Source organism: Allorhizobium sp. nf9_anc (assembly GCF_056323085.1).
The window spans coordinates 171,909-229,579 of the sequence record NZ_JBWHZM010000002.1; the positions used below are offsets into that span (position 1 = coordinate 171,909).

The window sequence follows — 57,671 nt, forward strand, 5'->3', positions numbered from 1 at the left end:
GGCGAGGGGAGTGTTCGACGACAGCCTCTGCATCCTCGAGCGCCTCGATCGCGCGAACTGGATCGTCAAGAAGTCTGTGGAGCCTTGCCTTCTGAACGAGGCTTTTGGGATCGCAGAGCAACACTGTGTCGAGGGTTGCGGCAACAGCCGGAAGCGGGACCGGATCATCGCCAAGCTCGGCCAGTGCCTCCGCGTCGCCTCGCTCTGCGGCCCGCAACAACCAGCCGTCGGCCTCAACAGACCCTCCGGCGTCTTGCCCCTTGATGCGCGCCAGAAGTCGCATGGCGCCCGCATGACCGCCAATTGCGGCGCGTTCCAGTCGGATCCGGACGTCCTCATCGACGGCGTTTTCTTCCAGGGCAATGCGTGCGAGTTCGAAATCCGCAGCCGGGTCGAAGCTCCCGATCAGCGTTTGAAGAAGCTCTGTGCTCTTGCCGTCATCTGGACCAAGCTTGCCACTGCGATAAGCCTGGGCCAGTGCTAAGCGGCCTGAAATCACGTTTTCCCCAGGAGCACCAGCGGCAGCGACCAAGGCGCGCGAGGCTTTGGTCGGCCCACCGGCTTGCGCGATCAGCGCAGATGCGCGCTCCACCATCGAGATCCGGTCGCCCTTTGCTGCAGCCTCTTCAAAAAGTGCTTGTGCCTTTGCCCTGTCGCCTGCTTCCAAGGCGCGACGGGCCTGCTTTCGAATGGCGAGCCCATTGCCGTCGCTCGCAGCGTCCTGAAGCCATTGGTCGGGATCAAGGCTTGGGCTGGGGCGACACACGGAAATGTCAGCCAGGCTTGCGATGGCGAGAGAAGACCCCATGTCTGCTGCGGCGCGCAGTTCCGTTTCCGCTTCCTGCAATCCGCCTCCCCATTTGAGCAGATAGCGGCCGTATAGAGCCCTCGCATCGGCTGTGCCCACTGCTCGGATTCGTTGATAGAGCTCGGCGGCCTTATCCGGATCGCGTGCGACGCCTTGCGCTGTCAGATAGCTATTGGCCAGGATGTCGAGCGTAAAGACGGAGGTACCCGGCCTTTCTGCTGCGGACTGCAGGATCATCTGCATTCGGCCAAAATCTGCGGTGCCTGTGAAGTCGCCCCGATAAAAGCGCGCTCCGAGCAGGACAGCGCTTGGGTCGCCATTGTCTACACCGGTCAGCAGCAGATCCTCGATGCCAGCTGGATCCGAACCGGAGGCAAGTTCAAGTTCTGCGACCGCCGCATGACCCAGGACCGAACCTTGCGCGATTGCCTCGTCCCAGAGCGCATGTGCCTTGACCTTGTCAACGGCAATACCGATGCCGTTCTCATAGGCTCTTGCGAGCTTTTCGAGGCCGGCGCGATGACCCGCGCCTGCCGCAATCGCGAACCAGGCAACCGACAGCTGGTCTGCATTCTTCAACTTGCGCTCAAGCAGGACCTGACCAAGATCGATCGCCAGATCGCATTCACCCTGGCTCAATGCCGTCTGCATGTTGATCGTCGCCAAATTGGCAAAATGGGTGGCCGCACCTTCAAACGGTTCGGCAAGCCTTCCATCGGCATAAAGAAGGGCAAGTTCAATGGCGGCCATGGGCTCGCCAAAGCCGGCAGCGATGCTGAGATAGCGCGCAGCATCATCAGCGGGCAGGGACGGCAATGCGCCACGCACGATCAATCGACCAAGCGTCAAAGCGGCATCCGTTTCCTGTCCCGCCGTCGCTTCCATCAGCAATCGGGCAGCGGACTGACGGTCCACAGGCCCAGCACGCTCGTCAAGCAAAAGCAGGGCCAGACGGCGCTTGGCACCCAGTCCCGTGACCCGATTGTCTTCGACGATCTGTTCTAGAAGGCGGCGGGCAAGGGGCAGATCGCGCACGACACCCGCTCCGCCGTCGATCAGGCGGTTTGCGTCAGCCAGGATCTGATCGGGTTCAAGCGGCGGCTGCCCGCCTGTCCATGTCTTCCAGTCCATGAACAGAGGGGCCGGGCTTTGCGCCTTGCGGCAGACCTTGGTGTAATTGAGCTCTGGCGGCGTAAGGGGCAGCGGCAGGGCGTCAAAGGGAATCGTCCCAGACGTCTCGGCAAGGGCCGAGGAGGGTAGCGGGACGAGTGTAAACAGCGTTGCCGCAATCATGGCGACGGTCTGGTTGTGCGGTCGGTTCATCAGCTTTCCTCCTGCCATGTCACATCGTCCTCTTCCCGTCCGAAGCGCTTGGCGGCGCCTCTAGTCGGAGGTGTTGGAAATCGTCGCGAGTGTCTCCGCGCCCGCGCCCGAGCGCACCGCCTGCAGCGTGCGTGCCGCAAGCAGGTTTCCGGACTGGGCCGATCTTTCGAACCAAGCCGCCGCCTGGTCGACATCCTGTTCCACCCAATCCCCGGCAAGATAGGCAAGGCCAAGTTGATAGGCGGCATTGGGATGGCTCCGCTCGGCCGCCTTCTTCAGCCATGCGACCGCTGCCCGGGGATCGCCAGTTGGCCCTTGTTTCAGGGCCATGATCCGGGAGAGTTCGTACATCGCATTGGTGTTGCCGGCATTGGCGGCCCGGGAAAGCCAGTCGATACCCTTTTCGCGGGACTGGCTGACGCCGTAGCCATTCAGCAGCATATGCCCGAGGGCAGCCATGGCTTCCTTGTCACCGGCCTCTGCTGCGTCGTGCATCAGGCCTGCCGCCGCATCCGGACGGATGGACGGACCAAAACCGTTCAAGGCGTATTCTCCAAGGGACCGACGCGCAGCGGCCGAACCGCGGGCAGCCTGACCGACGAGCAAGGCTTCGGCGGCGACCGGATCACGCCCGGCAGCGGAAAAGGCAAGCCAGTCGGCCTCCAGCAGACTGGCCTTGGGAAGCTTGAACCCGTTCTCGGTCCGGACGTCAGCGATCAGCGCTTCAGCCTTGGCAGCATCCCGCTCCACCCCGAGGCCGATCATATAGGCTCGCGCCATGACCAAGCGTGCTTCGGGATCCCGGGGATTGTCGCTGAGCACCTCCTGCAGCATTGCAATTGCGTGCTTTGCCTCCTCACGATAGGCAACGGAGGACAAATAGGTGGCTGCGAGCGTCGTTTTTGCGACCGGTGCGCCCGAGGATGCGGCCTGTTTCAGGATTGCAACAGCATCTGTCGCTTCCTCGATATTGGTGGCCATGGTCGACCGCAGTCGGCCAAGCGCAACGAGATCGGCAGGAGGCATTCGCTCAAGATCCAGCGACGTCAGCAGGGTTTCTGCCGTCGCCATGTGGCCCTCAAGACCGGTCGAGAACAAGACAGAGGCAAGCGCGATCCTGTCTGCCGGCGCCTGCGTGACCGACAGGGCACGCTCCAGGCTCACCCCATCGAGCTCGCTGTCACGCAAAAGCAAGTCCACCAACGCGATGCCAGCCCTTGGATCGCCTTCGTCGATTTGCCTGTGGTAGAAGTCTTTTGCTGCCTGGCGCTCCTTGCCATCCGCAGAGTGGGCATTCAGGTCGGCTAGCTCCCAGAACGCCCGTTCGACAAAGCGCTCTTGCGCTTTCACAAACCATCGGCGCGCAAAGCTCTCGCTGCGGGCCAGTTGATCGCCATGCCGGTAGAGCTGGCCAAGCCGTAACATGGCTTGCCCGACATCGTCGTCTGCAGCCCGAAAAAGCAGGCGAAGTGCCTGTTCAGTGGTAAGGACCGTCGGGGCGATGCGCCCATTGAGCACCAGATTGGCGACTGTGAAATTGGAAAAGCCGACGCTGACCAGAGGTGTCTTTCGCAGGCTCTCCATCAGAGCCCGGGCAACATGATCGGGCAGGGGACGGCCATTGGCCTCCAGCCAGGCATTCAAGGCCAGAGCTGCAACGCTCTTGCCCCTCAGCGCCTGCGCCTCGAGCATTGGAAGCAGCACAGGTGCGACTTGATCGGATTGAACGGAGCGCCAATGCTGACTGGCGAGATCCGCCAGGGCTTCCGGATCGGTTGCGATGGGCGACAAGGCCGCCTCGATCAGCCGTGAACGTTCGGCAGGCTCGCCTTGAAAGGCGAGCGCAAGCTTCAGGTCCAGGTTCGACAGAAGAACAGCCGCCTGGCGGACTCCCGCTTCGCTGGCGCGTTGCAGCCATGTCCGGGCCTTGGCATCCGAGACCGGCAATCCTGCCCCCGTGATCGCAGCACTGCCGAGCGCAAGGGCCGCAACGCGGCTGCCCGCGTTCGCGGCCGTTTGGTAAAGGTCTGCAGCGCGTGCGGGATCAGCGGTGACATGCTGGCCTGACAGGTATTCCGCAGCCAGTTGCTCAATCGCGGCCAGATGGCCGGCGTCAGCGCCCTGTGTGAGCCAGCCGATCGCGCGTTCGGGCTCCGCTGGAACGAGGATGCCATCCCCATAGACCTTGAAAAGTGAGAGGGCGGCTGCAGCATTGCCCTGGCTCGCCCTCTCCGTCAAACGGCTGATCAGGGTCGTCGTCAGCGTCTCGCCGATGTCCTGACCGAGCGCTGCCAGATCGGTGATGGCTGCAAGACTTCCCAGAAGTGCCGCCGCCTCAAGGCGCGGGACGACATCGTCAAGCGGGCGCTTCTGGTTTTCCAGGGCATCTGTGGCCAAAAGATAAAGCGCGTCGCCGTTACCCTCAAGCGCAAGCCGCTGCAGATCCGGCGCAACAGTCTTGAACGCAATGCCACCGTCTTCCCGCAGGAGCAGTCGACCAAGCGGAACGAGCGAGGATGCCGAGCGGTCGCCAAGGTCTATTGCCCGGCGATAGGCCCGGATCGCGGCTTCTCGATCCGCCTTGCGGACCGGATTGGAGGCACTGAAGATCAAGCCGTCGCGATAGAGTTCGGCCAAGTGGCGCTGATCTTCAGGCACATCGCTGTCTGTCAGCTGCTCGACAAGCGCGCGCTCTGTCTCGAAGCGTTGGGCAAGATCGGTTTCCTGCGCTCTAACACCCGGTGCCAGAAGTGTGGCCAGAAGCGTGGCCAGGATGACTATACGTGACGAAACCATCATGGCTGCCCCCAGAAACAGGTCGAATTTCCACCGACGAACTCGTCGATCAACGGGCGATCTGCCCGGATCTGACGCGCGAAAAGTCCCTTAAGACGGTCAAACGAGAGACCGTTGCCGTGCAAGGCTGCAGCCTCTGACCAGGCCATGTAGTGGCGACCATGGCCGCGGGTCTCAAGGAAGCCGAGCTCAAGCTTTCGGTAGTCCTTCTCAGGCCCTGGAATGTGATTTTCTGCCGCGTAGACCGCAACGAGGACCGGCGAGGCAATACCGTTGATCAAGGCCCCAAGCAGCGCCGCATAGGACTGTCCACCGGGCGCTGTGCGGCCATAAAGGTCAATGCCCTGGCCCCGGGCGACTTCCGCCAGAACTGTCAGGCTGGACAGCGTCTGGCGCTGGTACCACAAGGCACGCGCACCACGCCGCGCCTCGAGCTCCAGCGTGCCGTCTGGTCTTGCCTCGGCGAGCACGGCGTCATAGCGCGAAAGACCCTTTTCCATCATGGCGCGATCGTCAACGATCGAGCCCCAGACAGCCAGCACACTGTCAGCCAGAATGCGGTGGTTGTTGCGGTCGACGTCACCGTCGAAGAGATGATCGACCTTGGTTACCAGCGTGCCGATCCAGCCTTCCAGCAGCGTTGCGCGTTCAGGCTCCAGATCACGCCTCAATATGGCATAGGCGACCGTGAGCGGCAGAAGCTGCCGCTTCAAAGCGTAATAGGCGTCGTGCACTTCCTGCGTATCGGTGAAGGCCCCTGATGTCGCCCAGGCTGACAGAAGCTGCTCCAGTGTTGAGCGTGCCTTCGCGTCGCCGGCCAAGACCCGCCCCGACAGAACCATCACCGCCCAGGAGAAATCCTCGGCCGATTGATCCGAACCATAGCCTTCCGTGGCGCTGAGCCTCTTGATGGGCACAAGCCCGGCCCAGGCGGGATCGATCGCAACAGACAGGCACAACTGCCGGATCTCGCGATAGGGTTCAGTGGACAGCAGCGTTGCACGGTGGCTGACGTCAAACAGGCCAGACCAGCCATTTGCCGAAGCGGGTGTCGCCGCGCTCAGCGTAGCAAGCGTAATCAGGACCGAAAGCGGCGCGCCCCAGGATTTGTGCAAGCGTTCAGCCATCACGGGCGCTCCCCTCGCTGATCGGAGGCGCCTGCTTCAACAACTGGCCCGTGCAGACCGGGCTTGTCCGGGGCGGATGTGGCCAGCCGCCGAGGTCGCAGGCCTTGATGGCGGTTTCCGGCTCGCAGTTTTCGCTGGTCAAGAGGGCAGAGGTTTCCCCAAGGCGCAGCAGAAAGGGCGACAGCGGCTTTAAGTCACCACCATAGATCCGGTTGCTTTGACGCAGGAATTGGTTTTCCTCGATGAGCAGCTGGGCGGCACCGGCAACATTGATGGCGTTCCCGTTGTCGGCAAATGCGTTTCCACTCAGCACAGCCGTGACAAGCGCCTGGAACGGATCGAGTTCGAAGTTGCGTGTCTGACCTTCGGGCGACTGACGCAGATCAGAGACATAGATATCGGCACCGCTTGCGCCATTCGCTTCCAGCCGGTTGTCGTACATGCCGACATCGGTGCTGTTGCGGATCTTCACGCCGGCACGCTTGTTGCGGCTCAGATCATTGGCTACTGCAATGTTGCAGCCGCTTTCGTAGAAGGTCAGTCCATCGCCCTCGTTGGCCACCGCCGTATTGGCATAGACAATGTTGCGGATACTGGTGCGGTCCAACATGATGCCCGAACCCTTGTTGTGAACGGACACATTGCCGACGATAAAGCTGTCATCCACCTCACGCGAAATGATGATGCCGTGCTTTTTCTGGGAGCCATAGGCGGTGTTGAGGGCGATCAGCAGGTGGCGGGAGCGATCATGCGGATCAATGCCGTAGATGATGTTGTCACGATATTCGTTGCCGATCAGGCGAACATGATCGACTTCGTAGCTGTAATAGCCATAGCGCAGGTTCTCAAAGCTGTTGTCGATCAGATTGCCGGTTGGACGGTTTTCCTTCACCGCATAAAGCGACTGCACTGCCGCCCCGCTTGACTGTGTGAGCCCGAAAGCCTTGCTGGAATCGTAGCCGAGCATGGCGAGCCGGCTTCCAGCGATCTGCAGATCGCTGCCTCCCCAAGCGGTGATGAAGGGGCGAAAGCGGCTTCTGTCCTGGTCGGTCGCATGGGCAGGCTTTCCCGCCACCTCATCATAGCCGACGATCTCAGTATCCTGGACGATCATGCGTCCAGCCACCGCAATGAAGGCGCCTGATTGGGCTCCGAGACGATATTGATCGAATTCGGCACCGGACATCAGCAACGTGGCGCCAGGCAAAACGATGATCGGCACCCGAATGAGCAGATTGTCCTTGTCCGCGACCAGAAGACGGCGGGTGGTCGCCTCAGGTAGATCTCTCAACAGACTGCCGAGTGTGACCACGCCCTTCTCGACCGCAATGTAGCGGGGCCATGTCATCTGCTGGGAGATCTGGACCTGGTGAACGGCAACTTCGCCGCCATCGCCGAGCTTGAAAGCTTCAAGGCTGAAGGGGCTGAAACCAAGAATGGCAAGATGGCCGACGGGATCGGCGGGTGCGGGAACGCGCGCGCGCATACCGGCGGCATCCAGCCCGAAAATGTCAGGCATGGCAATTCCCTGAAGAGCGCGCGTTTCCGGTGCCGGGGCCTTGATACGGTGGCCCGCCACGGAGAAATCGGCTGAAAGACCGAGAGCTTCAGGTGACGAGGCAGCCATGGCGGGGGAGGCGACGGACCGTGCGAGTGGGTCAATTGTAGAATCGGTAAGCCAGCCCTTGACGTCCAATGCCCGGGCCCTCACCTCCGCGAGGCGGCGTAGTGCCGGGATGCGTGCCTGCCAGGGGAGCTCCGCCACCTGGCTGACGAAGTGTTCGACATTGCCGTCCGTCTCGAAACGGGCAAATGCGATCTGGCTGACAAGCCTTGCCTGCTCCGGCCCGGCAAGTTTTTTGAGCCGCGGATCGTCCAGTGACAGCGCGCCCTGTTTGACGAGAATTTCGGCAATCTCGCGCTCGGCCTCCTGCCGGGCCTTGGCATCCTCGATGGATTGTATCAGGGCGTCGGCTCGCGAGACTTCGCCGATCCGGGCAAAGGCGATGGCAATCTCGGCGCGGGAGCCGTCCATGTCGGGGCGAAGTGCGATGACGCCAACGGCCTCCTCCAGCACGGCCTTTGCATCTGCTGAACCAAGGGGTTCGGATGCAAGCGCAATCGCAATCAGGATACGGCATCGCGATGCTTCGCTCTCAGCCATGGCAAGCTTCGTGCGGGCCTTGTCAAAGTCCTTCGTCTTCAGGGCATGCGTGGCGAGTGCCTCGATGACCCGATCACGATCAGGACCCGCCTCGATCTCTTCAAGGCGCGTTTCCGCCTGGCCGGCCTTGCCGGCCTTGATGAGTGCCCTGGCAATGGCAGATCGGGCAAAGCCGAGATCTTGCGCTTGCGAAACCTCGGCCAAAAGGCTCTCGGCTTCGTCAAGTCTTTCGTCATCAGCCAGGCCCTTGATCAGGCGTGAATAGGCATGAGAGCGCTCGGGCCCTTCGGCCATGGGTTCGGCAAGCTTGCGGGCGGCTGCGAATTCCGAGAAACCCGCCAGGGCCGAAACGAGATTGGCAACAGCATTGGCATCGTCGAATTTGTGATCAACGCTCTGCTTCAGGATTTGCAGTCCTGCATCGTCATAACCTTGACGTTTCAGGTCTTTGGCAATGGCAATGTCGGCATCGATGCGAGCCTTGTCGGTGAGAAACAGTGGGACGATTTCGCGGGCGCGCATGGCTTTGCTCCGCTCGATGCGTGCGTCGACCACCTGTCTCAGGGCCTTGTTCTGATCGCGATCGCGCGACATGGACTTCGCCGTACGCAGTGCCAGGTCGTCATCGGCGGTTCCAAGTGCGGCGGCAAGGACAGCCTCCAGCAGGTCCTGGCGGACATCCTCATCGCGATCAAGCGCCTGAGTAAAGAGCAATGCGCGCGCATAGTCGCGGCTGTCGACTGCCTGACGCGCGCCGGCGGTGAGCACTGCCGCGGTCTTGTCCGTCGTGCCCTCGGCCGAAAGCCTGTCCAGCGCACGGGTCTGGTAAAGCTCCGCGCGGGTGCGCGCGAGGACGACGGCATTGGTTGCGATTTCAAGCAGGGTGTCGGGCAGTTGAGCTGGCGGAAAAACCAGAACTGCGGCCCGCAAAGCTCCATCACGGGTGGCGTCGCGCGGGATGGAGCGTGCCTCCTCGATTGCAAGCGTTGATAGTCGTTCGGCCTCTTCAGTTTCACCAACGCGCATATGTGCCGCAGCCAGCGTCGACCAAGCGGCCGAGCGATAGGCAGGATCGGACAGCTGCTGAACGATGGTCTTGGCCTCCAGATCAAGTTCAAGGCCAGCCTCGCCCTCGCTGAGATGCCCTGCCAGGGCGCCGATCAGGCTGAGCCGCAACACGTCAGGTGTGATCGCTTGTCCGGCCAGATTGGCAAGAGCCGACTTTGCCTCTTGAATGCCGACGGCCTGCCGTCCAAGTCCCTCCAGGACGGCGATGGCATCGACCGCCTCCCGCAGCCAGTGGACACGTCGGCCCGGGTCGGTTTCTGCATCGAGCTTGACCATCGCCTCAGAGACAATGCTTCGCGCCATGCTGACTTCGCCCTCGATCGCGGCATGGCCGGGTGTCAAGGAGACGAGGCTGAAGACCAGCGTCAGGGCGGTCAAGGTGATCCGGGGGTGACGTTTGCCATGAGAGGTCATCAGCCAACCTTCCTGATGTCCGGATTGCTCCGGCCTTGTCTGTCGGTCTCGGTTGAAAGTGTTGCGACCGCGCCTTTACGCTGACGCGTTGCACTCAAGAGCAGGGTCGCAGTGTCTGATGTCGGATTGTAGAGGGCCGTTTTGCCGACGCGTCCGATCTCAGCCGCCTCACCGGTACCAAGCGTGACCGGCATGGATGCACCTTCGATCATCACCTCACCGTCAAGCACACGGAGCGCCCGCGACAGGGGACCTTCAGTCTCGGTCAACTCGAGTGTCGCGCCCGGTAGAAGCTCAATGCGTTCGACGGAAAAGCCTTCACCTTCATCGATGACACGGCGGCTGCCAGCCAGCTCCTGGCGCAAGACATGGCGATCGGCTGCCGGATGAGCGATTTTCGCCAGATGTTGTGCGACGAACTTCACGTCTTGCGAGCGCGCACGGGTGGTGACCAACAGGACGTCGTCCGTATCGACAACGACGACGTCATTTAAGCCGATGACGCAGACAAGCCGTCCTTGCGCCTTGACATAGCTGTTTTCAACGTCGCGCAGGAGGATATTGCCCTTGACGACGTTGTTGCTGTCATCCCGATGCCCGACTTCCCACAGGGCTTCGAAGGATCCCAGATCGTTCCACTCCGGCGAGACCGGAACGACGCCGAGGCGCACTGTATGCTCCATGACGGCATGATCGATCGAGATCTCGGGCGCCTCGGCAAAGACTGGCGACAGGTGCAATCGGTTGCCGTCATGCCGGCCGTCGCGAATGCTCGTCGTCACGGCGTCGAGGACGTCGGGCGCATGGTGAGCAAGTTCTCCCAGGATGGTCAGCGCACGGAACATGAAGATGCCGCTGTTCCAAGTGTGCCGACCACCTGCGACCAGGGCCGTTGCAACGTCAAGCGGCGGTTTTTCGACAAAACTCAGCACATCAAGGACTGTGCCTTGCGTTGAAAAATCGGCCTCGATGTAGCCGAAGCCGGTTTCGGGAGCGTTCGGGCGGATGCCAAAAAGCGCAATACCCCCCTGTTCGACATAGGGAAGGGCGGCCCGATAGGCCTCGACCATGACCTCATGGCGGCCGATGCGATGATCACTTGGAACCACCAGCATCACAGCATCGGGATCCTCGGCGGCGAGTGCAAGTGCGGCAGCGGCAATCGCTGGTGCCGTGGAGCGCATGGCCGGTTCGATGAGGATGGTCGGAAGCCCTGCCGGATGCTGCATCTCATGCAGATCGAGTTCCACACGTGGCTCTTGCATGCTGTTGACGAGCACGGTTGCACGACCGAATTCCGGGCCCTCGAAACGCGCAAGCGTGTCTTGAAACAGCGACCGGTCGCTGCTCAGCTTCTGGAACTGCTTCGGCTCGAGGCGCCGTGAAAGTGGCCATAGACGGGTGCCAGAGCCACCACAAAGAACGACGGGGCGAATGACGCTCATCACTTCACCTCGCCGCTCAAGAACGCGGTTGTCTGCTCTTTGGCCCGCGCCCAAGAAACGCCGGCGATGAGACGGCCGAACAGGCTCTCTCCAAACAGATCGAACTTGACCTCGACGGGCTGGCCGATCATCTCGGGCGAGAGCGCCTTCTTCGGGGCAAGCAGCACAGTGAGCGGCTCCCGCGGCAGATCGGCCTGGGTGCCGCCCTTACCCGGCAGCCAGAGTATTTCGGCCTCACCGACAGACGAGCCGTCTGAATAGACCAGCGAGGCTGTCTCGACGCCGTAAAGGCTCATCAGTTCATTGTCGCCCACTGTGGCCGAGACCACGATCGGTGCATCAGCGCGCATCAGTCTGACCACCGGATCGCCCGTGCGAACGAAATCACCATTGGCGAAGCGCTGATCGACTTGCACGCAGTCACAAGGCGATTCCACCGTAATCGGATTGCCGACGGCGGGATTGACCGTCATCAGTGGCTCACCGAAGGAGACCTCGCGCTTTTCGTTGAGGAAGGTGATCCGGCCGATCGACGGCGCTGCAACATTGACCGTCTTGGCGGTTACTGCGGCACTTTCAGGGCGCACCACATAAAGCTCGTCATAGACATTTGCCGACAGAAAGGCGATGAGGGCCGCGCCAATTGCTGCAACGCCGGCGGTGGCGGCTGCCCGACGGCCAAGCTGGGCAATACGCGCGCCGGTCGATAGGCGCGGCGGTGGCGGGACCTGTTTAGACTTCACAATATCATTGCGGCGCGCCACATCGAGCACGTCGCCGGCCCGCACGACTTCGCCCGACAGGATCGCATCGGTCACATATTGCAAAAGGCTGAGTTGCCCGTCTTCGAGTGTCAGGAAGACGAAGCTGGTGCGGCCCACAGGATCGGTGGAATAAAGGACTTCTGCTGGAACTTCGGTCAGGCTGAATTCGTAGCTGCTGAAGGGGATCGTAAGATCCGCGAGGACCTTCTTGCCGGCGGTATAGCCTTTGGCGTCGATGGCGAAACCGTTCATCGACCAGTCATGCACCTGATAGATTCGGCCGTCGATCTTGGCACGCATCGGCAGACGATAGCGGGGGTGCTGACGTTGAAGTTCAGCCTCGTAGGTCATGGCTCCCATGATCGATGCTCCGGTTCTCTGGTGTTAAGGGCGGGGTATGGCGCTGATGCCAATCATCAGACTGCAGGCCGTAATCAGGGCGAGCACGCTGACGGACTGATAAAGCTTGGATTCATATTGGCGGTAGGTCACAAGCCAGTCGCGGTCTCGCCGGGCAAGCGTCGTGTTCTGGCGGGTCCATTTCTGGCGGTCGAGATGGAAGAAGACGAAGACCTTCATCGCTGATCCGAAGATCTGGTTGAAATACAGAAGCAGCGGGGTGACGATTGAGATCTGACGCCGGGCCGAAAACAGCGAGAGCGTGATGGCGTATCGTGAGGCCAGGATCCAAACGCCATAAACCAGGATGGTAAAGGGCGAAATGATGATGGTAGCGAGAATGGCGCTCGTGACCCCAATCAGACAGGTCCACATCGACATGCGCTGATCGAGGATTGCCCACCAGACGAACAAGCCAATGCGGCGTGGACCAAGTGCTAGGGCACGCGCATTGGTGCGCAGCATGTTTCCATACCAGCGGACCATCAGCATGGCGGCCGAGCGGAAGAAACTGTCGCTTGGCGGGTCCTCGATGGTCTTGATCATCACGTCGGGCAGATAGAGCATCTGGTAGTCGTTGCGCAGCAGCCAAAACCAGCTCGACTTGTCGTCTCCGGTCAGAAACTTGAAGCGACCCAGCCTTGGATGATCGATAAAGTCGACCTCGACCTGAGCGACGAACTCCGGATTGCAAATGATCGAAGCTCTGAACATCGACATGCGCCCGGTGAGCGTCAGAACGCGGCGCGACAGCCCCATGGATGACATCAGGATATGACGCTGAGCAAACCGCAGATCGTACCATTGCTGGAAGATCCACTTTCCGCGGACTTCAGCATACTCATCGGTCGTGAGCGCACCCACCTTTGGATCGTGGAAGAAGGGCGCGCATTTCTCGACCAGATCGTCAGGAACGATGCTGTCACCATCGATGACCGCCACCATGGCATCCGGTGCCGGGAACAGGCGGGCAATGGCGCGAAAACCGGAGGCGAGCGCATCACGCTTGCCGGTTCCATCAATGCGCACGATCACAAGGTCGACAGGGTCGGCTGGTGTGACCATCGCGGCATAAAGCTTCTTGATGATGCGCTGATCTGAGAGGTCGACGATGGACGCGATGACCGTGGCTGGACCAGGCGCCTTCAAAGCCGCAGCAAAGGCTGCACGATAGACGTCTATCGTCGTCTCCGTCGGGATCCGAAAGCTCGTCACCAGAAGATAGGACGCAAATCCTTCCCGCTTGTTTGCATAGGCTTTTCGTTGCATGCGCGGATAGACAATGCTTCGATAGAGCATTCCGCGCAGGAAATGCAGGATACCCCAGCCGTAGCGCCAGGCCCCGATGAGACCAATCGCCAGACCCGTCTTGCTATCGATGATCGCATAGGCCTGGCTGGGCAGCGAAGTCGCTGCCACAGCAATGCCCAGCACCATCAAGACATGTGCCGCCGGACTGGCGGAAAAACTACCAGCAGATGCCATGATAATTGCCCTGGCTGCGCAGCGACTTGTCGACCCGAACGAGGTCGATAATCCGGGTTTCGGGCCTTACCCGATCAAGCGTACCGTGCATTTCGGCGCGGTTGCCAACCACGATGATTTCCGAATCCTCGAAGATGGACTCGATATCCTCGTTCAAGAGCTCAGCCAGATGCGGCAGTCGCGCGCGCACAAAGCTCTCATTGGCCCCCGTCAGACGGTTGAGGCGGATATTGGGATCGAAGATCTTGATTTGATAGCCGCGGCCATAAAGACGCTCCGCAAGCTCGACCAGCGGGCTTTCCCGCAGGTCGTCGGTGTCCGGCTTGAAGCTAAGCCCGACAATCCCGACCTTGCGGCTCCCCTGATTGGCAATCAGGCTATAGGCGCGGTTGATCTGCACTTCGTTGGCAGAAAGCGTGGCTTCGAGCAACGGGGCAGGGGTGCCCTGGCGCCTTGACATGCTGATCAGGGCGCGCAGATCCTTCGGCAGGCAGGAGCCGCCAAAGGCAAAGCCGGGCGTCAGATAGGCCTTGGAGATGTTGAGGCGATCATCAGCGCACAGGATCTCAAGCGCGACATGGCTGTCGATGCCGGCCTTGCTGAGAATATTGCCGATCTCGTTAGAGAAGCTGATCTTGAGAGCATGCCAAGCATTATTGGTATACTTGATCCCTTCCGCCGTCTTGATATCGACAACAAATTTCGGACGCTTCAGCGGCGCATGGATTTCCTCCAGCCGGTCGAGCGTGAACTTGTCAGAAGCACCGAAGACGATGACGCCCGGGTCGTAATAGTCCTTGATCGCTGTGCTTTCGCGCAGGAATTCCGGCAGATAGGCGATGCCAAAATCCTCAGATGCCTTCATGCCCGAGGCTGCCTCAAGCGCCGGCACAACGACGCTGTCGGTGGTGCCTGGCAGGCAGGTGGAGCGAACAACAACGGAATGGAACGTGTTCTTCAATTTCAAAGCGGCACCGATATCTTCCGCGACACGCTTCAGATATTCGGTGTTCAGGTTGCCGTCGGGCAGGGAAGGCGTGCCGACGCAGATGAGCGAAAGATCCGTAGACATGATCGCAGCTTGCGCGTCCGAGGTGGCGGTCAGCCGACCGGCCGCCACACCCTCGCGGATCAGCTCCTCCAGACCCGGTTCGATGATCGGCGACTTGCCGGCCATCAATGGACCTATCTTGTTGGGATCCGGATCGACCGCCGTTACCTGGTGACCTTCTTTTACGAGGCATGCTGCAGACACCGCGCCGACATAACCGGCACCGAAAATACTGATCTTCATGGTCAGCTCCTTTGAATAGAGCTTCAATTAATCAAATAAAAATCAGCCTCACATCAACATCTGTTAATCAAGCTGTAAAATTATCGAAGAATAGATGCAGTTTGTAACAAAATGGGCCGCAATCGGCTTTTTGGCCGGCGACCCATTTGGCGAATATATCTATTTTTTTTGGATTTACTGCTTGAAGATTATTGACGATGGTGTCAGGCGGCAACGATTACATCGTCCCCAAGCTTGTCGAGGGTCGAGACACAGTTGACGAGAATGCCGCCGCGGCTGGTCGCAATCGCACCGCGTTTTGCCATGTCACCGATGATGCGGTTGAAGTGGATATGGGTGACCCCTATCGCATCGGCGAGCAAGGTCTGGGTGACCGGAATGAAGACGGGACACGGTTTCGTCTCCCGGGCGGAAAGGCGTGTGGCAAGCTCCTTGAGGAGCATCAGAACGCGAGCCTTTGCATCGCCGCGGCCAAGGCTGGTGATGTGATCGCGCATGATGGCATTCTGCTCTTCGGCCAGTATCCAAAGCGCCTGGTTCAGGCCGACGACCGTATTGGTCAAACCGATCAGGCTTTCGCAATCAAACCGGTCGATCCGGACCTGCGTAACGGCGGCAATGCCGTGATCCATGACGGTGGGATAGATATGTGGATTGCAAATATCACCTGCAGTCAGAAACATGATGACCTGGCGACTGCCGTCCGGCAACAGACGGTATCGCATAGCGAGCCCGTGGCCGATGGTCACGACCTGTCTGACTGTAGCCCCTGCGCTCAGAATTTCCGCGCCTTTGTCGGCACAGGTCGAGCGGAAGTGGACGCTATTGAGCAGCGGACTCGATCGTCCGGATGAGGGTAGCAATTGCGCGACCCGCTGCATGAAGGGTGATACATTATGCATGTTACTGTCCCCAACGCTAAAGCTACTGAAAAGACTTGCCTGCATGCCTTACATCGTTCCGAAGCGCTGATCAGGTCACAACGGATCAGGCGAGGGTGTGTCAGAACATAGTCTGAAAACCCCCGCTTCCCTGGCTTAAATCCCTAGATACTTTTCTTGCCGCCCTCGATCTTTGCCGCCGTTGGCTCGATCTTTCCTGTGGCTTGTTCAAGCAGTGACTTGAAACTGGCGTTTTTTTGTATGGCTGAATGATACAAAGAATCAGAACGTGAACAAGTGGTTAAATTTTAAAGATTCGAATTGTTTTTGAGTTTTGATTAACTCACGTCAACGACGCCGGGTTTCATTGCTTGATACCGATAAGCTCCTTCCGAATACGGTGGAGTGCCAGCATGCGTATTGATGCAATCAATGATAGTTTGGCGATAGATTCACAAGAACATTTTACTCTAGGTCTTGATGATGCCGGACGTGCTTTCCGGCGTATGCTCTTCGAAGACATATTGCCGCTTTGGTCTACGGTCGGGATCGATAGAAACCGCGGTGGTTTTTGCGAGAGTATTTCACGCGAAGGCCGAATTCCGTCCTCTTCCCGCCGAGTAAGAGTGACTGCCCGGCAGATTTACAGTTTTTGTGAGGCGGCTCGTCTCGGCTGGAACCCGACGGCGGCGGCTGCCTGCATTCGGCACGGTTATCGCTTCCTGTTAAGCAACAGCTCGCCGGACGGACTTTTGTTCCACGGACTGAGTGATGACGATGCGCTTCTTGACCAGGATCACCATCTCTATGACCAGGCTTTCCTGCTCTTTGCCTATGCGCACTCCTTTGCTCATCTCAAGGATGAGGATTTCCGCCGGCGTGCCATCGTCGTCCTTGATAGCCTGAGGCAAAGGCTTGGTCACGAGGCGGGGGGCTTCAAGGATCATACGCTGTCGCCCTACCCCCTCCGCTCCAATCCACATATGCATTTGCTTGAGGCCGCACTTGCCTGGATGGCGGTCGACGCCAATCCCTTGTGGCGCGCGCTGGCAGATGAGATCGTCCAGCTGTTTAAGAGCCGGTTTTACGACCCCGAGAACGGCGTCGTGCGGGAGTATTTTGACGCCGATTGGAATGTAGTCGACGAGGGCGGTCGTTGGCGAATTGAACCCGGCCACAACTATGAATGGGCTTGGCTTCTGGTGCGCTGGTCGCAGGCAACCGGCGGCAAGATCGGCGATCGCGCCGAACGCATGATCGCCTTTGCCGAAAATCATGGCGTCGATCCGGCAAGGCGGGTGGCTGTCAATGAAGTCTGGTCTGACGGTCTGATTGCTGACGGAAACGCACGGCTCTGGCCGCAGACGGAACGGCTGAAGGCTTGGCTTGCTCTGGCAGAGATCAGCGACGGCGAGGCCCGCTGGATTGCCGAGCAACATGCGCTCGAGGCAAGTCAAACTTTGCTCTCTTATCTGACCCTTGATTCACGCGGCATCTGGCATGACGTCATGCTGGAAGACGGCAGTTTCAAGTCCGGGGCAGCACCAGCAAGTTCCCTCTATCATATCATGTGTGCCCTTGGTGAACTGATGCGATATGTCGGGCGCGCAAATACAAGTGTCAGCATCGGTGTCATGAAGGCAGACATGCTTGACGTGAACGCAGATCAGATCATGCCGGCTGGCATCGTCATGAGGATGTCGTGATGTCGGCGCCGTCATCCGCCGCTCTTGCGACCTTAGGCCCCGTCTTGTCGGTCATCGACGCTGGACACGAACCCGGTAGCCTGAAGTTCGGCACATCTGGATTGCGTGGGCTTGTGACTGATCTCATCGGCTTGCCCACGCGTGCCTATAGTCTTGCCTTCGTCCTGCATGTGATCGATCAGACACCCCAGACAACCCATGTCCTGGTCGGCCGGGATCTTCGTTCAAGCAGTGAGGCAATTGCTTTTGACTGCATGGCGGCGATCCGACTGGCAGGTCTTGAACCTGTCGATTGCGGCGCATTGCCCACGCCGGCTCTCGCGCTTCAAGCGCAAAGACAGGGCTGGCCCGCCATTATGGTCACCGGCAGTCATATTCCCGATGATCGCAACGGGTTGAAATTCTATCTGGCCAAGGGTGAAATCGCCAAGGCTGACGAGCAGGCTATCTTGAACATCCATGGCGGTCTCGATGACGCAAGGCTTCATGCCCTTGCAAAGGCCGAGCCCGGGACCGTGGCGATCGACCATGACGCATGCCCGCGCTATATCGATCGATATGTGTCCTTCTTCGGTCCGGATGGTCTAAAAGGTCTGCGGATCGCCGTCTACCAGCACAGTTCGGTGGCGCGCGATATCCTTGTCGAGCTTTTGCGGGCGATGGGTGCGGAAGTGGTCGGCGTCGGTCGGGCTGATCGTTTTATCCCCGTGGATACCGAGGCCCATGATCCGGAACAGATCGCCTATATAGAGCAGATTGCGCGGTCTGGTTCATTTGACGCCATTGTCTCGACGGATGGCGACGCGGATCGGCCATTGGTTGCGGATGAGGCGGGACTGATCCTGCGGGGCGACGTGCTCGGTCTCCTGGCGGCAAAGCTCCTCAATATGCAAACAATCGTCACACCGGTCACCTCAGGCAGCGTGATCGACGCTTGCGGATTTGCAGAGCGTGTCATTCGCACGCGTGTCGGATCGCCCTATGTCGTGGCCGCGATGGAAGAGGCCGCAGCGTCAGGCGATGGGACCATCATCGGTTTCGAGGCCAATGGCGGCACCCTCATGCACTCATCCGTGATCGGTACCGATGGCAGTCTCCTTGAGGCTCTGCCGACGCGAGATGCTGTCCTGCCAATCCTTGCCAGTCTGATACCCATCGCCCGGTCTCGTCGGCCTCTGTCGATCATCGTTCACAGCCTGGATGTGGGCCATGCTCTGGCCGACAGGCTGAAGGACGTGCCATCGGCACTCTCGTTGCAGCTCTTGATGCGGCTGGCCGATGAAGAGGATTTTGCCGCCCAGTACTTCCGGAAGGTTGGCGACATAGTGGCAATGAGCCAGCTCGATGGCGTCCGGTTCCAGTTTGCCGATGGCGCGGTGATCCACTACCGCGCATCCGGCAATGCTCCCGAGCTTAGATGTTACGTCGAGGCCAAGGAGGCAAATCGCGCCTCATATCTTCTCAGATGGGGCCTTGAGGCCGCACTCCACCAGCTCCCCCGAAAGGGACAATTGCCGATCTAACGCTAATCCCGGGGCGGCACATCGCCGTATGACGATGAAACGAGACTTATTGACGGAAGTCTCTCTGAAAGGAGAGGCGCAGGATGTGTCAGTCGACAGTGCCGTTGCTCTCACCGTCAACCTGGTGCGCGCCTACGTTGCCAATCATATCGTGCCGCCAGCGCAACTGGCAGCGCTGCTTGAACAGACACATCGCACTGTCCTCAATCTGGCGAACTTGAAGCGAGAGGAGCCAGAGCCGCCCATTCCACCGGTCCCGGCCGGAGCAGAGCGGATCACCTGCCTTGAATGCGGCAAGTCCTTCCGGTCCCTCAAGCGTCACCTGTCAGTTCAGCATGGATTGACACCCGACGCCTATCGAATGCGCTGGGGCCTGCCCTCCAACTATCCGGTGACATCCCCTGACTATGCAGCCACGCGTTCCAGCATTGCGCGAGCCCGGGGGCTTGGAAAGCGCCCGGAAGACTGGAGCAACCCGACGGTGACGGATGAGGAAAGCCAGCGGCAAGAGGACTGACAATGAGCGGGGACTTCTCTCAAGGGCAGATCAATCTTCTCAAGCAGGCCATCCGGCGCTGCAGAACCGCGCTTGTAGGCGTGGGTCTGGTGAGTGCTCTCGTCAACCTGCTCTTTCTGGCTGGTCCACTCTTCATGCTCGAGGTCTATGACCGGGTCCTGCCGAGCCGCAGCGTGCCGACCCTGGTCTCGTTGCTGGTTATTCTCGTCTTCCTCTATGCATGCCAGGGCTTTCTCGACCTGATCCGCAATCGTATTCTGGCACGGGTCGGTGCCTATGTGGACCGTGTCGCGAGTGAAGTCTGTTTTGCACAATCAACAGCGCTACCGACACAGATACGGCCAAACGAGCGGTTTTTCGCGCTCAGAGACATGGACCAGGTCCGGTCGTTTTTGGGTGGCCCGGGACCAAGCGCCTTGTTCGATCTGCCATGGATCCCGCTATACATGCTCGTCTGTTTTTCGTTTCACCTGTGGATAGGCTTGGCGGCGCTCTTAGGCGCACTCGTGCTTCTTTGCCTGACGCTCGCCACCGATTTGGCATCGCGCGAGCCAAGTCAGGTTGCGACCGGTTTGTCGGTTGAGAAGGCAAGTCTTGCCGACGCGGCCGCGCGCAACGGAGAGACCGTTCGCGTTCTCGGTATGGTGCCACATCTGGCGCGACGGTGGTCGGCCCTGAACGGCCGCTTCGTCGCCAGTCACCTCACATTGAGCGATGTGGGGGCTGGCTTCGGCGCCATGTCGAAGTCGTTTCGCATGTTTTTGCAATCAGCGATCCTGGCGCTGAGCGCCTATCTCTACATCGGTGGCGAAGTGAGCTCTGGCATGATTGTGGCAAGTGGCATCCTCGTCTCAAGGGCACTGGCGCCAGTCGAGGTCTCGATCGCCCATTGGAAGACGTTTATTGCCGCAAGTCAGAGCTGGAAGCGGCTGGCGAGACTGTTTTCTGAAAGCGGCAGGCCAGAGCGCTTGGCTTTGCCAGCTCCGAACGAGCGCCTCAATGTGGACGGGTTGGTCGTTTCGGCACCCGGCGCGCAGATGCCAGGGCTCCTCCAGGCAACATTCTCCGTCAATGCCGGCTCTGCATTGGCAGTGGTCGGTCCCAGTGCTGCCGGGAAATCGACACTGGCGCGCGCCTTGGTCGGTGCCTGGCCAGCAGCACGGGGCTCTATCCGCCTTGACGGAACGCTGATTGATCATTGGGACCGCGAGGTTCTGGCCCGACATATCGGCTATCTGCCACAGGATCTCGAACTGTTTTGCGGGAGCGTCTCGGACAATATTGCGCGCTTTGATCCATCCGCTCCGCCCGAGGCGATCATTGAAGCGGCAAAGGTGGCAGGCGTTCATGAGATGATTCTGAAGCTGTCTGATGGTTACAACACGCAGATTGGTGAGGGGGGTTGTGTGCTGTCCACCGGCCAGCGTCAGCGCATCGGACTTGCGCGCGCCCTTTACGGCAAACCATTTCTTGTGGTCCTCGATGAGCCGAATTCCAGTCTCGACCAGGCCGGAGAGGAAGCGCTGACATCTGCCATTCGGGCGGTGCGGGATCGCGGCGGTATTGTCGTTGTTATTGCCCATCGGGCAAGTGCATTGGAGGCTTGTGATCATGTGATGCTGGTCAGTGACGGCCAGACGCATATGCTCGAGCGCAAGCGCGACGTAATCCGCTCTGTGCCTGAGGATCCCTCGGTTTTGGGTTCAGCACCACGGCTTGTTGCAGCCGGGTCTTATGCAACTGAGGCCCATGGCGCTGGCGACCGTCTACATGCTGTTGCGGAGCGAACATGACCGAGATGTCTGAAGAACGCCTTGTCCGCTCAATCAGGCGCAACCTGACGGCAGCACTCGCTATGCTCAGCTTGCTAATTGCCGGAGGCGGGGTAGCAGCGACTGTCGAGATCGCTGGTGCCGTGATTGCTGCCGGCAGTGTGGTGGTCAATTCCGAAGTCAAAAAGGTACAGCATCCGGAAGGCGGCACGGTCGCCGAAATCCTCGTGTCGAACGGTCAGCAGGTTGAGGCGGGTGAGCTTCTCGCACGGCTCGATACGACGCTTGCTCGCGCCAATCTCGCCATCATTAGCGCAGCACTCGACGAGATCCTTGCAAAACGCGCCCGTCTTCTCGCCGAGCGTGATGGCTTGGCAGAGATCGTCTTTGATCGCGAGCTTCTTGAACGTCGTGGTGAGGAAAACCTCGATTACGTGCTGTCAAACGAGATGGGCGCCTTTCATCTTCGCCGTCAGGCGCGTGACGGTGAAAAAGCGCAGCTTGAAGAGCGTATTGTGCAGCTGCGCGAGCAGGTGACGGGTCTCGAACAACAAGCCCAGGCAATGGACGTCCAGGTCGAACTTGCAGGCACCGACGTCGAACTCGCCCAGAAAATGTGGAAGCAGCAGCTCGTTCAATATTCCCGGCTGAACAGCGCAGAGCGCGATAAGGCCGATCTCGACGGTGAGCTTGCCGGTATCCGAGCCAGCATCGCGCAGACGCGAGCGCGCATTTCTGAGACAAGACTGGAGATTTTCCAGGTCGACCAGCGACTGCGTGGCGAGGTGGCGCGCGAACTGACAGAGGTGAGTGCATCGATATCCGAACTGCGCGAGCGAAAGCTGTCCGCGGAGGATCAATTGCGGAAATTGGATATCCGCGCGCCCCAGGCCGGGACGATCCACCAACTTGCGATCCACACCGTCGGTGGGGTGGTGGTGCCGCAGGAAACATTGATGTTGATCGTCCCGCAATCCGACCTGCTTGTCGCCGATGTCAGGGTTGCGCCTGAGGACATCGACCAGGTGCATTTGGGACAGGGTGCTTTCCTGCGTTTCCCCGCATTCAATCAGCGCCTGACGCCGGAACTGCATGGGAAGATCGAGCGCATCTCGCCGGATCTTGTTGTCGATCCGCAAACCCGCGTGGCCTACTATCAGGCAAGGGTTCTGCTCGATCATGAGGGCGTCGCTCTCCCCTTGAAGCCGGGTATGCCGGTGGAGGCGTTTTTGAGGACGTCAGATCGGACCGTCGGCTCTTATTTGATAAAACCATTCAGCGATTTTTTCTCGCGAGCGATGAGATCGGAGTAAGGCCGGCGAGAGGCCTCTTGTCGGACGAGCGGCTGATTGTTGGGTAAGTAAACTGCCACATCAAGCTTCATCGGAAGTCGCTGGTGTGCGAGCGCACCTATGCGTAGCGCTGTTTTACACCCACGTTGCCACTGCCCCAGTTGCCTTTAATCTCCTTTAACGGATAGGCGACGCAAGTTCGCTGAACTGCCCCCCATTTCGACCGGACAGTCGGCATAAGCAGAAAGGCTCAAGCACAGGCTTGAGGACAGGCTTATGTCTAACGAGTATCGACACGTTGAATTGCTGACGGGCGATGTCCGCCGTAGACGGTGGACAACCGAGCAGAAGCTGACAATCATCGAGCAGAGTTTCGAACCAGGCGAGACGGTGTCTTCGACCGCTCGCCGCCATGGCGTTGCGCCCAATCTGCTTTACCGGTGGCGCAGGCTCTTGAGTGAGGGAGGTGCTGCAGCCGTGGATTCTGACGAGCCGGTTGTCGGCAATTCGGAAGTGAAGAAGCTGGAGGATCGTGTCCGCGAGCTAGAGCGCATGCTCGGCCGCAAGACGATGGAGGCCGAAATCCTCCGCGAAGCCTTGTCCAAAGCAGACTCAAAAAAACGGATATCGCGGCCGATCTTGTTGCCGAAGGACGGTTCCCGATGAAGGCCGTCGCAGACACGCTGGGCGTATCCCGTTCCAACCTCATCGAGCGGCTGAAAGGCAGATCAAAGCCGCGCGGGTCCTATCACAAGGCCGAGGATGCAGAGCTTCTGCCCATCATCCGCAGGCTGGTAGATCAAAGGCCAACCTATGGCTATCGGCGGATCGCCGCGCTCCTCAATCGCGAGAGGCGAGCCGCCGATAAGCCTGTCGTCAACGCGAAACGGGTTCATCGCATCATGGGCAACCACGCCATGCTGCTGGAGAAGCATACGGCCGTTCGCAAGGGCCGTATCCATGACGGCAAGGTCACGGTGATGCGCTCGAACTTGCGCTGGTGCTCGGATGGGCTGGAGTTCGCCTGCTGGAATGGCGAGGTCATTCGTCTCGCCTTCATCATCGACGCCTTCGACCGCGAGATCATCGCCTGGACGGCGGTCGCCAATGCGGGCATCTCCGGCTCAGACGTGCGCGACATGATGCTGGAGGCGGTCGAGAAGCGGTTCGCAGCAACCCGAGCTCCGCACGCAATCGAGCATCTCTCGGATAATGGCTCGGCTTACACCGCGAGGGACACGAGGCTGTTTGCCCAGGCGCTCAATCTGACACCCTGCTTTACGCCGGTGGCCAGTCCGCAGTCGAACGGCATGGCGGAAGCCTTCGTCAAAACCCTGAAACGGGATTATATACGCATCGCAGCACTACCGGACGCCGAAACAGCGCTCCGGCTCATCGACGGATGGATCGAGGACTACAACGAAATCCACCCTCATTCCGCGCTCAGGATGGCTTCCCCTCGGCAGTTCATCAGGGCTAAATCAAACTAGCCGACATGTCCGGTGAAACGGGGTGCACTCCATTCGCCGACTGAAACTAAGCCGTGGTTGTCATCTGGCGCAGGGATGGTGTTTCGCTGCCCTTACTAAGCTTTGGCTTTGAATATCGCGTTCTTCAGTTTGGCGTGTTGGTTCCGGCGAACGCTCGCCCTCAGTCTATGATCCTCTTTCAGGGTAACGAGCATTGGCGTATCAAATTCTTTATGCACTAGACAGGTTGTGCCGCTAGCGGTTGACGGAGGGAGTCGTAAAAAATGGCAAGCTGTCGGACCGCATCGGTGCTGATCTCGTCTTCTCTCTTTGTTGCCGCTGCGTTGGCCATCCTCGCGACAGTTAATGCTGCCATCGCTGGTAGCACGACGTTCGTGACAGAGTACTTCATCGTGAAGAATCCCAAGGAACTGCATTCTCAATTCCAGAGCGCCAACGTTCACCTGATATATTCTTGCATCTATGCAAGAGGCGTTGATCCCACAAATGTCTGCGAGGACTTGAGCGCCATCGCTGCGAGGAATGGGCTGGTAACTTATCTAAGGTCGCGTTTTGAAGATCAGGTCGGGATGAACTTTTTGATCTCGGACAGCGAGTATGCAGCAACTCGTTTTACGCATGTTTATGGCGCATGCGGCTTCAGAGATCGGATCAATCGGTCAATAGTGATCATAGGAAAGCGGATCAGGCACGAGGACCTGGAAAGATGCTTCTATACGTCGTCTCTAATCCATTTAGGGTTCTATGTTGATACAACGATATCCGCAAAGATTGACCAGCAATCGTTTGACGAGATCGTGGCGTATTACGTTGGTTCGAATGAACCACCATGACTCCCCCGAGGGCCTTGTGCTTGAAGCAACACGGGGTTCACTCGGTTTTCTCGCCGTGATCTTGGGGGGACCTGCCGGTGCTGCTCCGCTGTTCACGTTCACTCGGGGAGGCAGCGCTGGCGACCTGCTGCGCCAACAGGTGCGCCTTGTCCGCGTCTAGCTGTTCTGGTAGTGGACCGCCAAATGTGCAGCTTTTAGGTGAAAGGTGTAGCGAAGTCATGAAGGACTTTTCGGCAAACAATGTACGCTGGAAGTGCGGTCTGCTCTTGCTGCTCGCTTTGGTGATGCTCTACTTTGGCACAAGGATGACCGGGTTTTGGGGCCCTGTGAAAGCCTCAAGGCGTTACAGTCCAGAATTCGTAATGGCGATCGGCTGGTTGACCGTTGTGATTTCTACACACGCTGCTGCGGCATTTGCATTCCGGTGCTGGAATACTCAAAACTATATCCGTGTTGGGCCGGGCGGAATCCTACACCGCGGATGGTTTACCGTGACAATCCCCTGGTCGGAAATTCACGAGATTTCGCGACGCACGTTTCGCAAGCACCGTGTCATCATGCTCCACCTGATCGATCGGAAGCGTTTTCCTCGGAGAGGTTGGATGGGTTGGGCAATGTGGTTACCGTACTACCCGCTCGGCCACACCATTGAACTCAATCTCGGGGGAACTGATCAGAACTTTGATGCGGCTATGTCAGCGATCAAGTTCTTCGCGTCCGACAAACAGGTTGTTATTTGCGACTAGCTTGCACCTTTCGCCTCGCAGGGACCTGCCGGGGCCGATGATCCCCCGGCGATCCTCTAGGGGAACGCTCAAGATCAGCGCGCCGCCTGCCTTCGCACGGAGACCCCGCTATAAGCGCCCAATTCTCTTTAGAGTTGCCAGTGTCTGGTTGGCCGTCCTGGCCTCGATCTTTGCCACTTGTCGCCGGGTCCGCGATCTTCTGCTTTTTGGCTCACACGGTTCTGCGGTCTGAGATCCGATAGAAGAGGCGGCCAGCGGCAGAGGTACCGGCTCTCAAGATCAGCGGGACAACCACTGAAGAACGCGCGATCATCCAGGACGGTTTCGCCGACTGCGAATTCTGCCGAGGCTGCAGTGACGACATAGTCGAGACTACTCAACGACGGACGGATCTTCGGAACCGGTCTTCTCTTCATCACGTTCCAAAAAAGAAGTTTAACTGCAATTTTTAATTGAAAAAACGTTGCGAGAAAAGTCGCATGAGTGACACCTTGAAGGGGTCAATGAAAGGATCGGATCGCAGCTTCACCCCATTAAAGGGGGGGGGCGAACAGACGTGGCTTCCATATTCATCCAGTATATTGATACTTTGAAATATATGCTGATCGCGTTAAACGTGTGCAACGATTTTGCAACGTGCGTTTCGCACTGCAACATGCAAGATTGATGGCGAGACCATCTTGTGCGTGGCGGATGTACCATTTGCAGTCCGCAGCATTTGATCATCGCGCGGAAGGGCTTTGGCGCTCAGTCTAAATGTTGGGCCTCGCGGGAAGAATATGGTGATCGCAAGCGATAATCATAAAGGAGCTTGGAAAATGAAATGGGAAATGACTTTGCTTGGACTTGGTATTGCAGGCGCGATTGCCTCAACCCTTGGCTTGCTGATGTTGACTTTCTACGCGTGAGACGGAATTTGCCGGCGAAGCCAATTCGCTGAGATAATGAAGCAGGTGCCGACCTCGAGCCGTTATTCTACCGGCTCCCGTGAACTGTAAGCTTAGACCTGCAATTCGCCACTGACCATCAGGATCAGTATCGACGGGTACCGAAGGCGCACATGATCAGGCGCGTGCATTTAAAGTTTCATGTGAAATGGGTATCGCAGGCAAGCTCTGGCACTTCCATTCAGCATGCAGCAGAGATGATCTAAAAACAGATCAATTTCTGCATAATGATCCGTAAACGCACCTAATTCTTGACGGGGTCATGAGGTAGCTTGTCCTTCTCACGGAGAGGGATTGAGTAGGTAGGATGGCACGGCCTCAGTCAGAACCCATGCTGGAAATCGGGCAGTTGCTGAAGGCTACGCGTAAAAGCCGGCGGTTAACTCAAGAGCAGGTGGCCGATATGGCCGGGATATCGCGTTCTCGCTATCGTGAGATAGAAGCCGGAAGCAGCGTCGCGCGCACGACGACATTGATTAACATTGCCCGCGCAGTCGGGCTTGAATTGAAGCTTATACCACAGGCGATAATCCCGGCCGTCGATGCTCTGCTGCGGCCTCATGACGATGTTGACGATCTCCCGGCATTCATGGTGCGTCCAGATGGCAGGGAAAATGTCTGAAGGTTCGTCCGATCCGAGATCCATTTCGTCGCTCGAGGTGCTGTTTTGGTAGCGACGGATGAATTTCCACAATTTACGAGAATGAGTATCGTTCAGCGCAGCCAACCGGAATAGGCGGTGGCGCTTCGGCTGTTTCACGGCCCACGAAGAGCCATGACATTCCGTTATTGATTCCGAACAAAGACGCCTATTTTGGTTGAATTCAGGTGGAATCGGCGGTTTCCGCGCGTGGTATTCCCCTAACATTGGTTGACGAGTGAGCCACTCGACGCTATGTTTATAGCTAACAACTAACCTAGCATCCTGAGAGACTTGGGCTCCAGGCGGTTGGGGTAAAAAGCCGGCGCAAGCCGGTTTTTTTATGTCTTGGGGGTAGGCCGTGCCAGCGTTACGAACGCGCGTCTACATCGACGGCTACAATCTCTACTACGGCTGCCTGCGGAAGACAGCGTTCAAGTGGCTCGACGTTCTTGCCCTGTTCGAAAACCAAATCTTGCCGTCAATCCTCTATCGGCCAGCACCGGGCGCCGATCCCACAACGACAACGCTCCATCCAGACTGCGCGATCAAGTATTTCACTGCGAAGATCATTGAAAGCGCCGCCAAGGCTGAAGACTCGGTATCGTCCCAGGCCCAATACCACAATGCGCTGACAACGCACTGCGGGGGCAGGCTGTCCTTCGTGATGGGTCACTATTCGCTCTACAAGGCCAATCAGCATATTGTGCCGCCCTACGATCCGCAGCGTTGGCCGCGTGACTGCGACAAGATCCAGGTCTGGAAGCTTGAGGAGAAGCAGTCAGACGTGAATCTGGCGCTTCATCTCTACGATGACGCCCTAAGCGGCGAAATCGACCAGGTGGTGCTGGTCACCAACGACACCGACCTTGCACCGGCTCTGGAGATGCTTCAGTCGCGTTGCCCGCACATCGTCCGCGGTTTGGTGATCCCGACGCGTAGAGTTAGCGCGGGCGGCGGTCTCGAACGTGAGGCGAACGTGTCGCTGGCGAAACTGGCCCATTGGGTCCGACGGTATATCTCAGATGACGAGTTGAGGACGTCTCAACTACCGGATGTTATTCCCGGGCGACGGCGGGCCAGCGTCAAACCGCATTCATGGTATGCGAAGCCGGATCACCTCGCAAAGATGCTTGAAATGGCTCGTCCGGTGCTGTGCACAGAAGGTGAAATAATGAGGTGGGCACGCAAGGAAAGCGTACATCTCGGCGGCCGTCGCCCGATCGACATGATTGAGACGGATGCCGGGGCGGTCGAAGTGTTCGATTACATCGAAGCCTATATTCTAGAGCAGCTCGAAGGTCGGCGAACATGACGATCTCGCATCTGAAACGTAAATCCGATGAGCGGCAAGTTGCTAGCAATGTGAACCTGCCGGGTCGGCCACCATTGTAGGGTGCACGACCTTAACATGGCGGACTAAGAGCGCAGGCTGCGAGGATAGAGACGAGCACATTGGGCCGGGAGCGGCCTATGCAAAGCGTGCTTTGGCTACCGAAACGTCCAGCAGGCAGACGACGAATGCCGGCCTCGTATCGCATTTGGTGGCGGCTATGGCCAGCGGACGGGCTGCGACTTGAGTCCTAAACTCATCGTTGCAACTTGGTTGCGAGTTCCATAATACTTATTATGCGATCTTTGTGTGTAGCGGCTATTTAGTAATGCGACAGTTGGGCCAGTTAGAGATGCGACAGCCTCGCCCCTCAATGCACTGGTCAATATCAACGTCGGGAGCAAGGATGGTGACTTCGAGCTTGGTCGAGACCATGAGCGGTTGGAGTCGTCATGTCCTTTTTGATCACCATGTCGCAGATAGAATTGCATCGCCTCGAAGTCATTCAGAAGATCCGTGACGACCGCCTTAGCGTCGTACAGGCAGCTGAGCAGCTCGATCTTAGTCGAAGTCAGGTCCATCGGCTGCTGCAGGCCTATGACCTTGATGGTGCAGCCGGTCTGGTGTCAAAGAAGCGATCTCGACCAAGTAACCGGCGCCACAGCGAGGAGTTTCGCAATGCGGCACTGGATCTGATCCGCGAACGCTATCTGGATTTTGGTCCGACGCTGGCGCGCGAGAAGCTGATCGAGCTGCATCGGATTTCTGTTGCCAAGGAGACGTTGCGGCAATGGATGACCGAGGCTGGTATCTGGATCTCGCGTCGTGAACGCAAGAAGCGTGTTTTCCAGCCTCGTGGTCGGCGCGATTGCTTTGGTGAGCTGGTGCAGATCGATGGGTCGCATCATTGGTGGTTTGAGAACCGCGGCCCCAAATGCGCCCTCCTCGTCTACATCGATGACGCCACCGGTAAGCTGCTGCACCTACGTTTTGCTGGGTCAGAGAACACGTTTGACTACCTGCATGCAACGAAAGCCTATCTGCAGCAATGGGGTAAGCCGCTTGCTTTCTACAGCGACAAGCATGGTGTTTTCCGGTCGACGAATGCTTCGAAGACGGACAGGACGACCGGTCTGACACAATTCGGTCGGGCGCTTTATGAGCTGAACATCGACATCATCTGCGCCAACACGCCTCAGGCCAAAGGCCGGGTCGAGCGGGCCAATCAGACGCTGCAGGATCGCTTGGTGAAGGAGATGCGACTTAGGGGCATCAGCACGATCGAAGCAGCTAATGCCTATGCACATGAATTTATTGACGATTTTAATAAGCGTTTTGGCAAGCTGCCGCGCAATCCGAAAGACATGCACCGGCCTCTCGCTGATCATGAGAACCTCGACGGCGCCATGTGTCGAAAGGAAGTCCGAACACTGTCGCAGTCTCTGACGCTACGCTACGACAAGGTGCTGTTCATTCTCGATCCAACCGAGATCTCGCGACCCCTGGCCGGGCAAAAGGTCATCGTTTGTGATTATCCGGATGGACGGCTTGAGATCATGCATCAGAGCTTTGCGCTGCCCTACAGAACCTTCGACACATTACGGTCGGTGCATCGCGCGGAGGTCGTCGACAACAAACGGCTGGACGACATGTTGTCGATCGTTGCTGAGATGCAGGTCGGGCGCGAACTTGAGCGCAGCAAGAGCGGCCCATCCCGGACGGGTCAGAAAGATCATATGTTTGGCATTCGGGACGGTAGCATTGGAAACGGTTATCAGAAGCGCGGCCGCAAATCCGGCCCTCGGACGGATTTCATGAACGATCCGAAGGTGATTGCCAGACGGGAGAAGGCGTTGATGAAGGCGCCTGCTGCGGAATGAGAATCGTCAATGCACGCCGATATCACTTTGCATGTCCGATTCCAGCTGCAGACAAGCGGACCAAAGCGGCGCTTTGTGGAAGGAGCCGTCCTCAAAAATGGCGAGCCCTTCCCTCGCCTCATAGAGCAGACCGAGCCAGCACAAACGCCGGAAGACACCATATTGAAGATCGTATTTCAGGTTCCAGGCTTCAATGGTCATTTCGCTTTCCGTCAAAGGTGCCAGGTCTGGACGGAGGATTTTGACAACCTCCATTGGGGTACACCCTTCTCTGGTCTTGATGTTGAGAAGGTTCAGAAACATGCGCCACCAACGTAACCTTGCGTGAACGGCCTGTTCACGTTCGGTGTCGTGGATATAGGAATAGAGATAATCCGTGGCGATCAGATCGAAGTAGCCCTGCGGCTTCTCAAGAAACTCTCGGCCGCGTTTGGTTGCCAGCAAAAGCCCTTTTCTGCGACGAAGAAACTTCATGTGAAGGCTCATATCGCGCACCACCCAGAGCGGCGGTACGTCGTTTTCATTCAGGACCTTGTTCATGCTGTAAAGGTCTTCGGCTGTGAAGCCTGGCCAGGTGAAGTTCACTGCTGCCCAATGCACAAACTTGCGGTTCATAGCCCCGGTCGCCGTCAATCCGATGCCGCCCTCTTCCTCGGCATAGGCAACTGAGAGCAACATTCCGCGGATCAGTGGTGACATCGCGGCGAGATCGACATCGGCCTGCAATTTGATTTCTGGCAGCATCGCGAGCTGTGACTCTCCCTACCCTTTCACGTTCCAGGATATGAGTATCAACCGTCGGCGGAGGATTTGCTACTGAGGAAGCTAAAGCCAACGGGTGCGGCTCCTAACCCGCCCCCGCTCCGCCCTTGCTAACCGGCCCAGCCGGTCGGATCGGGGGCTAATCGGCAGCGCGAGTGTCGCGTTTCTAACTGGCTAGTGAGCACGCGCCTCTAACCAGCTTTGACATTGTGTGTAGCCGGGGTACATTCTATTTCCAAGTGCGACTTTCGCCCTCTCTAGCCTGACGCCACTATAGACAAGCCTGAGCGCGGAGGCCCTTTCGAGGTGGCGGATGCAAGCATCACCCTGTTCCGGCCGCTGTTTTTGGCGGCGTAGAGTGCCGCGTCTGCATCTTTGATCGCCGTCGCGAGCCCGTGTTGCAAATCGTCTACCTCGCTCACGCCGAAACTCGCGCTGACCTCAAGCGGCAGCCCCGCGGCATATCCCGCGTCTTTCAACTGGGCTCGCATGGCCTCTGCCCAGACCGCAGCTGCCACTTCGCTTGTATTGCCAAAAAGGACTACAAACTCCTCGCCGCCGAACCGCGCGAGGCGTAGATGATGATCGCTCTGCTTCTCAAGCCTTCGCGCGACCTCAGTAATCACGCGATCCCCGGCGTCGTGGCCGTAACCGTCATTGATACACTTGAAATGGTCAATGTCGACAATCAGCACCGAGCCGCGCATGACCCCCGCACGTGTCATGTCATCAACAGCCGCCTCGAAGCCACGTCGATTGAGAAGCCCTGTCAGTGGGTCGCGCGCAGCAGCCTGCCGCTGCTTCTCGACGGCCTGAAGCGAAAGAGCCGAAATCGCGGCAAAGGGAAAGAGCAGACAGACCGTCAGTGTTGTGACGTGCACCGAGAGATTATATGCCGAGCGAACGAATTCGCTCATGTCCGCGCTGGTCGGGTAGATGAAGGTGAACACGATGCCTCGGATCAAGCAGTCAACGACTATCAGCACGCAGGCGAAGACTAGAAAACGATCTGCGAGTTGCCTGGCGCGGTTCACCACACTTACCACCGCCACGATCATCAACGCAGCGAAAACCATCTCGATTACAAAGAGCACGATGCGCAGATTTGGGTCGATGAATATGAAATAGGCGTGGGGGACAATAAACGCGGATGCCAGTCCCCGTCTTGCCGACAGTCGCAAATCAGCGCCGAAATGGATCATTAGGGCGCTGCCATAGCAGTAGGCGGCGCCAACGAAAAGAACCCCGGATGCCAGCTGATCAAAATGCGGTTCAACCGGGAATGTTGACAATGCAAATCCGCTGCATGTCTGAAAGAAACCTGCAGACCACTGCCAGGATGACGCGAGTTTGACGCGCCATAAGAGCAGGAAAAACAGAGATAGCATCATGAAGACAATGACTGGCAGATAGGCCAGCAGATCGGTTGCTTCCATCATTCCCAAGTACTTATTGATTGCACCGACATCGACGTTGGCAAACGATCTGATTTGCTCCCGCGCAATTTATCGAGGGAAGATGGGCAACAATGGTTAAATCTGGGTGTCCGGAGCGTTTTTCAGACTTGAACGAGAGCAAGGATCGTCAGCGCCAACAGCAATGCGCTGGTCAAGTCCGGTGAGGGGCGCTGCATTTCCTTCGGGAACTATGCTTTTCCCGCGCTGAAGCACTGTAGGTGAGCTCTGTTCCGGAAAACTTTTCTGAAAGCGGAAGTTGGAGCCAAGAAGCCATGGTATCAGAAGGCCGTGTGGCTGCGGCGCCAAGGAATCCGTCCAGGTTTTCCTTCTCTCCAGTTCGTTGAAATGACGTCCTGATCGATCACGACGCAAGCCTTTGGGAGTGATCTGCGCGCAGAATGCGCTTTCCGCCGTCAGGCAATCCCTGATCTTGAAAGCCGCCTTTCGTCGTCGACCAAAACCAACCGCTCAGCTGCGCCGTGTCCCCACCGCCACAGCACCGAACCGAGGTCTTCGGTGGATCCGCTAGGCGCAACACTTCTGACGAGCAGATCGCCATAGCCTGCTCCGGCGATCTGCTCGTGGGCAAAGACCTGAGTTCTTGCTGCGCCCGCGTGTCTCATCTGTGTACAGCGACAACCTGACCGCGCCACAGCGGATCCGAAAGAAAAGACAGTGTCATGCCGTGTCTTTGCAGTTCTGCCTCGTCACGCGTGTCGAAGGCAAGGTCGATGTCTGCCGCGTAAGCGATCAGCTTGGTTGGTTGCAGATTGCCAGCCGGATTGGATTCTCTCAGCCTTCATCTCCGTCAACGCGGTGAAAAGAGCCGGGGTGCCCTTCTTGTTGAAGCGACCGCCATAGAGCTTAGCTCCCCGCCATCGACAAGATCAGGGGCTCGATCCACCTTGCAATGGAAACGCCTCAGCGATTTGCAGCATAGCCGGCTGCATCCAGTCAGGCAGCATGCTGAAGTTCGAGCGCAAATCATCCGCGATGGCTTGCCGATCAGGATGATCATTGAGTTTGTGTAGCATTTCATGTGTTGCTCTTTCGAGGTCGCGACGCTCGTCGAGTAGCCAGTGAAAGGCTTGGATGATGCGCATAGGGGGGCGGCCTGCCCAGAAGAACGCAGTTCTTGTCGAGGACTTCTTGAAGGCTAACTTATAGATGATAGGCGCCGTGCTGTTGCGGTAACCGCGGGCTACGTTGATCTTCAGCATCCGGGGATGCGTGTTCCCATGGATCGTCGTCAAACTTGGTCTGAAAGGTGTGAGACCAAGGTCATGGGCGGCCGTCACTTCATCGACCAGGAATGCGCGATTGTCCCGCCTTGCAATAGCGTCAACATAGGAAAGCGGTGGTGGAAAAACCCATTTCCCCGTCACAGGGTCAAGCGCGGGTTTGTCATAAAGGCCGCGAGATGGCCTGCGGATCTCGCCACGAATTGTAAGGCGCTGAAGTGCTTTTTCGACCGCATGTGAAGCACCGAGATCGAGGAAATCGCAGCGAGACCAGACACCCGACGGAGCGCCGGCGCTGATCCGAGAATAAACAAGCTGGGCTGTTCCTGTCATCTGCTGCTGCATGTATTCTCCAATAGCTCGTTCCTGATGTTCGAGCGCCTCAACAGGCAGTGGTCCCTGCCGGGTGACATAGTTCTGACGCGTGGCCTCCTGTTAGAAGTGCGATGCGGCCTATCGAGTTGGATGTGCTGGCTGTTTAGCTCGGATCTCGCCCATCGGAGGGGAGTGGCATATCGGGATGGTCTGTCGGCACAGCGCCATCTTCAGCCACGCTCAAATCCAGCTTGCCCCAGATCGACGACTTTTCTTTTCCGGATTTCAGCTTCCGGGACTGCTTGACTTCGACGGTGAATGACTTGGTCTGCTGACGCATTTTTCCCCCAGGCGCAGAATCGCTGAGACAAGCTTATCGCGACATCATTCTTGAACAAGAAGGCCTTAGCCGAAGGGCGGCTGCGCCGTTTGATATCCCCACCCAATTCAAGGTCAGTTTGAGCGGCATTGGTGAATGAGCTTCGCCGTGATGTGCCGGTGGGATTGCCAGTGTCCGGTTCCCTGCCCGCTTGTGAATACTCCATCTGCGGGCTCGATGGGGCAGGTCTGCCCGGGGAGCGGCTGCGCCTCGCTCGTCCTCCCGCAACGGAGCTTGAAACAGTTTCATCCCCTGCCACCACCCACCCCACTTGATAGGGCAAGCGGGGAGCCCCGGGTGTCGCCATTCCTCGCGCGGCAAGAAACGGTCTCAATTACCGCCCTCCACGGTGTTTCGGCCCGATCGCCACCCCGCCGCGTATGCGACAGGGCCCCGGCTGGGTGCGGTCCGATCGTCCCCGGCCTTTCGACTGCCATCGAGGCCGCAATGGAGCGACCCGATCAAGCGAAAAGGAATAGGACAATGGCTACCATCGGCACTTTCACTTCCACCGAAAACGGTTTCACCGGCTCGATCCGCACACTCGCCCTCAATGTCAAGGTGCGCATCGCCCGCATCGAGAAGCCCTCCGACAAGGGCCCACAGTTTCGCATCTTCGCGGGTTCGGTTGAGCTTGGCGCTGCCTGGCAGAAGCGCTCGAGCGAGACCGACCGGGACTACCTCTCGGTCAAGCTTGATGATCCAAGCTTCCCCTCCCCGATCTACGCGACGATGACGGAGGTCGATGGTGAGGATAGCTACCAGCTGATCTGGTCGCGCACCAATCGAGACTGAGCTCGCCGGGCCCCGCCGAAAAGGCGGGGCTCCCCCGTTCCAGCTGTTGAAGGAAGTACCTCAAGCCGTCTCGGTCGTGCAGTGCAACGAGGAAACGATCTGCGGCGTCTGTGCAGCTCGGTTGCATTTTGGTTCGACCTTTGGTCTTGCGGCAACAAGCGCAACAGTCGCCACGCAGACATAGCTTTGTTGTTCTAGTGGATTTGGGCTTGTCTGGCTCTGCTGGTCCAGCTTGCACGAATTTGCTGCTCGATCGCCTGGTAATCCGATCGGTCGAAGTCTTCGAAGCCATAGGCGCGGGCTTCAGACCAGACAAAAATACCGCTCTGATGCCGCACGCTGATCGTCGAGATCAGATGCCCACTCAAACTGACGTCGAAACACAGGAAACTCTGGCCCTTGATGATTGTTTCCACAAGGCTCGAGATCTGAATGCCCTGAATTGCCACAGTCTGCCCACCCACGAGACGTCGGACCCCCAAATCTGTGGGGTAATTTTTAATATGATGGAATTTGCACTAAGCCGTCAAGCGACTGGGGGAGAAAAAATCCCCCACAGGTTGTGCGGGTGCCTTTTGCTTAGGGACGGTGTCGTGTGCCGGGCGGCCGCATATGCTTATGCGCCGCGAGCCGGAGGCTTTCGCGTGGCCGGAGCCCTCTTAGTTGATCGAATGCTGTGCCATGTGTCGTCGATAAGTACGACCGGCTCTTGCGTGGACTTCGAGCGAATTGGGTCAGTGAAGCTGGTTGGGGCGTCAGCTGACTTACTAACCCGTCTGCTTTCCCGCGGTCGCGAGGATGGATGCCCTGTCGCGGCTGTGTCCCTCGATTTTAAATGACGCAACGTCATCAGCAGATTTGCTGAAGTCCGCGTAGCCCTCGCCTGCCCTTTGACAAATCTGTCTCTTGCGATCCTCCCCTCTGTTGCGGCCCAATTGTCATCCCACGGCTTTATTTGCAGTGGGTCCCGGCCGGGTGCGGTCCACCCTCCCCGGTCTTCTTTACTGACATCGAGGCTGCGATTGGCGCGGCCCCAAAAACGAAAAAGGACTAGGATAATGGCAACCATCGGCACATTCACACCCAGCGACACCGGTTTTGCGGGTTCCATTCGCACCCTTACCCTCAACGTCAAGGCCCGGATCGCCCGGGTTGAAAACCCCTCCGACAAAGGTCCCCAGTTTCGCGTCTATGCTGGAAGCGTTGAATTCGGCGCTGCCTGGCAAAAGACCTCCGGCGAAGGGCGCGACTACCTCTCGGTCAAGCTCGACGATCCAAGCTTTCCAGCGCCGATCTATGCAACGCTGAGCGAGGGGGAAGGTGAAGATGGCTTTCAGCTGATCTGGTCTCGGTCGAGCCGCGACTGAGGTTGCAAAGCCCCGCCCTGAAAAGAGGCGGGGCTCTCCTCTCCATTCTGAGGCTTGCGACAGGACGTGGGCGCGATCACGCCTTGCTTTTCCCCAAGATGCGCTTCAGACAGATTTCGATAAAATTTGAATAAATCCCGGAAATACAACGATTTTTGCCTCCGAAATTAACCCCATTTTCAACAATGGTCGCTTTTGGCATAACCCGTTATGCTTTGAGGGTTAACGAACTCTTGCGCCCGCCCCGGGACCGCGATTTAACTGCGATCAACTTGTTAAGGGGTGAGTTACCATGTCCATCGAAGATCCGCGCCTGTCCAGCATCGACAATACTTCCGCAGCTGACGATTTCGACTCTGCGGTTGAGCAGCATCTGGGTTACGCCAGCGAGACCGTAGGCGGCATCGAGGTCGCTCAGGCTGAAACGCCTGACGCCACCCGCACCGACCGCCTGCCGGCTGAGACGCCTCCGGTTGAAGTTGCGGCGGCAACCATCCCGACCGAAGTCAAGCCGAACGAACAGAATGTCGTGACGCTGCCGGCGGGCATCGAACTCGACAACCTGGAATTCGAAGTCGACGGTGAGAACCTGGTTCTCGTCCTCGCCGACGGCACCGAGATCGTCGTTCTCGGCGGTGCGGCCAACATCCCGACCTTCGTGATCGGCGATGTCGAGCTTCCGCAGGTCGCGCTCTTCGCAGCCCTCGAAGGCTCGAACATCAACGTCGCAGCCGGCCCGGATGGGACGTTCTCCGCTCAAGGCACGCCGGACGGCAGCCGCAACTTCAATGACGACCCGATCGAGGCAGGCCCGGAAGAGTTCGCTCTCACCGATCTGCTTGGTGACACGAGCTTTGAGGATGAACTGCAGACGGTAGCAACCTTCGGTGGGGATGGCCAGCCGTCGATCACCGCTCTGGAAGGCTCTTTCATCTATGATGAAGCTGTCATTGCTGGTGGCGACGGTCAGAAAATCATCACAGGCACTTTGCCTTTCGATCCAGGCCCGGACTCCGGCGCCATCTCCGCTATCGGCTTTGTCGGCGCATCCGATGTCGACGAAGGTGATGGTCTGAAGGTTCTGACGGGCTTTACGTCTGGCGGTCGTCCGATCACGGTGACGAGCGTTCCGGCGGTGGACACTGGCCCGGACTTTCTCGCTCTTCAAGGCCGCGACTCCGCGGGTGGGCTTGTCTTCACGATCAGCGTGGACCGCGCCTCCGGTGACTTTACCTTCGAACTCTTCGGCAAGCTTGAGCATCCAGACGCCGGCCAGAACGGCTCGCAGGACAATCTCGAGGATCTGCTGCGCCTCAGCTTCACCTACAGGGTGACAGATCTCGACGGCGACTTCGCCGACGGCACGTTCAATATCGATGTGCAGGACGATGCTGTCTCTTTCGTCCCGGCTGAAGACGGTGCTGTTGACGAGGATTATCTGGAAAACGGCAATGTCGACGACGGTGATCTCGGCGATGACGACGACATGCCGCCGGTCGAGCAGCAGGTTGTCAAGACGGCCATTTCCGCGGAGCTCTCCTCCAAGTCATCCGACACAGGATCCCTGGGCATCCGGTGGGGTGCAGACGACGGCAATGCAGGCGGGAATGCAGGTCTTACAGGCACTGTGAACGATCGTGGTGTCGCCTTCACAGCTGCAAGCGTTGAGGCACTCGAAGAGCAGAATCTGAAAGCTGATGGTGTCGAACTCGCTTACGTGCTCACTAATAATGGCACGACGCTGATTGCCTATAAGCCTTTCGGTAAGCCCGATGGCGGTGAGGAGGGCCCCATCGACGCTGCACGCGCTGCTGCTGCTGGATCTGACGAATCAAAATATGATGTGCCGGGCAAACCCGTATTCATAGTCAATCTGTCGGATGCGGGTACCGGATCCTACACATTCGATCTCGTCGGCGCTATCGATCATCCAGACAAGACGACTAAGGATACTTTCGCCATCAAGTTGCTTTTCACCGCCCAGGACAGCGATGGAGACACGGCGTCCTCGATCTTTACAGTCAATGTGATCGACGACGCGCCGACGGTTGGCACCAACACTTTGGTCCAGCTGGATGACGACGCGTTGCCAAACGGCATTGCGGACGGCAATGCCGATGACGCTGAGACCGCGACGTTGACAGGCATGCTTGCGCACAGCGGCGGTGCTGATGGCACGGCCTCGGTCCTTTGGGCTTCGAATGGTGTGACTGTTCCCAGTGGTTTCCTTGCCACGTCTTCCGCAGATGGCACGGTCATGACGATCACCCAGACCCAGGACGGTCAGAGTGTCGCCGTGGTCCAGGTCACGATCACGGACACGCTGACAGGTGCCTATACGATAAAGCAGCTCGCTCCGGTAAAACATCCGCAGGGCACCATCCCGGGTACGGAAGACAACGTTGCATTCACGGTTTCCTACAATGTGACGGACAAGGACGGTGACGTCGCAACCGGTACCTTCTCGTTGAACGTCGATGACGACACACCGACGGTTGGCACCAACACTTTGGTCCAGCTGGATGATGACGCGTTGCCAAACGGCATTGCGGACGGCAATGCCGATGACGCTGAGACCGCGACGTTGACAGGCATGCTTGCGCACAGCGGCGGTGCTGATGGCACGGCCTCGGTCCTTTGGGCTTCGAATGGTGTGACTGTTCCCAGTGGTTTCCTTGCCACGTCTTCCGCAGATGGCACGGTCATGACGATCACCCAGACCCAGGACGGTCAGAGTGTCGCCGTGGTCCAGGTCACGATCACGGACACGCTGACAGGTGCCTATACGATTAAGCAGCTCGCTCCGGTAAAACATCCGCAGGGCACCATCCCGGGTACGGAAGACAACGTTGCATTCACGGTTTCCTACAATGTGACGGACAAGGACGGTGACGTCGCAACCGGTACCTTCTCGTTGAACGTCGATGACGACGCGCCGACGGTTGGCACCAACACTTTGGTCCAGCTGGATGACGACGCGTTGCCAAACGGCATTGCGGACGGCAATGCCGATGACGCTGAGACCGCGACGTTGACAGGCATGCTTGCGCACAGCGGCGGTGCTGATGGCACGGCCTCGGTCCTTTGGGCTTCGAATGGTGTGACTGTTCCCAGTGGTTTCCTTGCCACGTCTTCCGCAGATGGCACGGTCATGACGATCACCCAGACCCAGGACGGTCAGAGTGTCGCCGTGGTCCAGGTCACGATCACGGACACGCTGACAGGTGCCTATACGATAAAGCAGCTCGCTCCGGTAAAACATCCGCAGGGCACCATCCCGGGTACGGAAGACAACGTTGCATTCACGGTTTCCTACAATGTGACGGACAAGGACGGTGACGTCGCAACCGGTACCTTCTCGTTGAACGTCGATGACGACACACCTGTTGCCAAGAACGTCGAAGTTGCACGTCAGCTCGATGACGAGGCGCAGGCTGTCTTCAAGGGCAATGACGGTGCGAACTGGCCGTTCGGTGGTTCGGATGTTTCCACAAACCGCAGCTCGGTTTCCGGCAATGCGGGGACCTTGTTCAGTGCAGGGGCTGATGGACTGAAGTCCGTATCGATCGTGGGCCCGGCTTTTGCCGTCGTTTTCAAGGACGCCGAAGGCTTTGCCCAGACCGAAGAAGTTGAGTGGGTTTCGGGCGCCCCGGGTGAAGACGGCTCCTCGATCTTCGTTGCGATAAGTGAGAACTACGGTGCACCGGAAGGTGCCGCTGTTCTGCGGATCGGCCCAGATGGTTCCTACACCTTCACGATGAAGGCTCCTCTTGCTCATCCGGAGCAGAAGCCGCTTGCATCGGGCTTTGAGGAAGAACAGACGCTTCGCTTCGAGTTCACGGTGGTTGATGGCGATGGGGACACGTCTTCCGGTTCGCTGTCGGTCAAGGTCGATGACGACACGCCGGAGCCGCTGGTCGATTTGACCATTACCGCTGCCCTCGATGACGAAGCACAGACAGAGTTCACACCTGTGAACCCTGGTGGCAGCCGAGACGTTCCAGATGACATCAAGACGGTCTCGGGTGGCAAGGGGTCCTTGTTCAAGATGGGGGCTGATGGTCTGTCCGAGATCTCGGTCGGTCTGCCCGCTTTCTCAGTGCTCGGCCGGGACGATGATGGCTTTGCAGTAGAGCAGTCAGCCAACTGGGGTGAAGGCGTTCGCAGCGCAGGTGGGGTTACCACGTTCAAGGCAACGGTCGGTAGCGGTGAAGACATCAAGGTGGTGGCCGAGCTGATCATCCGTGCGGACGGGTCTTACAAGTTCACGCTGAATGCACCGGTCGGACACTCTGTCTCCAGTGTCCGCGAAGACAATACCGAGCTCGTCTTCACGTACACCGTGACCGATGGTGACGGTGACAAGGCAGTCGGCGCCGTGGTCATCTCGGTTGATGATGACACGCCCGTCGCCAAGACCGTGGTCAATGCGACGGAAGTACTGCAGGATCCCAATACGCCGCTGACGAGCACCACCACCGGTTTGGCAGGCGCTCTGTTTACCGCGGGTGCTGACGGCGTGCAGTCCGTTTCCATCAGCGGTGGAGCATTCGAGGTATTCTACAAACAGGCTGACGTCACGTTGAGCGAAGCCGTTGAGTGGGGTGAAGGCACGAAGTCCGAGGACGGTGCGACAACGTTCGTGGCAACGGGCGCAGTCTCTGGCCAGCAAGCGGCAGTTCTGAAGATCAATGTGGATGGCTCTTACAGCTTTGAGCTGAAGGCTCCGATTGTCCACACAGGCGGAAACGCTGGCGAAAAGACGATTTCGATCGGCTTTGAAGTCATCGATGGCGATGGTGACAAGGATGGTGGCCAGCTTTCTCTCACCGTCCGGGATGGTGCTCCGACAGCAACACCGAGCACGACTGTCTGGCTTGATGATGAGGATCTGGCCGATGGAAATCTTGGTGGGTTGGGTGACTATCCAGGTACGCCTGTAAACCCGATCAACACTGTTAACTTCTCGTTCGGTGCCGACAAGGTTGGGGCGTCCATCTCCTGGTTGGCTAGCAGCTTTGTTCATTCTCCTGCCCAAGGCTTCACATTTGAAGTTGAAGACAGTGGCAAGACGCTGCTCGTCAAGCAGTTTGGCGCATTGGTCTACACAGCGGTTATCGACCAGGAGACCGGCAAGTATGCGATCACGCAGACCGGCGTCGTCAAGCATCCTGCTGGCTCTAACGAAAACGACGTTGTCTTCCAGCTGATGTATGAAGTGAAGGACAGCGATGGCGACACAGCGCAGAGCTATCTCTGGGTCAAGGTCGACGACGACACGCCGATTGCGAATGATGTCGTCGTCACCTCGGGTGGGCTCAACGACGGCTCTGGCGCACAGGCCAATGGCGTCGCAGGAGCCTTGTTCAGTGCTGGTGCTGATGGGCTGAAGTCGGTGTCGATCAGCGGCGGTGCCTTCGAGGTTTACTACAAGCAGGCAGGCGTCTCGGTGAGTGAAGCCGTCAAGTGGGGCGAGGGCAACAAGTCTGAGACTGGCACGACGACCTTCGTAGCTAAGGGTGCTGTGTCCGGCCAGGAAGCGGCAGTTCTGAAAATCAATGCGGATGGCTCTTACAGCTTCGAGCTGAAGGCTCCGATTGTCCACACCGGCGAAAGCGCTGGCGACAAGACGATTTCGATCGGCTTTGAAGTCATCGATGGCGATGGTGACAAGGATGCCGGCCAGCTTTCACTGACGGTCACGGATGGTGTTCCGACAGCACGGCCGAGCACGACTGTCTGGCTTGACGATGAAAATCTGGAAGGCGGCAATCTCGGCGGTATCGGCGACTATGAAAACACGCCGGAGAACGCAAGCGGCACAGTGAACTTCTCGTTCGGTGCCGACAAGGTCGGGGCTTCCATTTCCTGGTTGGCCAGCAGCTTTGTGCACGCCAATGCCAAGGGCTTCACGTTTGAAGTTGAAGACGGTGGCAAGACGCTGTTCGTCAAGCAGTTCGGTGCCTTGGTCTATACGGCGGTTATCGACCAGGAGACCGGCAAGTATGCGATCACGCAAAACGGCGTCGTCAAGCATCCTGCTGGCTCTAACGAAAACGACGTTGTCTTCCAGCTGATGTATGAAGTGAAGGACGGCGATGGCGACACAGCGCAGAGCTATCTCTGGGTCAGGGTCGACGATGACACGCCGATTGCGAATGATGTCGTCGTCACATCGAGTGGGCTCAACGATGGCTCTGGCGCACAGGCCAATGGTGTTGCGGGAGCCTTGTTCAGTGCTGGTGCTGATGGGCTGAAGTCGGTGTCGATCAGCGGCGGTGCCTTCGAGGTTTACTACAAGCAGGCAGGCGTCTCGGTGAGTGAAGCCGTCAAGTGGGGCGAGGGCAACAAGTCTGAGACTGGCACGACGACCTTCGTAGCTAAGGGTGCTGTGTCCGGCCAGGAAGCGGCAGTTCTGAAAATCAATGCGGATGGCTCTTACAGCTTCGAGCTGAAGGCTCCGATTGTCCACACCGGCGAAAGCGCTGGCGACAAGACGATTTCGATCGGCTTTGAAGTCATCGATGGCGATGGTGACAAGGATGCCGGCCAGCTTTCACTGACGGTCACGGATGGTGTTCCGACAGCACGGCCGAGCACGACTGTCTGGCTTGACGATGAAAATCTGGAAGGCGGCAATCTCGGCGGTATCGGCGACTATGAAAACACGCCGGAGAACGCAAGCGGCACAGTGAACTTCTCGTTCGGTGCCGACAAGGTCGGGGCTTCCATTTCCTGGTTGGCCAGCAGCTTTGTGCACGCCAATGCCAAGGGCTTCACGTTTGAAGTTGAAGACGGTGGCAAGACGCTGTTCGTCAAGCAGTTCGGTGCCTTGGTCTATACGGCGGTTATCGACCAGGAGACCGGCAAGTATGCGATCACGCAAAACGGCGTCGTTCAGCATCCTGCAGGCTCTAACGAAAACGACGTTGTCTTCCAGCTGATGTATGAAGTGAAGGACGGCGATGGCGACACAGCTCAGAGCTATCTCTGGGTCAGGGTCGACGACGACACACCGATTGCAAATGAGATGGTGGTCGTATCGGCAACGTTTGATGATGAGTTGGGCACACAGGCCACTGGGGAAACGGGCGCTCTGTTCAGAGCTGGTGCTGATGGTCTGAAGTCGGTTTCGATCAGTGGCGGTGCCTTCTCGGTTCGCTACATGCAGTCTCCTGGTGAGGTGAGCCTCGTTGAAGCTGTTGTCTGGGATGTGGTTGCGCCTTCTGAAAACGGCGTCACAACCTTCCTGGCAACAGGTGAGCAATCTGGGCAGCACGCTGCTGTCCTCAAGATTTTCGAGGATGGGTCCTACACCTTCGAACTGATGGCGCCGGTTGCCAATGAAGCCAACGACTACGAACCGATCAGGATCGGCTTTGAAGTCGTCGATGGCGACGGCGACACCGCAAAGGGGATGCTTGAGATCACGGTGGAACAGGAGCCCACTCCGGAACTGTCGCGCCTCGACTTCACCGAGGATGGTGCGGAATTCTTCCTGCTCGACTTTGGTCCTGAGGACATCGCCCCGATGTTCGTTTCGGATAGCACTGAGGGCATCACCTTGTTCGGCACCGATCAGGACGATGTCCTGCATGGCGGTATGGGTCAGGTGGTGACGACTGGCGGTGAGGGTGCGGACACATTTGTGTTCGACAAGACCGCACTCGACGAAATGGACGTCGCGGATGTGATCACCGATTACAATGCGGAAGATGGTGATGTGCTTGATGTGACGGCTCTGTTGGATAGCCTGCTTGGTGAGCAGCTGACGGCAGAAACTGCAGGCTCACATATGCGTGCGGCCGTCGTAGACGGAAACACGACCGTCAGCGTTCAGACTGCAGACCATGGCTGGAAAGATGTGGTCGTGCTTCAGAACCATGATACGGCGGTCAAGATCCTGTTTGACGACAAGCACGCTGCTGTCACGCTTGACTGACTTTAGCCGAGGCAGGGTGAATGGAAGGGGCCGGTGACGGCCCCTTCTTTTTTATGCTCAGAGATAGGACGGAACGCTGCGTATCGTCAGAAGGCAGGGGAGCACTTTGGGACAGGATGTGGAAGCCTGTACTGTTATGCCTTGCAATCGCGAAGCCGGGCACAAAAACCTTCGATCATGCGTCAGTTGACGACGCCGAAGCGGCGCGATCAAAAAATAGATGATCGGGGCCAAGAGACCGGTTGGTTCGGTCAATCGGCGGAGGCCTGTAGCCGCGTCCACGCTTCTTGCGCAGGATCTCAAGAAACAGTCCAACTGCTTCCCGCTCCTCGGTGAAATGGTGCTGCTTGAGCTGGCCACGTTTTCCGATCCGTCCCCAGCTGCGCATCAGACATGTCTGCCCGAAGAGGTCACGCGCTATCTCCATCTTGTAGTAGCGCGCCATGTTGCGGTTCGGATCAAGACGTTCACAATAGATTTTATAAGGCTGTGTGATCATGGGGTGATGATTAGTGGGATGGTCGACGACGTCCAACGAGAGTTTTGAATCGGTGGAGCATGACCGATTCACGATTCTGATGGGTGTTCGCGGTTCACAGCCGTGTTTTTGCTGTTGACGCCATGTGATCTTCATCGACACTGGCATCAGGGGAAAGATGGAGGGAATTCTTGCAGGCGCCGTATTTCGATGATGACGAGGCCATCGGGCCTGAGGCGCTGTATGTCTTGCACGACGTGATGGTTGAGCTCTGTCGCAAGGCCCAGGTCGACACGAAAAGCCCGGAAGCCACAATCCTCGCATCCGTTCTGGTTGGCCTTTACAAGTCGGGCTTTCGTTCCCGCCAGGAACTTCTGTTTATGGCCAGTGATTGAAGCTGATGTCACCCAACTGATGTTCTAGGCACGCCATATGCTCCGGCTGTTGAAGGCGTTCGGCCAAGGCTGCGCTCATCAAGCCTTTGCTTTCGGGCTAACACACTGTCTCATATCCTGCCTACGGAACCAGATCGCGCGCCCACATCTCAGGGGGGGATTGCCGGCCGTGAAGACAATCTGCTCATCGGTTCGCATGAGAAGCACCTCATGCGGCAGGATCAGTGGGCGGGCGGCAAGCTGCTTTGATCGCGTGCGCGAACTGCCTCGCGCTTGAATACTTCTGCTTACCTGGTCGATTTCCACGGTCGTGGTGCCGCAGCGCCTGGAGATATATTCTGCGGTTTCCGGATCATTGATGGCTGCAAAGGAAATCCAGCTCGAACTTTCAAACCATTTGCTTGAGGCGTCGCGGCCGCCATAGGTCTCGCGCAACTGGCCGATCGACTGATAGATCATGACAAGCGTGATGCCGTATTTGCGGCCTGCATCCCTTGCCGTTTCCAGAACGCGCATGTAGCCAAGCCTGGCTGCCTCATCGAGCAGGAAGAGTGTGCGAGACTGCAACTTGCCATCGCGATTGTAGATCGCGTTGAGCAGGGCACCGATGATCACCCGTGCCAGACCTGAATGGGTCTCAAGTGTCTTGAGGTCGATATTGATGAATACGTCCTTGTCGCCGCATGCGATATCATCGGTAGCAAATGCCGATCCGGAGACCAGCGCTGCATAGTTCTCGTAAGACAGCCAATGGGTTTCCTTGATCGCATTGGCATAGACACCGGAGAAGGTTTCCGGCGTCATGTTGACGAAAGCTGCAACATTTTCCTTGACGAAATCGGAGGCCGAATTGGCAAAGATGTCCTGCAGGCGCTTGCGCAACTGTGTCTCTGGTTCAGATAGATTTGCGCGTACGGTCCGAAGCGTCTGGATCTGCTGTGGCGTTCTGCCCGACAGGCAGACATCGGCAATCATTGCAGTCAGCAGCTGAAGTCCTGACGAGCGAAAGAAGTCATCGCGCACACCGGTTGCCCGCCCGTTATCCGTCATGATCCAGGAGGCGACGGAGGCGATATCCTCTTCCTTCGTATTGCCGAACCGTCCGATCCAGTCGAGAGCGTTGAACCCTGTTTCGGGGTGGCGCGGATCAAGGACCACGGTCCGTCGCCCCGCCTCCTTTCTGTGTTCAAGGACCTTGGCCGCGACTTCGCCGGAGGGATCAAGAACAATCAGTGTTCCGCCCCATCTCAGCGCCGTCGGGATTGTGACAGAGGTCGTTTTGAAGCCACCAGAACCCGCAAAGACAACGCCGTGTGACGAACCAAACGAGCCATCGAAACACAGGAGCGATGCCCTGCCCCCTTGCCCCCAGCTCGCTTTATCATCGGCCCTGAATGCACGGGCTGCCTCGCTGTCCTGGTCCACGCGGTAAGCTTCACCAATGACAATGCCGCCTGTTTCGGCAAAGTGCTGCTTTGCTTGGGTCATCGACATCCAGTCTGCCTCTCCATGCAAGGCGCGTCTGCCAGATATCCGTCGCGGTGCTCGAGTGCCGAACGCTCGGTTGCCAAGAATTGCGACCTTGAGCGCAAAGCCGCCGGCCATGATGATTGCAGTCGCGCCCGCCAGGCTTGCTGGTTCTATCTGAACGAGACTGGACAGATCCAGAGCCTGCTGTCCGGCTACAGGGATAAGACGCAGAAGAACCGATAAGCCTGCGATGCAGACCGCGGTCACGCAGCCCACGACAACACCCCATGCGAGCGACTTGATGTGTCTCGAACCCGCTGTCGCCAGAAGGATGATGATCCCAAGACCTGCGACAGCGAGACCGGGAAGCGCACTGCCGATCCGCTCGATCGCCATCCGTCCGCCCGACGCTATGGCCAGGTCTTGGAGGGGAAGAGCAACATCATCGAGGTAAAGCATGACCCCGGCCAGGGTGATCGCTGGGGCGATGACGAGCACGGTTTTAGTCGCTGTCATGGCCGAAGGCCTCCGAGCCTATCAACATCAGCCGTGCGCGTTCCTCCTGGTCCGACTTGAGGCGTTGGGCAAGTTCGAGCAGTGCGCCGTAGAGTACGGCACGCTTTTCATAGCGAAGACCGGCCTTCACGATCAGGCCGCCAAGCGCAATCTTCTGCCGGGTGTCTTGTTTGCGGACGTCACTGGCTACGGTTCTGGCCATGCGATCAAGCCTCGCCAGTGCTGCCCTGAGCCGCGCCAGACGGGTCCTGTGCGCTCTCGACGGCCTTTGGGCCACGTCTTTGTGTGGTGGGTGAGGTCGTGCCGTGCGCGACGCCTTTGCGAAAGCCCGTTGCGAGATCGTCGAAGGCTCGGAGCAAGACGCCCTCTTCGATCTCGATGTCACCAAGCCCGGCCTTGAGCGCGAGCCGACCAATGCGTTCGGCCTCGCGGGTTTCGGCAGCTTTCAAGACATCCTGGAGTTTTGCAATTTCTTCCCGGATTCGACTGGAGGTCTTCTTCATTTGCAATCGTCTCCCATGGCTGGATCGTCGTCACCATGGCTTGAGAATTGCAGGATCGGGAGCGCTGTGCACTACGGTCAATCCTACAATATCGCGACGTCGAACTTCGAGCGATGATCCCGGCCGATCCATAGGAGAGGCTTCCAAGGGCGCAATTATACGTCGCTGCCGCGACGTTCAGCTTCAGGCCTTACCCAGTTTGCTGGCCTGAGCGAGATGCGCACAGGGCCGGGCGGACGCACTCAGACGCAAGGAGGTTCGGCATCATGGCGGTCCCGCATTTCTCGGCAAAGATCCTGGCCCGCGGCAAAGGTGGGAGCGCCGTGATGTCGGCCGCCTACCGGCATTGCGCCAGGATGACCTTTGAGCGGGAGGACCGTCTGGTTGACTACACCCGAAAACAAGGGTTGGCCCACGAGGAGTTCGCCATTCCTGCCGATGCACCGGAATGGCTCAGGGCATTGATCGCTGACCGACCGGTGGCAGACGCATCGGAAGCCTTCTGGAACAAGGTTGAGACGTTCGAGACGCGGTCGGATGCGCAGCTTGCCAGGGATGTTACGATCGCTTTGCCCGTCGAGCTTTCAAGCGTTCAGAACATCGAGCTCGTACGGGAGTTCGTGCGCGAGCAGATCACGGCTCGTGGTATGGTGGCAGACTGGGTGTTCCACGATGTGCCGGGCAATCCGCATATTCATCTGATGACTACATTGCGGCCGCTGACCGAAGACGGGTTCGGTCAGAAGAAGGTGGTGATGACAGGGCCTGATGGGCGTCCGCTGCGCAACGATCGCGGCAAGATCCTTTATGAAATCTGGGCCGGCGGTCGGGATGATTTCAACGCATTTCGTGATGGCTGGTTTGCCTGTCAGAACCGGCATCTGGCCCTTGCTGGCCTTGATCTGTGCGTTGATGGTCGTTCCTTCGATAAGCAGGGGATAGAGCTCACACCGACTATTCATCTGGGTGTGAGCACGAAGGCGATCGAACGGAAAGCCAAGATCGCGCAGGAGGATGCACCGCTTGCGCAGCTGGCGCTTCAGGAGGAGCGTCGATTGGAGAATTCTCAGAGAATAATCCGCAATCCTGAGATCGTGCTCGACATGATCATGCGCGAGAAAAGCGTCTTTGATGCTCAAGATGTAGCGAAGATGCTGCATCGCTATGTCGATGATGCCGGGCTGTTTCAGAACCTGATGGGTCGCATCCTGCAAAGTCATGAAATCTTGCGCCTTGATCGTGAGCGTCTCGAGCTTGCGACGGGTATCAGGACGCCGGCCAAATACACGACACGTGCGCTCATTCGGCTTGAAGCTGAGATGGCCAATCGCGCGATCTGGCTTTCCAGGCGTCGGTCGAGCGGCGTCAAACAGCCGCTGCTGGAACGGGTCTTTGCTCGCCAGCGGCATCTGTCTGATGAGCAGAGGACGGCTATCGCGCATATCGCCGGTACCGCACGGATTGCTGCAGTGGTCGGTCTCGCTGGCGCCGGCAAGACGACGATGATGAAGGCGGCGCGTGAGGCTTGGGAGGCTGCAGGCTACAGCGTTGTGGGTGGAGCGCTCGCTGGCAAGGCGGCGGAGGGCTTGGAGAAGGAGGCTGGCATCCGGTCTCGAACGCTCTCGTCCTGGGAGCATTCCTGGGTGCAGGGGCGTGACCGGCTTAATGCCCGGTGCGTCTTTGTCCTCGATGAGGCTGGAATGGTGTCGTCGCGGCAGATGGCGCTTTTTGTCGAAGCAACCACACGGGCCGGCGCCAAACTGGTCTTGATCGGCGACCCGGAGCAGCTGCAGCCGATTGAAGCGGGAGCTGCGTTTCGCGCGATTGCGGACCGCGTTGGCTATGCAGAACTTGAGACGATCTATCGGCAGCGGCAGCCATGGATGCGCGAGGCATCGCTTGATCTTGCACGTGGCGATACGGCCAAGGCACTGGAAGCCTATGACGCAAAGGGCAAGGTGATCGGTGCCGAGAAGAAGGCGGATGCAATCCTTGGCCTGATCGCGGACTGGGAGCGCGACTATGATGCGACCAAATCGACCCTTATCCTTGCGCATCTACGCCGGGATGTCCGCCTTTTGAACAGGCTGGCCCGAGATAGGCTCGTTCAAGGCGGGATAATCGAGAGTGGATATGCCTTTGAGACGACCGATGGACCTCGCGCGTTTGCCGCCGGGGATCAAATCGTCTTCCTGAAAAACGAGGGCTCGATTGGTGTCAAGAACGGCATGCTTGGCAAGGTGCGTCAGGCTTCAGTCGGTCGGATACTTGTGGAGGTCGGCGAAGGCGATGAGCGACGACGGGTTTTGGTCGAAGAGCGCTTCTACAATCATCTCGATCACGGCTATGCCACGACGGTTCACAAGGCCCAGGGGGCGACCGTCGACCGTGTGAAGTTCCTGGCCTCGCTTTCGCTTGACCGCCACCTGACCTATGTGGCGATGACGCGCCACAGGGAGGAGCTTAGCGTTTATTTCGGTCGACGATCCTTTGCCAAGTCCGCAGGTCTGGTTGGGATCCTGTCGAGACGAAACGCCAAGGAAACCACACTCGATTATGCCGACAGCCGCTTTTATCGGGCAGCACTGCGCTTCGCTGAAGTGCGAGGTCTCCATCTCTTCAACGTGGCGCGAACCATGGCCCGGGATCGTCTCGAATGGACCGTTCGTCAGAAAGCGCGGCTCAATGCACTTGCCGATCAACTTCTTGGCTTAGGGATGAGGATTGGTCGGATCCTCGGCGCAGAAGGTGCGAAGGCGGAAAGCGCTTTGATGACAAGGCCGATGGTGGCAGGCGTGACCCTGCATGCCAGGTCACTTGAGGAAGTGGTCGAGGAAAGGCTCCGCGCAGATCCTGTGATTGCCAAGCTTTGGCAAGACGTCTCCTTTCGCTTTCATCTTGTCTATGCTGAGCCGGAAAAAGCCTTCCGTGCGGTTGATGTTGACGCGATCCTCAAAGGCCGTGTGAATGCAGATGTGACGATTGCAAAGATCGCCAATCAACCTGACGGTTTTGGCCTGCTCAACGGCAAGACGGGCATCTTTGCCAGCCGCACTGAGCGATCTGACAGAGAGCGTGCCGTTCGAAACGTTGCGGCTCTTGCCGGCAGTCTTCGCGATTACATTCGCCAGCGCACTGAGGCTGAAGAACGATATCGTGTCGAGGAGATAGCACTCCGAGAACGGGCCGCACTCGAGATCCCTACACCATCGATCGAGGCCCGCAGGGTGCTCGAGCGTTTGAAATTGGCGGCCGATGACAACGCATTTGCTTCCCTGGTCGAGGAATTTCGCTTCAGTGAGCACGTGAGTTCCGAACTTAAAGATCTTGCCAAGGCCGTTGCAGAACGGTTCGGAGAGCGGACCCTTCTGCCATTTGCCGCTTCGAGAGCCCATGGTGAGGTCTTCAAACGACTGACGTCCGGCATGAATGCCGCGCAGGTGACGGAGATGGAAAAAGCCTGGAATCTCCTGCGAACGGTGCAAATGCTTGATGCGCATCAGCGCAGCGCGGCAGCGCTCAAGGCATCAGAGGGATTGCGCCAGAAGCAAGCCCAAGGACTTTCCCTCAAATGACAGCCAGGTTGCGGCTACAGATGCGGTGGAATGGCCGATGCTGGCCGACAAGCGTAGTCCTGATCTGTCTGGTGCTCCTGATCCTAGCCGGGTTGGTTGGTGGGTGTCTTGGGTTGCGGATCAATCTGACGCCCAGCGTGCCGCTTGGCATCTGGAGGATCGTTGCACTGGAGCGCCCGGTGCGGACGGGCGAGCGGGTGTTTGTCTGCCCTCCCCTCACACCTGTGATCCACGAGGGGCTGAGGCGCGGATATCTGAGACGGGGGCTTTGCAAGGGAAAGATTGCGCCCCTGATCAAGACGGTGGCGGCCATGCCTGGCCAGTCTGTCCTGATCTCTGACTTCGTCTATATCGACGGGCATCTGCTGGCACATTCCAGGCTCCTGCCTTTTGACAGCAAGCGAAGATTACTTTTGCCTCATTATGGAGGCCCGGTTCCCGCGGAGGCCGTCTATCTGCATTCGGATTTTCCGGGCTCGTTCGATTCCCGCTACTTTGGACCGCTGCCCAGCGCGAGCATTCTTGGATTGGCAAAGGAGGTCTGGACTTGGTAACCCATGACCGAGTTCGTCTCTTGTGCTTGATCGGGGTCTCGGCGGCTGTCGGCTGGCTTGCATGGAGCGGGTATGTGCTTGCCCTGCCAGCGACTGCCTTGTTCCCCCTCCTCTGGTCAAAGGCGAGGACACGGCCGCAGGCCGCAGCTATATCCGCCGCCTATTTCCTTGCCGCATCCAGGGGGTTGCCTCAGGGCGTTTCGAATTTCTATGCCCTCGACATCTGGCCAGGACTTCTACTCTGGCTGATCGCCTCTTTGGTCTTTGTCCTCGTTTACATGGCTTTGTGGACCGATCTCATTGGATGGCGGAGGTCGTTTCGGTTCTTGATTGCCTCGGTCGCAATGGCCCTTCCGCCGCTCGGTGTCGTGGGCTGGGCTCATCCTGTCACTGCCGCTGGCGTGCTGTTTCCTGGCTGGGGCTGGTCGGGGTTGGTGGCGATGGCGGCGAGCCTCGCGATCATGACTACCCGGCATTGGCCCGCCGCAGGTGTCATACTAACAGGTCTCTGGTTCGCGTCTGCCATCGATTGGATTGAGCACAGAGGGCCCGACGGTTGGCAGGGTCTTGATCTTCAGATGGGTTCCGAACTGGGGCGAAACGCGAGCCTTGTCTATCAGAGGGAGCTGATCGCCTTTGTGCGCGACCGTTCAACGGCCACTGCGGACAGCCTGATCGTCGTTCTTCCTGAAAGCGCGTTTGGGTTCTGGACGCCCGGTTTGGCTCGGCTTTGGCAGAGCGGACTTGTCGGTTCCGGGATCACCGTTATTGCGGGTGCAGCAGAGATCAGGCCTGAAGGATACGACAATGTGCTCGTCCTAATCTCGGCGACTACCCATCAGGTCCTCTACCGCCAGCGCATGCCCGTCCCTGGATCAATGTGGCAACCCTGGACACGGCTGACCGGGGTCGGCAGTGGCGCGCGTTCACGAGTCTTTGGCAATCCGGCCGTCGAGGTTGGAGATCGCCGTATTGCGGCGCTGATTTGCTATGAGCAACTGATCGTCTGGCCTGTCCTGCACTCCATGCTTTTCGATCCTGATGTGGTGGTTGCGGTTGGCAACGGCTGGTGGACCAAGGGTACGTCGATTGTCGAGATACAGGAGGCAAGCGTAGAAGCCTGGTCCCTCCTCTTCGACGTCCCCTTGGTCCGGTCATTTAACAGGTGAGCTGGCATCGGGATGCCGATTGTCAGCCGCTCGTGTGATCGGTGAAGACGAGCCTTCTGATGGAGGAGCCGCTTCATAGAAGGAGACTTATCTCCACTTCTTGAGAGCGTTTACGCCCCGATCGGCCGCGCATTGATTTCCCCGACCTGGCAGGATCTGAATGGTGCAATGCAACAATTTCACTTGGAAAGTTTGCAAACGTCAGTTACATTTTTTTAACGATGATGAACGCACCTCTCCCGCGCCATCAGCGTCATCGGATACTCCCTCTCACAAGTGTCCGAGAATAGGTGCCGTGGACTTCTCCTCTGCCGGTACCTGAAAGATAGAAAAGGCCCGTCGCGCCCCTGCGACGGGTCTTTTTGCTCGGCAACATGGACATCATGGTTACCAAATCTTCAACAGTTAGGGTTAAGTCCTTGACCAGCGGTTCGTGGATCTGGCAATTGTAGTGGTCAAGAATACACAACGGTAAGGTGGTCAGTTGGTAAAGAGCTATAAGTCAGAGCCCCTCGTGGCTGGCAAAGACCGGCCAACCGACCAGGCATTGCTGGAGGTTATCCAGAACAATGTTCAGCGAGTGTCGGGCAATGACAATATCTCAAGCTTGACGCGGGAGCGGCCTGCAATGGGCGCGCTGGCGTCGCTGCTTTCTGCGATCGGATTTGTTGGCGTCATGCTTTCGGCAATTGTTATCATGGGGCTCGCCAAGCTTGTTCCGAGTTCACAGGACGATCACTACTGAGTTGAAAAACTCTGGTTGCGCAGATACCGGCTGCGTAAGGCTTGCCGAGCAAGCAGCTTGGAAGTTCTCGTCATATGTATCGCGGTGCAAGGGTCCCCAGGCGTGGAAAGAGTTTCAGTCCACCCGCTTCAACCCCATATCGTGAGACCGATGATACCGGTCAGGCCGACGGCGATCCGCCACCAGGCGAAGGGCGCATAGCCCCGTTTCGAGACGAAATTCAAAAGCCCCCGCACCACGAAAAGCGCCGACACAAAAGCGGCCACGAAACCGATCCCGATAATCATGGTGTCGTCGACAGTCAGCGCATTCCGGTTCTTGTAGAGATCGAGCGTGAAGGCGCCGAGCATGGTTGGCATGGCGAGGAAGAAGGAAAATTCCGCCGCCGAACGCTTGTCGGCACCCAGCAGCAGCGCGCCGACGATCGTGGCGCCCGAACGCGAAGTGCCCGGGATCATCGCGACGCACTGGCAAAAGCCGATCTTGAGCGCGAGCGACAGCGGATATTCTGTGACGTCGTGATATCGCGGCTTCAGCGGCAGACGATCGATCCAGAGCAGGACGAAGCCGCCAAGGATCAGGACGACGCAGATGAGCATCGGCGTCTCGAAGAGCACGGTCTTGATGAAATCATGCGCGATGACACCGATCACGGCAGCAGGCAGGAAACCCAGAAGGACCGCACCGACAAAGCGGCGGCTCTCAGCACTTGTCGGCAGCGACAGCGCGATGCCTAAGAGCTTGGCAAAGTAGACGCTCAGGATCGCCAGGATCGCGCCCAGCTGGATAAGCACCGCAAAGGTGTTGCCGGGCGATTCAAAGCCGAGGAAATGGCCGGCCAGCAGAACATGGGCGGTGGAGGATACCGGCACGAACTCGGTCAGGCCTTCAATGAGGCCAAGGACCAGCGCGCTTATAATGGAGCCGTTCGTTTCCAATTTGCTTTCACTCTCGATACATTGGATACCCGACAAACAAGTTGATCGAGCAGTGTCTATTAATGAGTTGCCCGGCCGCGCAGATTGGCAGAAGCCCGAGTCTGCAGTGATCGGCGGTTGTCGCCCATCCGGTTCAATTCTGATGCGGCGGATCTAATTCCCGGTCGAGTGCGCAGGCCTGTGCTGCCACCATGAAGCGGAAGTCCTTACTGGAAACGTCGAGCACTGCGTCACGGATCGCACAGTATCAGATACGGGCTTGGGTCTTTCGCAGCAGTGTTTTGTTGCGGAGGAACAAACTTTCTGGCGGCAGCTGCGCGTGATCGAAGACAGAGCTGCCTTGTCTAGTCTCCGGCCATGATGACCAACACAATCTTGATTGCTCTATGTCCTCATCCCTCGTTTCTGAAGTGTTGGTAGGCGGATTGCGTCCACGCGGTAGTTGTTCCGTATTACCGCGCCGCTTTTCGCGGCACAATATTGAGCTAAAGATATCGTTAACCGGCAAGATTACAGCTGTAATGGGCGGAGTCTGATGCCGGCCAGCCCAGTTGCTAAAATTGGCTCCGTGCCGCTTCAAAACACTCCGTTTCCTTTCTCATGTGATCGCAGGCGTGGTGATGTCGACCAAGGCTCAATCCAGGGGCCACGGAGACGTCAGTGTGCGGCGCACCATTTTTGCGCGATAAGTTGCCTTTTTGATACAGGTATACCCAGCAGTCGCCGTTGTTGGGCCTCGTCAATCATGGTATGTGCACCAAACATTAACCATAGCGTGAAAGGGTGCAGACATTGGCAGCGATGGACAGGGACATGATTGTATTCGCTTGGTGTGTATACGGCATTGTTGCCCTGGTATTTCTCATTGAGACCTATGCAGAAGGCGAGAAAGCCGAAGCGCCATGGGATGGATGGCGAATTGGCGGCCTACTTCTGAGCTTGGTTTGGCCAGTTTATGCTGTCGCAGTTTTGGGCACTGTGGTGTTTTCGAGGCGGAAAACCGCACGCACCATTGGCTGAGACTTCGCCTAATCGCAGATGAGCGATGAGCATTTGATATTGGCTTCGCGCTGTTTGGATGTCGTTATGAAGCTCCACACCTCACCAGCCGCTCTGCAGCCAAATAGCGATTGTGACGGCTGTCTCGCCGCTCTGACCGTTCTCGAGCCAGCCATTTTCGCTAGATAACTTTCAAGTCTTTTGAGATCGCGACGAGATGCGTGACCGTGGACGCGTTCAGCTTGCCGCGCGCAGCGTCGAGGTAATGTTGGACGGTGCGGGGAGAGAGGCCGGTGATGATTGCCGTCTCGGGGGCAGTCTTGCCCATGGCTGCCCATTTGAGGCACAGGATTTCCCTTGAAGACAGTGGCCTGACGGTCGAACATCCGCGCTCGCCAAGGATGGGCGTCAGTCTGTAGTGGAGCCCCATCAGGAGCGGGATTGCGTCACTCGGATTGTGGCTTGTCGGCTGCCCGCGGCGATCGCGTGAGGCAAAGCTTAAGATAAGCTGCGTGTCAAAACTTGCTCGCGCCGCAATGGTCGCTCCGTACCCAATCCCGTGCTCGATGGCACTGATTGCGAAGAATTTGGCTCCACTATTGGGGCTCGTCACCCAGTCCGCCGCCGACCAACTGAAGGTGCCGGCACAGTGCTTTGCTCGTGCGATCACAGGATCCTGCCGATCCAGCCGTTGTCGCAAATAGAGCTTTTCCCACGGTTGCGGATAGTCGCCGAAGTAGTTGACCCGTTCTCTCTCCAGGCTGAGATAGGCGAAGTGCTCGAAGCCAAGATCAGCTGCGAAGCTGCTGAGCGCATGCGCGAAAGTGCTGCGATCTATGGCCGTATCGACGATATCGAGCAACGTCTGGAACTTGGACGACATTGGCCGGTGTTCCTTGCAAACGGGTTGGTGCTGTCGTTTGTCGGCTGACAGGCTTGCAGCCATAGTTGCGGATTATCTCATTACCTCTCACGCCGCGCGAGGAGGTTGACCACAGCAAATCTGTCGGACAGCGGAAGCGGAACCTGTCTACGTTCGATCACCATGGATCTGGCCGAAACCGCGGCAAGCGACCAAAGGCAGCAGTGAGATACGCTCGGGCCTGAGGCGGTTAAAGGATCAGCCACCAGAACACTGCACAGAGCAGCATGACGACGACGAGAGACTTTAATCTGAATGTAGGACGCAGCATGACACAATACTCAATTACAAAATTGCTATCTGGCGTCAGCCCCACCGACAACGGAAAAAAGCCTACAGGTTCCTCTGCGCCCTGTCGGCCCCTAGATTTAGCCTATTGGAGCCGGGGATTGCCAAAGGTTGCAGCTTGCGAATCAGCACTCGTTTTCGAAGGGAGAGATGGTGGCTAAAGCTGTTTGGCGTCTGCCCTGTGCCAAATATCTCAGTATGACTAGCCAAACCT

The 57,671-nt window shown here is 58.1% G+C and carries 40 protein-coding genes (1 of these 40 only partly in view); 20 read left to right on the forward strand and 20 right to left on the reverse strand.

Going from position 1 to position 57,671, the window contains the following annotated elements; genetic code table 11:
• From AC02Y0_RS22965 to AC02Y0_RS23005, 9 genes are all read right to left on the reverse strand, one after another.
• Positions 1 to 2,131: the 5' portion of a tetratricopeptide repeat protein gene (locus AC02Y0_RS22965; RefSeq protein WP_476384168.1), read on the reverse strand. Its footprint begins 629 nt before the window's first position; the window shows 2,131 of its 2,760 coding nt (coding positions 1-2,131); its start codon is at positions 2,129 to 2,131; its stop codon lies beyond the left edge, outside the window.
• Positions 2,132 to 2,191: 60 nt separating this feature from the next.
• A complete protein-coding gene (locus AC02Y0_RS22970; protein ID WP_476384170.1) occupies positions 2,192 to 4,930 on the reverse strand; it encodes a tetratricopeptide repeat protein in 2,739 nt (912 codons plus the stop codon).
• Positions 4,927 to 6,054, reverse strand: a complete 1,128-nt coding sequence (locus tag AC02Y0_RS22975; protein ID WP_476384172.1) for an alginate lyase family protein — start codon at positions 6,052 to 6,054, stop codon at positions 4,927 to 4,929. Before AC02Y0_RS22975 ends, AC02Y0_RS22970 begins: the two co-directional genes overlap by 4 nt.
• Positions 6,047 to 9,700, reverse strand: a complete 3,654-nt coding sequence (locus tag AC02Y0_RS22980; protein WP_476384173.1) for a NosD domain-containing protein — start codon at positions 9,698 to 9,700, stop codon at positions 6,047 to 6,049. Before AC02Y0_RS22980 ends, AC02Y0_RS22975 begins: the two co-directional genes overlap by 8 nt.
• Positions 9,700 to 11,145 carry a mannose-1-phosphate guanylyltransferase gene (locus AC02Y0_RS22985; protein ID WP_476384175.1) on the reverse strand — a complete coding sequence of 482 codons (1,446 nt, stop codon included), beginning with the start codon at positions 11,143 to 11,145 and terminating at the stop codon, positions 9,700 to 9,702. Before AC02Y0_RS22985 ends, AC02Y0_RS22980 begins: the two co-directional genes overlap by 1 nt.
• The gene (locus AC02Y0_RS22990) at positions 11,145 to 12,269 is read right to left on the reverse strand and encodes a PilZ domain-containing protein (protein WP_476384176.1); all 1,125 of its coding nucleotides are present in this window, start codon (positions 12,267 to 12,269) and stop codon (positions 11,145 to 11,147) included. Before AC02Y0_RS22990 ends, AC02Y0_RS22985 begins: the two co-directional genes overlap by 1 nt.
• A 24-nt stretch (positions 12,270 to 12,293) precedes the next feature.
• Positions 12,294 to 13,793: a glycosyltransferase gene (locus AC02Y0_RS22995; RefSeq protein ID WP_476384178.1), complete on the reverse strand. Its 1,500-nt coding sequence runs from the start codon at positions 13,791 to 13,793 to the stop codon at positions 12,294 to 12,296.
• Positions 13,777 to 15,087 carry a nucleotide sugar dehydrogenase gene (locus AC02Y0_RS23000; RefSeq protein ID WP_476384180.1) on the reverse strand — a complete coding sequence of 437 codons (1,311 nt, stop codon included), beginning with the start codon at positions 15,085 to 15,087 and terminating at the stop codon, positions 13,777 to 13,779. Before AC02Y0_RS23000 ends, AC02Y0_RS22995 begins: the two co-directional genes overlap by 17 nt.
• A 203-nt stretch (positions 15,088 to 15,290) precedes the next feature.
• The gene (locus tag AC02Y0_RS23005) at positions 15,291 to 15,989 is read right to left on the reverse strand and encodes a Crp/Fnr family transcriptional regulator (protein WP_476384182.1); all 699 of its coding nucleotides are present in this window, start codon (positions 15,987 to 15,989) and stop codon (positions 15,291 to 15,293) included.
• 392 nt (positions 15,990 to 16,381) lie between these two features.
• Here AC02Y0_RS23005 and AC02Y0_RS23010 point away from each other — a divergent pair, with 392 nt between their 5' ends.
• The 12 genes from AC02Y0_RS23010 to AC02Y0_RS23065 all read left to right on the forward strand — a co-directional run bounded on the left by AC02Y0_RS23010 (position 16,382) and on the right by AC02Y0_RS23065 (position 30,647).
• The gene (locus tag AC02Y0_RS23010) at positions 16,382 to 17,674 is read left to right on the forward strand and encodes an AGE family epimerase/isomerase (RefSeq protein WP_476384184.1); all 1,293 of its coding nucleotides are present in this window, start codon (positions 16,382 to 16,384) and stop codon (positions 17,672 to 17,674) included.
• On the forward strand, positions 17,674 to 19,197 hold the full coding sequence (locus AC02Y0_RS23015; protein ID WP_476384186.1) for a phosphohexomutase domain-containing protein: 1,524 nt from the start codon (positions 17,674 to 17,676) through the stop codon (positions 19,195 to 19,197). Before AC02Y0_RS23010 ends, AC02Y0_RS23015 begins: the two co-directional genes overlap by 1 nt.
• A gap of 49 nt (positions 19,198 to 19,246) precedes the next feature.
• The gene (locus AC02Y0_RS23020; RefSeq protein WP_476384187.1) at positions 19,247 to 19,714 is read left to right on the forward strand and encodes a Ros/MucR family transcriptional regulator; all 468 of its coding nucleotides are present in this window, start codon (positions 19,247 to 19,249) and stop codon (positions 19,712 to 19,714) included.
• 2 nt (positions 19,715 to 19,716) lie between these two features.
• Entirely contained in the window at positions 19,717 to 21,507 is a 1,791-nt protein-coding gene (locus tag AC02Y0_RS23025; protein WP_476384188.1) for a type I secretion system permease/ATPase, read from the forward strand.
• Entirely contained in the window at positions 21,504 to 22,799 is a 1,296-nt protein-coding gene (locus AC02Y0_RS23030) for an HlyD family type I secretion periplasmic adaptor subunit (RefSeq protein WP_476384189.1), read from the forward strand. The genes AC02Y0_RS23025 and AC02Y0_RS23030 overlap by 4 nt, the downstream gene beginning before the upstream one ends.
• A gap of 255 nt (positions 22,800 to 23,054) precedes the next feature.
• A protein-coding gene (locus AC02Y0_RS23035) for an IS3 family transposase (RefSeq protein ID WP_476384190.1) occupies positions 23,055 to 24,268 on the forward strand; the annotation gives its coding sequence in 2 pieces (ribosomal slippage) (positions 23,055 to 23,391 and positions 23,391 to 24,268; 1,215 coding nt in all).
• A gap of 287 nt (positions 24,269 to 24,555) precedes the next feature.
• On the forward strand, positions 24,556 to 25,101 hold the full coding sequence (locus tag AC02Y0_RS23040) for a hypothetical protein (protein WP_476384191.1): 546 nt from the start codon (positions 24,556 to 24,558) through the stop codon (positions 25,099 to 25,101).
• Between the two features lie 218 nt (positions 25,102 to 25,319).
• Positions 25,320 to 25,847, forward strand: a complete 528-nt coding sequence (locus AC02Y0_RS23045; RefSeq protein WP_476384193.1) for a hypothetical protein — start codon at positions 25,320 to 25,322, stop codon at positions 25,845 to 25,847.
• 779 nt (positions 25,848 to 26,626) lie between these two features.
• Positions 26,627 to 26,755, forward strand: a complete 129-nt coding sequence (locus AC02Y0_RS23050; RefSeq protein WP_476384195.1) for a hypothetical protein — start codon at positions 26,627 to 26,629, stop codon at positions 26,753 to 26,755.
• 346 nt (positions 26,756 to 27,101) lie between these two features.
• Entirely contained in the window at positions 27,102 to 27,416 is a 315-nt protein-coding gene (locus tag AC02Y0_RS23055) for a helix-turn-helix domain-containing protein (protein ID WP_476384197.1), read from the forward strand.
• Between the two features lie 379 nt (positions 27,417 to 27,795).
• Positions 27,796 to 28,749, forward strand: coding sequence for an antitoxin Xre/MbcA/ParS toxin-binding domain-containing protein (locus AC02Y0_RS23060; RefSeq protein WP_476384199.1), 954 nt, complete (start codon positions 27,796 to 27,798; stop codon positions 28,747 to 28,749).
• Positions 28,750 to 29,219: 470 nt separating this feature from the next.
• Complete coding sequence (locus tag AC02Y0_RS23065; protein WP_476383399.1) at positions 29,220 to 30,647, forward strand: ISNCY family transposase; 1,428 nt, start codon at positions 29,220 to 29,222, stop codon at positions 30,645 to 30,647.
• Between the two features lie 6 nt (positions 30,648 to 30,653).
• On the opposite strand, the gene AC02Y0_RS23070 is transcribed toward AC02Y0_RS23065, so the two are convergent.
• The 4 genes from AC02Y0_RS23070 to AC02Y0_RS23085 form a co-directional block, all read right to left on the reverse strand.
• Positions 30,654 to 31,391, reverse strand: coding sequence for a hypothetical protein (locus AC02Y0_RS23070; RefSeq protein ID WP_476383400.1), 738 nt, complete (start codon positions 31,389 to 31,391; stop codon positions 30,654 to 30,656).
• Between the two features lie 275 nt (positions 31,392 to 31,666).
• Entirely contained in the window at positions 31,667 to 32,848 is a 1,182-nt protein-coding gene (locus AC02Y0_RS23075; protein WP_476384200.1) for a GGDEF domain-containing protein, read from the reverse strand.
• 905 nt (positions 32,849 to 33,753) lie between these two features.
• Positions 33,754 to 34,452, reverse strand: a complete 699-nt coding sequence (locus AC02Y0_RS23080) for a DUF6088 family protein (protein WP_476384201.1) — start codon at positions 34,450 to 34,452, stop codon at positions 33,754 to 33,756.
• A gap of 133 nt (positions 34,453 to 34,585) precedes the next feature.
• Positions 34,586 to 34,762, reverse strand: coding sequence for a hypothetical protein (locus AC02Y0_RS23085; RefSeq protein ID WP_476384202.1), 177 nt, complete (start codon positions 34,760 to 34,762; stop codon positions 34,586 to 34,588).
• Positions 34,763 to 35,284: 522 nt separating this feature from the next.
• On the opposite strand from AC02Y0_RS23085, the gene AC02Y0_RS23090 reads away from it, so the two are divergent.
• Positions 35,285 to 35,596 carry a DUF736 domain-containing protein gene (locus AC02Y0_RS23090; protein WP_476384203.1) on the forward strand — a complete coding sequence of 104 codons (312 nt, stop codon included), beginning with the start codon at positions 35,285 to 35,287 and terminating at the stop codon, positions 35,594 to 35,596.
• A 194-nt stretch (positions 35,597 to 35,790) separates the two neighbouring features.
• Here the strand turns inward: AC02Y0_RS23090 and AC02Y0_RS23095 are convergent, their stop codons facing one another.
• Positions 35,791 to 36,045 (reverse strand): hypothetical protein, encoded by a 255-nt coding sequence (locus AC02Y0_RS23095; protein WP_476384204.1) that lies wholly within the window; start codon positions 36,043 to 36,045, stop codon positions 35,791 to 35,793.
• Positions 36,046 to 36,654: 609 nt separating this feature from the next.
• On the opposite strand from AC02Y0_RS23095, the gene AC02Y0_RS23100 reads away from it, so the two are divergent.
• Both AC02Y0_RS23100 and AC02Y0_RS23105 read left to right on the forward strand, forming a co-directional pair.
• The gene (locus AC02Y0_RS23100) at positions 36,655 to 36,963 is read left to right on the forward strand and encodes a DUF736 domain-containing protein (protein WP_476384205.1); all 309 of its coding nucleotides are present in this window, start codon (positions 36,655 to 36,657) and stop codon (positions 36,961 to 36,963) included.
• Positions 36,964 to 37,255: 292 nt separating this feature from the next.
• Positions 37,256 to 44,905, forward strand: coding sequence for a DUF5801 repeats-in-toxin domain-containing protein (locus tag AC02Y0_RS23105; protein WP_476384206.1), 7,650 nt, complete (start codon positions 37,256 to 37,258; stop codon positions 44,903 to 44,905).
• Positions 44,906 to 45,080: 175 nt separating this feature from the next.
• Here AC02Y0_RS23105 and AC02Y0_RS23110 read toward each other — a convergent pair whose 3' ends face one another.
• Positions 45,081 to 45,539 (reverse strand): WGR domain-containing protein, encoded by a 459-nt coding sequence (locus AC02Y0_RS23110; RefSeq protein WP_476384207.1) that lies wholly within the window; start codon positions 45,537 to 45,539, stop codon positions 45,081 to 45,083.
• A 35-nt stretch (positions 45,540 to 45,574) separates the two neighbouring features.
• Between AC02Y0_RS23110 and AC02Y0_RS23115 the strand changes: the two genes are divergently transcribed.
• Complete coding sequence (locus AC02Y0_RS23115) at positions 45,575 to 45,778, forward strand: hypothetical protein (protein WP_476384208.1); 204 nt, start codon at positions 45,575 to 45,577, stop codon at positions 45,776 to 45,778.
• A 78-nt stretch (positions 45,779 to 45,856) separates the two neighbouring features.
• Here the strand turns inward: AC02Y0_RS23115 and traG are convergent, their stop codons facing one another.
• Genes traG through traC form a run of 3 tightly spaced genes read right to left on the reverse strand, consistent with a single transcriptional unit; the run spans position 45,857 to position 48,267 of the window.
• Entirely contained in the window at positions 45,857 to 47,764 is a 1,908-nt protein-coding gene (gene traG, locus AC02Y0_RS23120) for a Ti-type conjugative transfer system protein TraG (RefSeq protein ID WP_476384209.1), read from the reverse strand.
• On the reverse strand, positions 47,751 to 47,966 hold the full coding sequence (traD, locus tag AC02Y0_RS23125; protein ID WP_476384210.1) for a type IV conjugative transfer system coupling protein TraD: 216 nt from the start codon (positions 47,964 to 47,966) through the stop codon (positions 47,751 to 47,753). The genes traG and traD overlap by 14 nt, the downstream gene beginning before the upstream one ends.
• A gap of 4 nt (positions 47,967 to 47,970) precedes the next feature.
• Positions 47,971 to 48,267, reverse strand: a complete 297-nt coding sequence (gene traC / locus AC02Y0_RS23130) for a conjugal transfer protein TraC (protein ID WP_476384211.1) — start codon at positions 48,265 to 48,267, stop codon at positions 47,971 to 47,973.
• 266 nt (positions 48,268 to 48,533) lie between these two features.
• Between traC and traA the strand changes: the two genes are divergently transcribed.
• From traA to AC02Y0_RS23150, 4 genes are all read left to right on the forward strand, one after another.
• Positions 48,534 to 51,842, forward strand: coding sequence for a Ti-type conjugative transfer relaxase TraA (traA, locus tag AC02Y0_RS23135; protein WP_476384212.1), 3,309 nt, complete (start codon positions 48,534 to 48,536; stop codon positions 51,840 to 51,842).
• Positions 51,843 to 51,862: 20 nt separating this feature from the next.
• Entirely contained in the window at positions 51,863 to 52,396 is a 534-nt protein-coding gene (traF, locus tag AC02Y0_RS23140) for a conjugative transfer signal peptidase TraF (RefSeq protein ID WP_476384388.1), read from the forward strand.
• Positions 52,390 to 53,565: a conjugal transfer protein TraB gene (locus tag AC02Y0_RS23145; protein WP_476384213.1), complete on the forward strand. Its 1,176-nt coding sequence runs from the start codon at positions 52,390 to 52,392 to the stop codon at positions 53,563 to 53,565. Before traF ends, AC02Y0_RS23145 begins: the two co-directional genes overlap by 7 nt.
• 514 nt (positions 53,566 to 54,079) lie before the next feature.
• Positions 54,080 to 54,310, forward strand: a complete 231-nt coding sequence (locus AC02Y0_RS23150; protein WP_476384214.1) for a hypothetical protein — start codon at positions 54,080 to 54,082, stop codon at positions 54,308 to 54,310.
• Between the two features lie 128 nt (positions 54,311 to 54,438).
• Here the strand turns inward: AC02Y0_RS23150 and AC02Y0_RS23155 are convergent, their stop codons facing one another.
• Together AC02Y0_RS23155 and AC02Y0_RS23160 are read right to left on the reverse strand one after the other, a co-directional pair.
• A complete protein-coding gene (locus tag AC02Y0_RS23155; protein ID WP_476384215.1) occupies positions 54,439 to 55,248 on the reverse strand; it encodes an undecaprenyl-diphosphate phosphatase in 810 nt (269 codons plus the stop codon).
• A gap of 1,180 nt (positions 55,249 to 56,428) precedes the next feature.
• Positions 56,429 to 57,130 (reverse strand): LuxR family transcriptional regulator, encoded by a 702-nt coding sequence (locus AC02Y0_RS23160; protein WP_476384216.1) that lies wholly within the window; start codon positions 57,128 to 57,130, stop codon positions 56,429 to 56,431.
• Positions 57,131 to 57,671: the final 541 nt, after the last annotated feature.

What these genes read in the sequence shown, in the direction of transcription:
- AC02Y0_RS23015 (WP_476384186.1), top strand. Translation starts at nt 17,674, where the DNA reads ATGTCGGCGCCGTCATCCGCCGCTCTTGCGACCTTAGGCCCCGTCTTG.
- traA (WP_476384212.1), top strand. Translation starts at nt 48,534, where the DNA reads ATGGCGGTCCCGCATTTCTCGGCAAAGATCCTGGCCCGCGGCAAAGGT.
- traD (WP_476384210.1), bottom strand. Translation starts at nt 47,966, where the DNA reads ATGGCCAGAACCGTAGCCAGTGACGTCCGCAAACAAGACACCCGGCAG.
- AC02Y0_RS23050 (WP_476384195.1), top strand. Translation starts at nt 26,627, where the DNA reads ATGGTGATCGCAAGCGATAATCATAAAGGAGCTTGGAAAATGAAATGG.
- AC02Y0_RS22990 (WP_476384176.1), bottom strand. Translation starts at nt 12,269, where the DNA reads ATGGGAGCCATGACCTACGAGGCTGAACTTCAACGTCAGCACCCCCGC.
- AC02Y0_RS23045 (WP_476384193.1), top strand. Translation starts at nt 25,320, where the DNA reads ATGAAGGACTTTTCGGCAAACAATGTACGCTGGAAGTGCGGTCTGCTC.
- AC02Y0_RS22980 (WP_476384173.1), bottom strand. Translation starts at nt 9,700, where the DNA reads ATGACCTCTCATGGCAAACGTCACCCCCGGATCACCTTGACCGCCCTG.
- AC02Y0_RS23070 (WP_476383400.1), bottom strand. Translation starts at nt 31,391, where the DNA reads ATGCTGCCAGAAATCAAATTGCAGGCCGATGTCGATCTCGCCGCGATG.
- traC (WP_476384211.1), bottom strand. Translation starts at nt 48,267, where the DNA reads ATGAAGAAGACCTCCAGTCGAATCCGGGAAGAAATTGCAAAACTCCAG.
- AC02Y0_RS23030 (WP_476384189.1), top strand. Translation starts at nt 21,504, where the DNA reads ATGACCGAGATGTCTGAAGAACGCCTTGTCCGCTCAATCAGGCGCAAC.
- AC02Y0_RS23005 (WP_476384182.1), bottom strand. Translation starts at nt 15,989, where the DNA reads ATGCATAATGTATCACCCTTCATGCAGCGGGTCGCGCAATTGCTACCC.
- traG (WP_476384209.1), bottom strand. Translation starts at nt 47,764, where the DNA reads ATGACAGCGACTAAAACCGTGCTCGTCATCGCCCCAGCGATCACCCTG.
- AC02Y0_RS23105 (WP_476384206.1), top strand. Translation starts at nt 37,256, where the DNA reads ATGTCCATCGAAGATCCGCGCCTGTCCAGCATCGACAATACTTCCGCA.
- AC02Y0_RS23110 (WP_476384207.1), bottom strand. Translation starts at nt 45,539, where the DNA reads ATGAAGATCACATGGCGTCAACAGCAAAAACACGGCTGTGAACCGCGA.
- AC02Y0_RS23055 (WP_476384197.1), top strand. Translation starts at nt 27,102, where the DNA reads ATGGCACGGCCTCAGTCAGAACCCATGCTGGAAATCGGGCAGTTGCTG.
- AC02Y0_RS22985 (WP_476384175.1), bottom strand. Translation starts at nt 11,145, where the DNA reads ATGAGCGTCATTCGCCCCGTCGTTCTTTGTGGTGGCTCTGGCACCCGT.
- AC02Y0_RS23080 (WP_476384201.1), bottom strand. Translation starts at nt 34,452, where the DNA reads ATGCAGCAGCAGATGACAGGAACAGCCCAGCTTGTTTATTCTCGGATC.
- traF (WP_476384388.1), top strand. Translation starts at nt 51,863, where the DNA reads ATGCGGTGGAATGGCCGATGCTGGCCGACAAGCGTAGTCCTGATCTGT.
- AC02Y0_RS23065 (WP_476383399.1), top strand. Translation starts at nt 29,220, where the DNA reads ATGTCCTTTTTGATCACCATGTCGCAGATAGAATTGCATCGCCTCGAA.
- AC02Y0_RS23085 (WP_476384202.1), bottom strand. Translation starts at nt 34,762, where the DNA reads ATGCGTCAGCAGACCAAGTCATTCACCGTCGAAGTCAAGCAGTCCCGG.
- AC02Y0_RS23000 (WP_476384180.1), bottom strand. Translation starts at nt 15,087, where the DNA reads ATGAAGATCAGTATTTTCGGTGCCGGTTATGTCGGCGCGGTGTCTGCA.
- AC02Y0_RS23100 (WP_476384205.1), top strand. Translation starts at nt 36,655, where the DNA reads ATGGCAACCATCGGCACATTCACACCCAGCGACACCGGTTTTGCGGGT.
- AC02Y0_RS23010 (WP_476384184.1), top strand. Translation starts at nt 16,382, where the DNA reads ATGCGTATTGATGCAATCAATGATAGTTTGGCGATAGATTCACAAGAA.
- AC02Y0_RS23025 (WP_476384188.1), top strand. Translation starts at nt 19,717, where the DNA reads ATGAGCGGGGACTTCTCTCAAGGGCAGATCAATCTTCTCAAGCAGGCC.
- AC02Y0_RS23090 (WP_476384203.1), top strand. Translation starts at nt 35,285, where the DNA reads ATGGCTACCATCGGCACTTTCACTTCCACCGAAAACGGTTTCACCGGC.
- AC02Y0_RS23075 (WP_476384200.1), bottom strand. Translation starts at nt 32,848, where the DNA reads ATGATGGAAGCAACCGATCTGCTGGCCTATCTGCCAGTCATTGTCTTC.
- AC02Y0_RS22975 (WP_476384172.1), bottom strand. Translation starts at nt 6,054, where the DNA reads ATGGCTGAACGCTTGCACAAATCCTGGGGCGCGCCGCTTTCGGTCCTG.
- AC02Y0_RS23160 (WP_476384216.1), bottom strand. Translation starts at nt 57,130, where the DNA reads ATGTCGTCCAAGTTCCAGACGTTGCTCGATATCGTCGATACGGCCATA.
- AC02Y0_RS22995 (WP_476384178.1), bottom strand. Translation starts at nt 13,793, where the DNA reads ATGGCATCTGCTGGTAGTTTTTCCGCCAGTCCGGCGGCACATGTCTTG.
- AC02Y0_RS22970 (WP_476384170.1), bottom strand. Translation starts at nt 4,930, where the DNA reads ATGATGGTTTCGTCACGTATAGTCATCCTGGCCACGCTTCTGGCCACA.